Consider the following 54509-nt stretch of genomic DNA (forward strand, 5'->3'; position numbering starts at 1 on the left):
TGACGCGCACAACACTGCGCGACAGCCAAGCCGATCACGGCCACTGTCAAGCATCAGGTGGGACAGGAACGTCAAGCATCTACCGAGACAGGACAGTCCACCACCTTGCCGTACTGCCGAACTGGGCTCTATGTAATCAAGGCGCGCCGCCGGGGGCGGCGCGCTGTGCCCGTCGCGTTGGCAGCGTGGCCTGCATCCATCGCGGCACGGGCGGCTTCCGCTCCGCTCACGCCGCCCGGCCTGCGGGGCGCAGCCCACGGCCCGCGACGGGTGCGCCGCCACCGGCGGCACGATGAACCCCGTAGGCAGCTCCCTCGGCCTCGATCGTCGAGCACCGGGTCATCGGCATCAAGTGTGCTTCGCGTCGCTGCGCGATGGCTGCGCCACACTTGACCCCGACGTCCCGGTGCTACGAGACGGCCTGTATGAGGGAGCCGGGAAGGTGTAGGTACCCGCGGAAGGGCCTGCGACCTGGGCTCATACGGACCACGGCCAATACGCGGACAAGCTGCGGCCTCCTAGTCGACCTGAGCGCACATACACGCAGGTCAGAGCGCAGATCAGCTTCGGGAGTTGGTCATCCCTCCGGAGGCAGGTGTCGCAGGTTCAAATCCTGCCGTGGGCGCTCTCTCATGGACTCCGGTGCCCCGTAGCTGGTGACCGGGCGGAGGCGAAGGCATCTCCACTGAACTCGAAATGTGCCGGATGCCTGTTTGAGTCCTCTGCATGATCACCGGGAAGGTTCGCCCTTTCCCCGGCCGGTTCGCAGTTATCGGGCTGACGGGTTGTGTTTCGGAGGTCTAGCATCCGGGCATGGACAGTCACAGGGCCGCGGAGGGCGACCTCGTTATCGATTTCTCGCCGCCCTTGGTTGCGGTGTTGCTGGCCGCGGAGCGCTCGAAGGGTGGTCCTCTCACGGAGGAGGAGGTTCTCGGCATTCGTGACGGGGCTACCTGCGTTCGCTTGCCGAGGTCTGTGGCCGAGGCGATGGCGGAACAGCGTGGATACGCCGACCTCGAACCGGAGCGGTGCTGGGAGCAGTGGCAGGCCGTGCGGACCGGGTTTGCGGAATGACCGTGGATGTCCTGCCTTCGGCGAACTGCGACGACAAATGATCGACAACGCTGTAACTGGGTGGGTAATCGAAGCATATTATGAAGACGCCGAGACGCTTGCCTGGGAAGTTCCGCTCCTCGTCGCGAGAAAAGAGGATCTCGAACGGGATCTGCGGATGTCATTGCAGACGCCTGATGTATATCCTATAACGCCTCGACAGGTGATCGCCGCAGTACGGGTGTTTGCCTCCGATGTTTCTCCGGATCAGCTGGATCTGGATCCTCGCCGTTTGTCGTTCTTCCTTGCTGCTGTGGCGAGGGGTTGAGTCTGATCCTCAACGGATGGTGATCATGTTCTTCGCCATCTGGTTGAGGCGGGTGGTGTCGGCGGGGGTGATGGTTACCCAGCCGTCTCGGTGGCCTACCGCGTAGCGGCCCGCTGGGGTGTCCACCCACGTCACCGTGGGGTTTCGCCTTGTGGTGGGACTGGTCGCGCCCAGTTGGCCGCCGCCTGCTCGGGTGGTGATCGCCCTGACCAGTGTTGCCGTGTCCGGTTCGCGTAGGCCTGCTGCGCGGAGGGCCTGTACGAACCCGGGTATGCCGGTGGCCTCGCCTCGCCTGCATGCCTCCCTGTAGTCCGTCACGGCTATGTTCGTGGGCCAGCCCGGGGCCGCGGGCAGTGGTGGCAGGACCGTCAGCAGTTCCTCGATCAATGTGCCCGGCGTTACTTCTCGAAGCCGGATCTCGTCGCCCGTTCGGACTGTCATGGTCGCGGTTCGATCCGTCAGTACACCCAGTGCTTGTGCGGGCTTGGGGCCGTGGGTGTGCAGGGTCAGCTTCGTGTTCCCCGTTGCGATGTGCCTCAGGGCGGTCGCCAGCGCTTGGACCGGGTCGTGCACCGTGCCCAGTCCTCGGGTTCGCAACGCCGTTGACGCCTGCGCGGCGTACTCGGTGCGTCGTTCCGGTGTGGCTCCCGGCCGGGGCAGCGTCAGGGCCGTAGGTGGCTCGCCCAGGTCCGCTGCCCACCACAGCAGGAACATCTCCTCGGCGCTCACGCTGATCCAGTCACTCATGGCGAGGCACCTCACCGATCACTGCCGCGCTCACGAGCAGGTCGCCCTCCGGGCACTCCCAGATGCCAGGGTCCTCCAGGAAATCCAGGCCCCGGCGTTCGTGGTCGGGTTCGCGGCGGCCGGTGGCGCCGGCCATCGGCACCGCGCCCATCGTCGTGGAGGGTGACGTCGGGACGCCGCTTGCGGTCCCGCTCGGTGTCGCGGTGCCACCGGTCGGGCCTGCTGTCACTGCCTTGCCGGGACTGTTGTGCCCGGCCGCCTCGCCGCCGCTGCCCGGAGTACCGGGAGCGGCCGCTGCCCTGGTGCTGGGTTCGGCCGGGGCTTCGTGCTCTCGTCGTTGCGGGCGGTGGGCTGGGTTGGGTGGCTCGAAGCGGGGCACTGTGCGGTACACGTCCCGCGACGCTGCCTGGAACTGGTCCATGACGCGTGCCGCCTCGGCGTGGCGGGCGTTCATCCGGTCGAGGACGTCGTTCTGCTGGTCGACGAGCAGTGCGGGCGCGGACTCGAAGCCGGTGCTCGTGAACGCGCGGGCCATGGCGGCGGCGGTCGGCATCGGGGACGACAGCTCCACCGGTGGTGGCATCGCGTCGCGGGCGTGGGCGGCGAGCTCCGTGGCGGTGGTGACGCAGGCCGACACCTCCGTGGCCGTGCCGCCCGCTTCTCGCGCCCACTTCGCCAGCGTGCCGACGCAGCCTTCCACCGGTTCGGCCGCGGTGCCCTCCCACGCGTTCGCGGTGTCGCGTGCGAGTTCGGCCAGCTCGTCGCCTACGGCGGTCAGCTGGTCGCCCAGCCGTGCCCAGTCGGCGGCCGCGGACATGCCGGTCTCGACGTTCATCTTGTCGTGCACCATCCGGAACAGCTGCTCGTGGGGCTGTGACAGCCAGTCGTACGCCCCGCCGAGGTGGTCCGGGTGATCCGGTCGCCGGCTCATCGGCCGCACCTCCTCAGTTCGGTGACGGTCTCGTCGTCGGTGGTGCGGTAGACGCCCGCGGCGAGCCGGACCGTGTTCTCCAGGTCGTCCAGCACCTGGCTGAACTCGGTGAGCGCCGGTGCGACACCGCGCTCGTCGTGGACCGCTACCGCGCGGAGCCGCCGTGCCAGGAGGTGCCCCACCCAGTTGTCGCCGAACCGCAGCGGGCGGTCCAGTTCGGTGGCCTCCGCGGCCAGGGTCCCGGTGCGGGAACGGAGGTCGGCCAGCCGGTCGAGCAGACGTTGTGCGGCGTCCAGGTCGATGCGCAGTGCGCCGGACTCGGCGTGCCGCCGTGCGTCGCCGAGGTGTGCGGCGACCGGTGTCAGTGCGTTGTCCGTCATCACGTCACCGCCGTGCGCTCGATGTGATCGGGTGGTCGAAGTCGAAGTGGTCGGTGGGTGCCGTGGGCTCGTCCTGGCTCGGCGGTTCGGCGTGCAGCTCCGCTTGTGTGCGGATGAGTCGTGTGCGCACCTCCGCCATCCGGTTCTCGAACGGGCGTACCGCGGCTTCCAGCTCCGGTGGCAGGTCGTTCATCACGATGTCCCCCTGAACGCGTGGTCCGGCATGTTCTCCAGGCCGTCGTTGCCTGCCAGTTCCTCCGCCGCGGCCAGTGCCGGCGCCAGTTCGATGGCGATGTCGGTGGCTTCCCTGCTCGTGTCGTAGGCGCCCTGTGCCGTGTCGGCGGTGTCCTCGTCGAGTTCCCCGGTCGCTTCGAGGTCCGCGAGGATGGTCTTGACCGAGTAGTCGGTCGCGGCCGTCATGCTCGTGGTCGCCTCGATCAGCTCCCGCAGCGCTTCGACCGCCTCGTAGACGTCCGTCGCGGTGTTCTTCGCCGTCACGAACAGGCTCTTGGCCTGCTGCCAGTCCTCGTAGAGGCTCTCCCAGGGCGGCTTGAAGTCCTTGATCAGGTCCCACGCGGCGTCCGCCGCCTTGCCCGCCAGGCCCGTCGCGTACTTGCGGAGGAGGTCGACGCCGGTGCTGACGAGCTCGACGATCAACCCGGCGGCCTGCTCGACCAGCAGTGCCATCGCACGGTAGGCGCCCGCGATCACCCGGTTGAGCGGGCCCTCGTACCGCGTCCCGGCGACGACCTGGTCCAGGTACGGGCCGAAGCTGTCCGCCGCGCCGCCGTCCCAGTGCCGGTCGAGGGTGCCGTGTTCGGCCGCCAGACCCTGGGCGGCTTTCTCGGCCGCCTCGGCCACGTTCTCGAGTGCTGTCGCCTTCTGGTCGAGTGCCAGCCAGTTGCCGCCGACCCGGTCGGTGATCTCGCCCATGATGCTGAACTCGTCCCCGACGATGCCGGTGACGGTCGCGACGATGGTCTCGATGGCGGCCAGCGTGTCGCCGGCGTGCTCCGCCATCAGCTCGTCGATGGTCGCGGTCTCCAGCGGGGGCACGTCGAGCGTGCCGGTGACGACCTTGTGCGGGAACGCGACCAGTTCCGGGTGGTCCAGCTCCACGCGGTACGTGCCCCGGCCAAGGCTGTCGACGACCTTGGCGAACCGGTCCGGGCGGTCGGCGCCGAGGTAGGTCCACGCGGTGTTCGTCAACTCCCGGCCGGTGTAGTGGAGCACCCGGCCGATCGTCGTGAACCGGTCCCGGGTGGCCGCCGCGTACTCGTCGACGATCGGCGCGATCGCCTCGCCCATCAGCAGTCCGTCGAAGCCGTCCGACGCGCTCGCGTGCAGGTTGAGGTAACCCTTGATCGAGTTGGTGTCGGACGAGACGTCCGCGCACAGCCGTCCGTACCCGGCCACGTGACCTGGGTCGACGTCGAAACGTTCAGTCATACCGCCATGCTGTCGGCGGTGTCGAGAGCCGACGAGCGGAACGTTCCGCTCGCCCCCTGCCGCACGTCGCCTACGGTGACCGCGTGATGTTCGGACGGTATCGGATCGACGAGCTGCTCGGTAGGGGCGGCATGGGTGAGGTGCACCGTGCGCACGACACGGACGCCGACCGGGCCGTCGCACTGAAGCGGTTGTCGGTCGCGGACGCGGACGACGAGGCACGGGCACGGTTCCGTCGTGAGTCGCGGATCGCGGCGTCGTTGCACGGACCCCACATCGTGACGATCCACGACCACGGCGAGATCGACGGCCGGTTGTACCTGGCCATGGACCTCGTGGAGGGCACGGACCTGCGGCGCGTCCTGGACGACGGACCACTGCCCGCGGAACGCGCGATGGAGATCCTGTCGCAGGTCGCGGTCGCGCTCGACGCCGCCCACGCCGCCGGGGTGGTGCACCGCGACGTCAAACCCGCCAACATCCTGCTCGACGAGTCCGGCACCGCCTACCTCGTCGACTTCGGCATCGCGAAGTCGCTCGCCCCCGACGCCACCAGCGTCACGCGGACCGGTGAGATCGGCACGCTGGACTACATGGCGCCGGAGCGGTTGACACACCGCGGCGCCGACCACCGCGCCGACGTGTACGCGCTGGCGTGTGTGCTGTTCGAGTGCCTCACCGGCAAGAAGCCGTTCCCGGCGGAGGACGCGGCGGGCAAGCTCGCGGCGCAGCTGAACGATCCGCCGCCCGCGCCCTCGGTGTTCGACTGGCGGATTCCGCGCGCGGTCGACCTGGTCATCGCGACCGGCATGGACAAGGAACCCGACCGTCGCTACCCGAGCGCAGGACAGTTGACGGCCGCCGCGACGACGGCGTTCCGGCAGCAGGCCACGACCGCGCCGGTCACGACCCCGAACCTGGCCGACAGCCCGGAACAGGGCCACATCATGGACGCGATCGTCGCGGTCGCCGCGCGGCAACCGGCGCGCACCGACCAGTGCCCGTACCCGGGGCTGCGTAGTTTCTCCGCCGACGAGAGCGACCTGTTCCACGGTCGTGAGCACGCGGTCACCGACGTGCTGGTGCGGTTGTCCCGACAGGGCGCGGACAGTGGCCCGCTGCTCGTGGTCGGTGCGTCCGGCACCGGCAAGTCGTCCCTGCTGAGGGCCGGGGTGCTGCCCGCGCTCGCCGCGACTGCGCAGCCCTGGCCGCAGCTCGTCATGACGCCGGGGCCGTACCCGGTGCGCACTCTCGCCGCCCGGGTGGCGCCGGTGGTGGACGCCGACGCCGACGGGCTGGTGCGCTGGCTGTACTCGAGCCCGGCGGAGTTCGGCAGGTTGTGCGCACGGCTCGCCGGCGACCGGGGCGGGCGGCTGGTGCTGGTCGTCGACCAGTTCGAGGAGCTGTTCACGCTCGCGGTACCCGCCGAACGGGACGCGTTCGCCACGCTGCTCGCCCACGCCTGGCCCGCGCTGGTCGTGGCCGCCGTCCGCGCCGACTTCGTCGACCACTGCCTGCGGCTGCCCGCACTGCGCACGGCGATGGCGAGCCCGTACCCGCTCGGTCCGCTCGCCCCCGCCGACCTCGAGCGGATCATCACCGCACCCGCGCGCGCCGCCGGTCTGTCCATCGAGGACGGTCTGGTGGACCGGCTGATCACCGACGTCGGCGCGCGCGACGGCGGGGGATACGACCCTGGCGCTCTGCCGCGGCTCGCTCACGCGCTGCGGGAGACGTGGCAGAACCGGACCGGGCCGGTGCTGACCCTCAAGGACTACCAGGACACCGGCGGTGTCGAACGCGCGGTGGCGCTCACCGCCGACGGTGTCTACAACAGACTGTCCGAACCGGACCGGGCCCAGCTGCGGACCGCGTTGCTGCGCATGGTCACCGTGCTCGACGGCGGGGGTGTGGCCCGGCGCAAGGCCCCTCGCGGGGAGATCCCGGAGCTGGTGCTGGCGCGGCTGGTCGAGTCCCGTCTGGTGACCGCGGAGGCCGACGGCGTCCAGCTGTCGCACGACGCCCTGCTGACCGCGTGGCCCCGGCTGCGCGAGTGGGTGGAGGAGGACCGCCAGGGGCTCGTGCTGCGCCAGCACCTCGGTCAGGCCGCGGCTTCGTGGCACGCCAGCGGCAGGGACGAGGGCGAGCTGTACCGCGGCGCCCGGCTGGCCGCCACCCTGGAGTGGGCCGACCGCCGCGCCGACCTCACCGACGCCGAGCAGGGGTTCCTGCTGCAGAGCAAACGGGTCCAGCAGAAACAGACGCGCAGGCTGCACGGCCTCGTCACCGGCCTCGCCGTGTTCCTCGTCGTCGCGCTGCTCGCGGGTGTGCTGGCCGCGGTCAAGTGGGGCGACGCGACCCGCGAGGCGGACAACGCGGAACGCGCGGCCGCCACCGCGCAGTCCCGTCAGCTCGCGGCCGAGGCGCTCGCCGACGCCGACGCCGAGCCCGTCGGCGCCCGCCGCAAGGCACTCGACGCCTGGCGCACCAGCCCCACCACCCAGGCCAGGGGCGCGCTGTTGTCCAGCACCACCCACGAGTTCCCGCGGTTGCTGAAGACCGGCCTGCACGACGCGTACGCGGTCGACATCAGCAGCGACGGCGCGTTGGTCGCCGCCGGGGACGGCGAGGGGCGGTTCGTGGTGCTCGACACCGCGACCGGCCGGCCGATCGACGCGGACTTCGACGACGTGTACTCCGAGGGGATCTTCGACGTCCGGTTCTCCCCGGACGGCACCATGCTCGCGACCGCGAGCAGCGCGCCGAACAGTGTGCGGATCTGGGCGATCCCCAGCGGAAAACTGCTGAGCACGCTGCCCGCCAACGGGTTCGCCGCGTGGCGCCCGGACAGCGAGGTCGTCGCGGCGATGAACCCCGCCGACGGGCGCATCGGCACGTGGCACGCCCGCGAGGGCACGGGCGCGGGCTGGCTGACCGCGCCGCACCAGAGCGACACGGAGGTCCCACTGCGCGGCGCCTACAGCTCGCGCGGTGACCGCTTCGCGCTCGCGCGCAGCGACGGCGCCGTCGAACTGTGGAACACCGCGAAGGCCACCCTCGTGCACGTCGAGACCGGGCACCGCGACCTGGGCAGCGCGGACGCCGCGGCCGAACTGGACGTCGCGTTCTCCGGGGACCTGCTCGCGTCGGGCAGCCCCAGGGACGGCATGGTCCGCTTCGCCGACGCGAAGACGGGGAAACCGGTGGGGGAGCCGATGTTCGCGGCGTTCCCGGGCCGTGGCCTCGTGTTCCCGGAGGGCGGCGGTGACCTGCTGACACTCGCCAACGTCGAGGGGGAGGTCGCGCGGTGGAACGTCGCGCGACGGCAACGGACCGGCGGCTACGCGGCCGGGTCGGCGTTGCGGAACGTGGGGCTCCTGTCGCTCGCGGGTTCGCGGCGCGGGGACGTCGTCGCCGGGCGGCTGGACGGGGATGTCCTTCTCTGGCGCCACAACCAGCACTGGAACCACACGCCCGCGGACGAGGCGCACCGGGTGCGGTTCCGCCCGGACGGTAAGGAACTCTCCGCCTACACGGTGGGTGGGGTGCACGCCTGGCGGCCCGCGACCGGTGAGTCCCGCGTCGACGACGGGAAGAGCCTGCCGCCGTTCGCGATGGACTACCTGCCCGGCGGCGGAAAGGCCACCGGCTACCTCGACGGCACGCTCACCGTGACCGGTGGCGGCGAAGGGGCGCGGACCGTCGCCCTCGACCGTCCCGGCTTCGTGGCGGGCCACATCACCGCGTCGCCGGACGGTTCGACACTGGCGGTGCTGACCGTGGCCGACTCGGAGGAGTCCGTGGCGGAGCGGTTCGCCTCGATCTCCGTGTGGGACACCCGGACCCTGCGCAAGCGGGCGTCGCTCAACCTGGGCACGGGCACCCCGCTGCGGCCGGTGTTCTCGCCGGACGGCACGACACTGCTCGTCACGGTGACCGGACCGGAGAAGACCGAGCTGAAACGGTGGCGCACCGAGGACTTCCGCGGCCTGGACCCGATTCCGGTGACGGCCCGCAGCCAGGCGGTGTACACACCGGACGGTGAGTCACTGGTCGTCCACACGGACACCCGCGTCCAGGTTCTCGACGCGGCCACCGGCGAGGTGCGCCGCGAGTTCGGCGACCACCCCTCCTACGTCACCGCGATGGCCGTGTCGCCCGACGGCCGCCTCCTCGCGACCGGCACCGAGGCCGACCCGGTGATCCGCGTGTGGAACCTGGCGACGGGCACCCTGGTGGCCGCCCTCACCGGTCACGAGGGTGGGGTGAACGATCTCGCGTTCTCCCCGGACGGCGACCGGCTCGCGAGCGCGAGCAAGGACACCGACGTCGGCCTGTGGCCGGTCGACCCGGCCGCGGCAGCGCGCGAGGTGTGCGACGACCTCGCCGCCGCGGGGGAGAAGGACCTCACCTCGCTCGGTTGTGCCAGGTAGGGTGCGTGCCCGTGGTACGGGTCGTCGTGCGGGGCAAGGACGTGCACCCGGTCTCGATCGAGACCGGGGAACGCGTGGTGTTCGGACGGGAGCCGCACGCGGCGACCGGACGCCCGGGTACCACGCGCGGGCTCGTCGCGATCCGGCTGCCCAGCTGCGCGCCGCACGTGTCGGCGGTGCTCGCCGAGGTCGTCGTCGGTGCCGAGATGGCGCAGCTGCGCTGGCACGGCACCAACGAGGGCCGGCTGTCCAGCCTGCTGCACGCGCCGGGCGGGGCGCGGCGCGTGACCCTGGTCCGGGACATGAACGCCATGCTCGACGAAGGCAAGAACGAGCTGCTCGTGCTGTCCGGCAGACGCGTCAGCGGCCTGTTCGCCGACCTCGAGCTGACGTTCGTGGTCTCCGGGATCGAGCCGGTGGCGGCGCTGCCCACCGCACCCCAGGGCCTGACCGAACCCAAGCCGCACGTCAAACAGAACAAGCTCGTCGCCCGCGGCAAGGAGTGGTTCGTCGCGCTGGCGCTGGCCGAGCCGTGGCTCGCGGGCCAGGACGACTTCCCGTTCCCCCCGACGAACCGCCGCATCTACGAGCGGATCCTGCACTGGCGCGGCGACGCGTGGAACCTGGCGAAGTCCCAACGGGTCGACGACGCGATCCGCGTGGTGTCCCGGATCGCGTTCGGCGAGCTGGAAGACCCCTACACCGAGGCGCGCGCCGGGCGCATCCAGAACCCGAGGTACGCGGTGGGGAAACGGGTCGCCGAGTACCGCATCGTCACCGCGACCGACCTCGACCAGGTCGAGCACGAGGCGCGCGCACGGGGCGGGACGTGATCAGTCACCGGAGGTGAGGACGTCGGCGAGCCTGCGCAGCCACGGGCCGGAGTCGTCCGTGACGGCCGGGTACTCGTCGCGGAAGTCCTGCCAGTCGACGTCCAGCGCCAGCAGGTCCCGCTCCACGAACTCCGCGAGTGTTCTGCCCAGCTCGGGGCGCATCAGCGGGACGACGTCGGCCATCGGGGCACGCACGTACTCGGCCAGGAGCACCGCGTCGTACAGGTCCTTGCCCTGCGGGTACATGTCGGCCATCAGCCACTCGAGTTTCCACGCCAGGGACAGCAGTGGCGTCGCCGTGCGCATCCTGGTGCCGAGGGGCGGGATCGCCACCGTGGTCGGCGGCTCGGGGAGGTGTTCGTTGAACACCAGGTCCAGTTGGACCGCGCCCTGCGGCAGCCCCGCCACGTCGAACGGGACCATCAGGCGGCGACCGGGAACCCGGTCGTAGGTCCAGATGCGTGAGGACACGACCTGGTCGCCGCGCAGGCCGGGGCCGGGGTCCGCGGTCACGGCGGCCACCAGACCGGTCACCATGGCGGTCGCCTCGTCGCCGTCCGCGGCGAAAGACGTTGGTGTCACGACGAAATCCAGGTCGCCCGGCTCGCGGGCGGCGTCGCCCAGCCACGCACGCAGCACGACACTGCCGCGCAGCACCAGGTTCTCGGCCCACGGTGTCGCCGCCACGACGGACAGCACGTGCGCCATCGCCGCGCGACGGGCCGCCAGCCAGCGTTCGCCCGCGGCCGGGTCGGTGAACGCCGGCTCGCCCGCGCGGAAGGCACGCGCGAACTGCTTGAGCGCCGGGTCGAACACGGCCAGTTGCCGGACGCCCTCCCCACCCCTGAGGGGCAGGTAGGTCGGCGGGAAGTACCTTCCCGGCTCGCGGGCGACGCGATCGTCCGGGCGGTGGCGCACCGCGGCCTCGAGCCAGCCGTTGTCCAGCGTCAGCGCGTCGTCGTGGACGACGTACTCCTCCTCGACCTCCAGCACCTCGACGCCGGCCGCCGACAACGCGGCGAGCATCGCGTCGAGCCGGGCGCGGGCTGTCTCGCGGCCGACGCCGTGGCAGCGCTGGGTGACGAACCGCTCCTCGTGGCCGTCGGCTCGCACGCGCCGCGCGTTCCGGGACACGTGCGCGTGGTGCCCTTCGACGGCTTCGAGCAACGTGAGCAGGTCACGGAAGTCGCTTCCCCGCAACACCTTCACGTGGTGCTCGAAGTACCGGTCGGCGGCGGCCTCGTCGTCGGTGCCCGGCACGCCCTCGTTCCACGGCGCCGCCTCGATCTTCACCCGATCGACCCTGAGAGCGGCGTTCGTCATCTCGGCGCGCCACCGCACGGCCAGTTCGCGCATCTCGTCCAGCGTGCCGCTGCCCGTGATCGTCAGCATCGGCTGGAACTGGGTGTCGCCCCGGCTCAGGACGATGTGGCTGAACTTGACGCCCCGCCGCTGGGCGAACGTCGCGAGATCGTCAGCCTGACGATCGGCCCCGGTCAGGTGGATCTCGAAATCTCCTCGGAACATGCGTGGATTGTTCCAGCCGACGGGGGCCCGCTGGAAGATCGCCAGGAGGGCCAACCAGACCCACGTGCCGTCGGGCGGCTGCGGGCCGGTGCGAACCGCCGCTGACGCCGTCCACTGTGGCCAGTCGTGCCGGGCGGCGCACCGGCTGGTTGCGCCCACATAGGATGGCGTCCATGACGTCAGCGGAGGAACCCACCCCGCGCGCGCTGTTCGCGGGGTCCTCGAGCCGCTGGATCCGCCTGCTGCCCTGGGCTGTGGCGTTCGTGCTGTGCGTCGCCCTGCTGCCCACCACCATCGAGGTGCTCAGGAACGACTACGGCCTGAACGCCGGCGTCGCGAGCGCCCTGGCCGTCGCGCAGACGGCACCGCTGCTGCTCGCCGTCGTCCACCCGCTGCGCGCGTGGTGTGTGATCTTCCCCGCGGACGTTGCCGGGGCGCTTCTCCTGCTCACCGTCGACTTCCCGGCGGAGCGCCTGTGGCCGTTCCCGCCCATGGAGATCGTCGGCTACGTCGGACTCTGCCTCGCCCTCGGCCTGCGCCTGCCGCGCCGGACGTTGCTGTCGGTGTGGCTGGCGACCGCGGCCGCGAACGTCGGCCTGGTGTTCTTCGCGCCCCACGGCACGACCGCGACGAGTGTGCTGCTCACGATTCTCGGCGGCGTCGCGATCCTGCTGAGCGCGGCGCTCCGCGAACGACACGAGGTGCAGCGCAGGCTGGTCGAGCAGGAGACGATCAGCGAGGCCGAACGCGCCCGGCGGACCGTGCTGGAGGAACGCGCCCGCATCGCGCGCGAACTGCACGACGTGGTGGCACACCACATGTCCGTCATCACGGTGCAGGCCAACACCGCCGCGTACCGGCTCGACGGGGTGACGCCGGGGATGCGGGAGGAACTGACGTCCATCGCGGCGACGGCACGCGAGTCGCTCGGCGAGATGAGACGGCTCCTCAGCGTGCTGCGCAGCGAGGAGACGCCCGGCGAGCTCGAACCGCAGCCGGACCTGGCGCGGATCGCGCAGCTGGTGGACGCGATGGAGCGCGCGGGCGTGCCGGTGGAGTTCACCCCGTCCGACGCCGCGGTGCCCGAGGCGGTGGGCCTGTCCGCGTACCGCATCGTCCAGGAGGCCCTCGCGAACGTCGTGCGGCACGCCCCGGGGGCGCCGACCCGGGTGTCCCTGTCGGCCGACGACGCGGTCCTCACGGTCCTCGTCGTCAACGGGCCGCCACCCGAGCCACCCGCCGCGCCGGTCGAGGAGGGCGGCACCGGCCACGGGCTCGTCGGCATGCGCGAGCGGGTGCGGTTGGTGGGCGGCGAGCTGGACACCGGGCCGCTGGCGGATGGCGGCTTCCGGGTGATGGCGCGCCTGCCGGTGACCGAGACGGAGAACGACAGCGAGGGGACGGCATGACGACCAAGGTCATCATCGTCGACGACCAGGCCATGGTGCGGGCGGGGTTCGCCGCGCTGCTGGCCGCGCAGAGCGACATCGACGTGGTGGGCCAGGCCGCTGACGGTGCGCAGGGCGTCGAGCTGAGCAGGCGCACCCGCCCCGACGTCGTGCTGATGGACGTGCGCATGCCCGAGATGGACGGCCTCGAGGCCACGCGCCGCCTCCTGACACCGGCGCCGGGTGTCACGCACCAGCCGCGTGTCCTGATGCTCACCACGTTCGACGTCGACGACTACGTCTACCAGGCGTTGCAGGCGGGCGCGAGCGGCTTCCTGCTGAAGGACGCGCCGCCGGACGACCTCATCGCGGCGGTGCGCATCGTCGCCTCGGGTGACGCGCTGCTCGCCCCGTCCGTGACGCGCCGCCTAATCGCGAACTTCGCCCGGCAGCGGCCCGCCGCGCTGAGCAAGCCCGCGCTGCGGCTCAAGGCCCTGACCGAACGCGAGAACGAGGTCCTCACACTGGTGGCGCGCGGTCAGTCCAATGTGGAGATCGCGCAGACGCTGGTGCTGGCCGAGCAGACGGTGAAGACGCACGTGAGCCGTGTCCTGACCAAGCTGGACCTGCGTGACCGCGCCCAGGCGGTGGTCTTCGCCTACGAGTCCGGTCTGGTGGCCCCGGGCGAGTAGGCCGGAGCGGGAGTCGGCGTGCTGCCCGCTCCCACCCCGGACCTCCCGCGCTACGACCGGCGGCGCAGCGCGGCTCGTGCCGGCAGCGTGACCGCGAGCAGCGCCAGCGCGCCCGCGGCGGCCACGAACGACCCGAACAGCAGCGGCGGCACGTACGGCCCCTCCCCGGTCATGCCGCGCATCATCGGGATCAGCGTGGCCGCGGCGATCGCGGAGCCGAGGACCACACCGACCGCGGCGACCAGCAGGCCCTCCCACCGGAGCATCCGCAGCACCTGGTGCCGGGTGGCGCCGACGAGCCGCAGCGTGCCCAGCTCGCGCCTGCGGTTGAGCACCATCATCACCAGGGTGTTGACGGCGGCGACGGCGGCGAAGCCACCGAGGACCGCGGCCATCGTGTTGTTGGTCCAGGCGCCCAGCTCCGCCTCGAGGCTCCGCCGGGTGGCGTAGCCGGAGGCGTCGGTGACGTCCCCGAAGGCGGCGAGCGAAGCCGCCGAACCGCCGCTGACCAGCAGTGTGCTGTCGAAGGTCGAGGTGACGTGCCCGGCCAGGGACGCCCGGTCCATGGTCACCGTGGCGAGCCCGAGACCACGGCCGTAGACCGCGACGACCTCGGGAGCGGCCTCGGTGCCGTCGGGGAGGAAGAGCCGGAGCCGGTCGCCGACACCGACCTCCGCCGACGTCGCCAGGGTCTGGTCGATGGCGACGCGGCCCGCGCCGAGTCGGTCGAGACCGCCCGCGCGCACGTCCAGGTCCTGGACCCGCGCGAGCTCGGCGCCCGACCCGCTGACGCCCTGCGTCGCCGCGCCCTGCAACGACGTGAACTCACCCGAGCCGACGGGCACCAGCACCTGTGTGTTCAGCAGGCCGACGGCCGCGTCCACACCCGGTACGCGGGCGGCCCGCGCCGCCGCGTCCACCGCCGGGTCGGTCACCACGTGGTCCGCGATGACGCCCGCGCGCAACTGCCGGGCGGCGGCGTTGGCCTCGCTCGTGTGCATGAACACGAGGGTCGAGCCGAAGGCCATCGCGAGCACGATCGGGGTGATGGCGGAGGCGAGGCGGCGCGCGTTGGTACGGGAGTTCGCGGCCGCCAGGCCGGCCGCCGCGCCCGCGCCGCGCAGCGGGACGCTGAACAGGCCCGCGCACAACCGGGCCACCAGCGGTCCGAGCAGCCCGACGGCGACCATGAAGCACATGACGACGCCGAGGGCGGCGCCCGCCGCGTCACCTCCCGCGGAACCGGCGGACACGCCGGTCAGGAACGTGCCGCCGACGAGGGCGGCGACACCGAGGCCGGTCCGGACCACACCGGGCCGCAGCCGCTCCACCGACGCGTCGGCGAGCGCCTGGCCCGGCCTCGTCCTCGCGGGCCCGCGCCCGGCCAGCCACCCGGCGCCGAGCGCGGTGAGCAGCCCGATCACGACGGCACCGAGCAGCGGCAGCGCGGAGACGTGCGGCTCCACGGCCTGCGGGATGGCGCCGCGGTCCTGCAGCTGCCCGAACCACCAGTGCGCGAGCCCGATGCCGGGCAGGCAGCCGAGGATCCCGGCGAGCGGCGCGACGAGCAGCGCCTCGCAGGCGACGGCGCGGCGGATCTGGCGCGGGGTGGCGCCGATCGCGCGCAGCAGCGCGAACTCGCGGGCCCGCTGACCGACCGAGAGCGCGACGGTGCCCGCGGCGGTGAAGACCGCGACGATGGCGACGATGCCACCGAAGGAACCGCCGATGCCGAAGAGCGTGTCCTTGGCGTAGGCGAGCCCCGGGTCCTCGACGGCGCCGCGGTCGTCACCGACGTGCACCTGGGCCGGTGTGCCCGCCAGAGCCTTCCGCACGGACCCGGCGAGGGCGTCGGCGTCCGTGCCGGGTGCCGCGAGCACGGCGATGGCGTCGGCCCTGCCGGGGTGCCCGGCCAGTGTGGGGGCCTGGACGTCCGCGAACCAGGCGAGCGCGCCGGGGTCGCGCGCGGTGTCCGCGGGACCGGCCGTGGCGACGCCCGCGACGCGGAAGTCCCGCCGCCCGACGGCGGTGTCCAGCGCGACGGTGTCGCCGACCCCGAGCCGCGCGGCCCGGGCCGTGCCCGCGTCGAGCACCACCTCGCCCGTGCCGGGCGCGGCGCCGTCGGTCAGCGCGGTACCGGTGAAGGCGTGCGAGCCCCATCCGTGCGCGGTGAGCGCCCGGGCACCCGCACGCACCGGGAACGTGAAGTCCGGGACCGCGGTGGCGGCCCCGGGCGCCGCGGCGGCCCGCGCCGCCAGGGCGAGGTCCACCCGCGCGGTGTCGGGCAGGGGGACGGCCTCCTTCTCGAGGTCCTCGCCGCTGCCGGTCACGATGTACTCGTACTGGTCGGCCGCCGCGACCACCGGCGCGTTCGCGTACCGCTGCGCGGGCACCGACGCGCGCAGGCCGGTCTCGAGCAGGATCCCGCAGGCCGAGACGACGAGCGCGGACATCAGCAACGCCACGAACGTCCCCACGAACGAGGCGGGCTTGACGCGGACGGCGGCGCGGGCCAGTCCGTTGGGGCGCGTCATGCCGCCGCGCCCGTGCGGGCGGTGAGCGCCGTCATCCGCCGCGCGATCTGCTCGGCCGACCCGCGCTCCAGGACACCGGCGAACGAGCCGTCGGCGAGGAACAGCACGCGGTCCGCCCACGCGGCGGCGGCCGGATCGTGGGTGACCATGACGACGGTCGCGCCGAGGGTGCGCACCGCGTGCCGGAGAAGCCCGAGGACCTCGGCGGCGGTGCCGGTGTCGAGTGCGCCGGTGGGCTCGTCGGCGAACACGACGTCCGGGTGGGTGACGAGCGCGCGGGCGACGGCCACGCGCTGCTGCTGGCCGCCGGAGAGCTCCGCGGGCCTGCGCCGCGCCTTGTCGGCGAGCCCGACCTGCGCGAGGACCTCGGCCGCCCGGCGGCGGTCCTGGCGCCGCCCGGCGAGGCGCATGGGCAGCAGGACGTTCTGCTCCACGGTCAGCGACGGCAGCAGGTTGAACGCCTGGAAGACGAAGCCGAGGCGGTTGCGGCGCAGTTCGGTGAGCTCGTTCTCGCTCATGCCGGTGATCTCGGTGCCGCCGAGGCGCACCGACCCGGAGGTGGGCCGGTCGAGCCCGGCGGCGCACTGCAGGAAGGTGGACTTGCCGGACCCGGACGGGCCCATGATCGCGGTGAAGCTGCCGCGGGGGAGGGTGAGGTCGATGCCGGCGAGCGCGTGCACGGTCCGTGCGCCGCGGCCGTAGTGCTTGCGGACCCCGTGCAGCTCGACGGCGGCATCGGGGGTGGCGGCCCGATCCCGGGGCTGGTCGCCCGCCCTGTGCCGCGTGCGATTGCGCAACCTCATGGTGCGTCCTTTCGTGGTGGTCTCCTACCGACGGACGCCACAGTGCGGCAGCGGCTACGCGCCGGGCGTCATACGAGGGAGCCAACCCGCACCCGCTACCGCGGTAGGGGGTGGAGCACGCCGGAATGGAATGACCGTGGCCGGGTACGCACCAGCCATGGACACGACCGACACGGCCACGCGTTGTGAGGTGTGTGGCAACGACTACGACATGGCCTTCGAGGTACGGGCACAGGGAGCCGTGCACGTCTTCGACAGCTTCGAGTGCGCGATCCACAAGCTCGCGCCGGTGTGTGAGCACTGCCAGTGCAAGGTCATCGGGCACGGGGTGCAGGCCGGGGACCGGTTCTTCTGTTGCGCGCACTGCGCGCGGGAGTCCGGCGCGGACCAGGTGCGCGACCGTGTCTGACCCGCGCCCCGCGCGGCGGGCTATGACCGGTCGAAGATGAGGTCGTAGTCCTTGCGCCAGCTCGCCCCCTGGTCGTCGGACGCCTCCCAGCGGCCCGCGATCCGGTCCGGGCCGACGTCGGCGACGAACCGCTGGTACATGTCGGTGTCCTCGCGGACCAGCGTCCACACCGCGCCGTCGAACGTCATCGCGAAGACGCGGCAGACCCCTCGTTCGTCGTGGTAGAGGGCCGTGTAGGCGTCCCGCACGTCGCTGCGGCCGAGCACGAGGACCATCTCGCTCGCGGACTTCCCGGTGTCGTCGTTCATCGTCCAGCGCAGGACCACGAACGCGTCGCCGAGCCACTCGGCCGTCGCGGTGCCCGGCACCTCCCGGCCGGGCGGCTCCAGGAACCACGCGTCGCCCAGCGTCGTCCGCCACGTCCCGGTCAGGACGTCCAACCGCTGCATGGCCTCGTTGCGCATGGGATTCCTCCTCGACGTCGGCAGGACCCGAGTCTGATCGTAGGGGCGGGAAACGTGTTGATGTGACCGCGGGCCGCGGCCATCCTGGCGTCGTGGACAACCGGAAGCGGCTGCTCATGGCGGCGATCGAGGTGCGCGGCGGCTCGCCGGTCGGCTCGGACGAGCTGATCCGGCTGGCCCTCGACGCGCTGCTCGACGGGGTCGACACGCCCGCGCTCCGCCAGCTCGCCGGGCTCACCCGCGCCGAGGAGCCCGAGGCCCGAGACCTGTTCGAGGTCGTCATCGACGAACTCGACCTCGCGCCCACGTTGCCTGAGCACCCCGACGACGCGCGGTGGGTGCTCGTCCGCTGGTGGTGCGAGCTGATCGCCGACGAGCGGATCGAGCCGGCGGCGGGCGCGCGACGCCTCTGGATGATCCGGCACGAACTACGCGATCCCCGGCCCTTGGCGCCGTTGATGGCGGTGCTCGCTCAGTTGGACGACCTGTTCTGGAAGCCCGGCGCCCTGCCCGAGGCCGGGCGCCGGGAGATCGTCGCGGCCGCGGGGGAGTTGATCGCGCGGAACTCAACGGTAATCCCGTCGGGTGAATTGGGCGCGGGCCCGTAATGGTCCGTGTGGGCGTACGACCTTCCATATGACGTGTTGTGGAGGAGTCGTGGGCACGTACTCGTCGGTCGCGGTCGCCGGTTGCGGCGTGGCCGCGATGGGTCTGTTGCTGTTCGCCGGTTGTGACAAGTCGGGCGGAGGTGGGGGGCGGCCTGCCCCCACCACGACGGGGACGTCCGGGACGACGACGTCGCCGGCGACGTCGGGCGCCATGACGCTGTCGATCCCCACGGTGTCCCCGCCGCCCCGATCGTCGTCGTCGGTGAACACCGAGGTGTGTGGCATACCGGGTGTGCCGTGCACCGAGCCCGCGCCCACCAGCAGCCGGCCGAGCGAGCCGTCCGTCGTGCCGACCGCGCCGTCGCTGGACCGTAGTGAGGCGACCGGTTGAGCGGGCGATGACGGAGCAGGGTGAGGAGCCGACGCCCACGAAGAAGCTCGGCGGCGTGCTGGGCCCCGAGCTGATTTTCGGCGCCGCGACGCCCATCACCGTCGTGACCGCGTTGCTGGTCCACGTGGGATCGGTGCGGAACCGGTCGTACTACGGCTACTTCGGCGTCGACCAGGACCTGCTCAGTCCCTCCGTCCAGGACTACGTGATGCGCAGCGTCGACGTGACGTTCGGCGCCGTCCTGCGCCTCGTCGCCGCGGGGCTGGTCCTGATCGTGCTGGACCGCGTGCTCGTGTGGCTGCTCAGAACGCGGAACACCGCCGACCGCCTCACGAAGTCGCTGGTCGCCGCCGGTGCGGTGCTGTCGGTCGTCGGGCTGCTCGCCGCGCTCGGGGTCGCGGGCGGGTTCGGCATCCCGCCGCTCGCGGCGGCCGCCGTGCTCGCCGTGGGGGTGGGGGTCGTGCTGCGGCTCGGGCCGAGCCTCTTCGCGGGACGGTCGGTGGCGCTGGGTTTGCCGACGACCATCGCGCTCTACACCGTGCTCGTCGTCGCGTTGTTCTGGGCCGCCACCCTCTACGCCCACGACCTCGGGCGGCGGGCGGCGCGGGTGACCGAGGCCAACCCCGCCGGGCTGCCGGTGGTCACGGTCTTCAGTGAGGAGTACCTGGACCTGCCCGGCGACCAGGTACAGGCGACGCCGGTGACCGACCCGGCCGGGCACGTCCACTACCGCTACTCGGGGATGTCGCTGCTCACCTACTCGAACGGCACGTGGTTCCTGATCACCGGCCGCTACTCGCAGGCGTACCGGCCGTCGGTGCTCGTGCTGCGGGACTCGGGTGCGGTGCGGGTCGAGGTGGCCGCGCCAGAGCCACAGGACTCTTGATCCACCGGGCTGTTCCTCCCGTACGATGCCGCGTCATGTCGGAGACGCTCAACTGGACCTCGTACGTGGACACGGATTCCTCGACCGAGCACGACCGGTTGACGCTCCTGCAGGAGGTGTTCGACGGGGCGAGCCAGGAGCTGTTCGACCGCGTGGGGGTGCGGCCGGGGTGGCGGTGCCTCGAGGTCGGCGCCGGAGCCGGGTCGGTGGCGCGGATCCTCGCCGACCGGGTCGGGCCGGCCAACGTCGTCGCGACCGACATGAGCACCGCGCTCCTCGAACCCCTTGCCGCGAGCGGGGTGCGGGTGCTGCGCCACGACGTCACCGCCGACGACGCACCGGGCGAGTTCGACCTGATCCACAGCAGGCTGGTGCTGGAGCACGTGGCGCGGCGGGACGTCGCGGTGCGCCGGATGGCGTCCTGGCTCGCACCCGGTGGGGTCCTGCTGGTCGAGTCCGCCACGCCGATGCCGGAGCTGTCCGGCGATCCCGTTGTGGGGCGGGCACTCGCGGCCATGGCCGGGCACCTCGGCCGTTCGGTCGGCACCGACCCGCGCTGGGCGCGCACGCTTCCGTTGCCGCTCGAGGAGGCCGGGCTCGTCGACTGCACCGCGGAAGGGCACGTCGTCCCCGCACGCGGCGGTTCGGCGTTCGCGCGGTGGATGATCGCGACGCACCGGCTGGTCGAGGACGACGTGGTGGCCGAGGGCGCCATGAGCGCCGACGAGTTCGCGCACGCCTACCGCGCGTACTCCGATCCGGCGTTCGTCGACTACACGTGGCTCACCATCCGGGCGGTCGGGTACCGCGCACCGCGCTGACCGGGATGAGAGGGTGTTGGCGTGCCATTGGTTTCGGTCATCACGCCCACGCAGGTGCACAACGCCGAGCACATCGGGGAGTTGTGGCGGTCGCTGGAAGGGCAGGCGCTCCCGCCCGGCTGGGAATGGGAGTGGGTCGTCCAGGAGGACGGGGACCGGCCCGGTGTGCGGGCGTCGCTGCCCGACGACCCCCGGATCCACTACGACGCGCTCGGTGTGCAGATCGGCGGTGCGGCCACGCGCAACACGGCCGTCGCCCGCGCTCGCGGCGACCTCGTGGCCGGGATGGACCACGACGACCTGTACGAGCCGGGTGGGCTCGCCGCGCTCGTCGAGCCGCTGTCCGACGAGCCGTCCGCCGCGTGGTCGTGTGGGCGGATGCGGTGGGTGAACCCGGACGGCGCGACGTGGGTGAAGCCCGACGTGTACCCGCCGGGACGCGTCGAGGCCGGGGTCGTCGCCGAGACTTTCGTGCGTACGGACGACTTCCCGTTCCCCGCCTCGATCGTCACCTACCGGCGGACGCACCTCGTCGCGCACGGCGGCTGGCCCGCCGTGGCGCGGTCCACCGACGCCGCCCTGCTGGCCGCGTTCTCCTCGCGGTGGGCCGGGATCTGGGTGGACCGGGTCGTCGCGACGTACCGGCGCTGGGAACGGCAGCACACCGTGCGGTCGGCGGACATCGCGATCCGCGACCTGCCGCACGTGCGCGGGGCGATCGCCCAGCGGCTCGCCGCCGAACGGGAGCTGTCAGCCACCCGCCAGTAGCTTCTCGACCCGGTCCGCTTCCGGCAGGCTCAGCCGGCGGTACACGGCCATCCTGCAGTGCGTGGCCGATGCCCTCCACCGACCGGTCCGCCGGGGCGGTGGCGCTTCAGCGCCCCCCGAGATCGGCGGCGGTGGTACCCGATCGGCTACGCAGCGGAGTCGGAAACGGAGGAGGTTCGGCAGCGCTGTGGGAAGCTGCGCGGCATGCGTATGTGGGGTGCGGAGTTCGCCCGTCCGGTCTACAGCCACCCGCGGCCGGAGCCGTTCGATCTCGCCGGGGCCGCGGCGCTCACCGCGGTGGTGGCCGCGGTCGTGACCTTCGTGGGCTGGTCGCTCGTGCACTACCTGCGCCGCCACGGGCGGCGTCGTGCCGCTCGTGGTGCGTGGCGGGAGTCGCGGGCGCGGACCTTCCTGCTGATCGAGGAACTGGGCGCCCGGCTGGTCGAACTCGAGCGGGACGGGCCGGTCGATCCCGGGATCGCGGAGCGGCATGCCACCGCGCGGACGCTCTTCGACCAGGCCGCGACCGCCGAGGCCATGGCCGAGGTGCGCGCGGTCGCCGAGGAAGGGTTCGCGTTGGCCCTCCGGGGGGAGGAGGCCCGATGACGGAGCGTCCGCGCTTCGCGGGCTGGGTGGCCGGGTTGCTGGCAAGCGGAGTGCTGTTCTTCTTCGCGGTGGAGTTCTACGGGTCGCCGCCCGAGGACGACCCGCTTCGCTACACGTCGGTCCACGTCGAGTCCGGCGCGGACGGGGTGCTGGAGGTCGAACGTACGCGGCGGATCGTTGGTGACCGTCCGATCGTGGTCGTCGCGACCGGGTCCGGCACGCGTTGCCGCGACGTCGTCGAGGCGGTGCCCGACGTGATCGCGCTCGTGCTGCGGCACGGCGGCGTGGCGGACGACTGCGCTGGTGCCGCCGCCCGCCACCACCACGGCGACCTGTTGTACGAGGCCGAACGCGCGGGGCGGGACGGGACCGGACTCGTCGAGGAGTACGTGCGTGCGTTCGACGCGCTGTTCGCCGGTGAGCCCCTGCCCCGCCGGTCGCCGCCGCCGGCGGACACCGGGCCCGACGTTGGCGACGTGCTGGTCCTGGTCGCCACCGCGCTCTTCGCCGCCGTGTTCGTGCTGGCGGCCGTGGCCGTGGTGCGGACGGTGCGGTGGGACGAGCGGGACGACGCGGCGCGCACCCGGCACCGGCGGGCCAGGGCGGACGCCCGCCTGAACCGCTTGGCCGACCGGGTGTTGCGGTTCGACCGGCCCGCGGATTCGGCGGTCGCGAAGCGGTATGTGCTGGTACTGCGGGACTTCGAGGCCGCGACCACCGAGCGGCAGCGGGTGGCGGTGGACACGCGGCTCACCGACTTGGAGCGCGAGGTGGGCGTCCTGTCCCGGCGGTGAAGGACGTCGGACGTCGACGGTGACGGACCGGTCAATGTTCGACGAAGCCTCACACATCGCGGTCAGGATGTGGCATCCTGTGACCCCCGTCCGGCTGGATCGCCGTTCAGCTGTGTGTGGAGGGAACACGTCGACGCGTCTTGGGGGAGGCGCAGGGGGAGGTGACGCCGGTGACCCGGGTCGGTGGGCGGGCGACTTTTCTCGAGGTGCTGTCCAACCGGGAGTTCGCCGGGCTGTGGCTGGCCTGGGCCCTGTCCGCGTTCGGGGACCAGTTCGCACGCGTCGCGCTGAGCCTGCTCGTCTTCGACCGCACCAACTCGCCCGCGCTGACCGCGGCCACCTACGCGCTGACCTTCCTGCCCGACCTGCTCGGCGGGCCGCTGCTCGCGGGGCTGGCCGACCGCTTCCCCCGCCGCGAGGTCATGATCGTCACCGACGTGGTCCGGGCCGCGCTGGTCGCCGTCATGGCGATCTCGGGCACGCCGATCGTGGTGCTGCTCGTGCTGCTGTTCGCCGTGCAGCTGCTGGCGGCGCCCTTCACCGCGGCACGCATCGCGTTGACCGAGACGATCGTCTCCGACGCCGCGTTCACCCAGGGCACGGCCCTGATGACCACGACCTACCAGACCGCGCTCGTCGTCGGGTTCCCGCTCGGGGCCATCGTCGTGACGATCGCGGGGACCTCGGGCGCGCTGCTGATCGACGCGGGCACGTTCCTCGTCTCCGCGCTCCTGCTGTGGATCTTCGTCACCCGCCGCCCGCCCGCGGCCGCCCCGGACGGCAAACCGGCCCGCACCTGGTCGACCATCGGCGCGGGCTTCCGGTTGCTGCGCGACAGCCCGAAGCACCAGGCGCTGCTCGCGCTGGCGTGCCTCGCCGGGTTCTACGTGGCGCCGGAAGGGCTCGTCGTCCCGTACGCCGACCAGCTCGGCGCCGGGCCCATCGTCGTCGGGCTGTTGCTCGCGGCCAACCCGGTCGGGACGATCATCGGGAACATCGTGCTCGCGCGGGCCGTGCCCGACGACGCCACCCGGGCGCGGTGGCTCGGGTGGCTCGCGGTGATCACCTGCGCGACGTTGGTGCCCATGTTCTTCGTGCCGGGCGTCGCGATCTCGCTGGTGCTGTGGACCCTCGTCGGGTTCTTCTCCGCACACGACACGACGACCGCCGTCGAGTACGTCAAGGCGACACCGAACCACCAGAAGGCGCAGCTGCTCGGCCTCGCGCACGCGTCGATGCGCGGTGCGCAGGGCCTCGGTGTCCTGCTGACCGGTGTGCTGGCCCAGTTCCTGGACCCGGCACGCGTGATCGCGTTGACCGCGCTCGTCGGGCTCGTGGTCGCGGTGGTGGTGGCGAGGGCGTGGGGACGGGTGTCGTCCTCACCGCCGCCGTCAGCGTCGGATGAACCGGCGGACGAGCGCTAGCGCCAGTGGTTGTCGCGCCAGTGGTTGTCACGCGCGTCGTGGAAGCCGCGCCAGTGGTTGTCCCTCCAGTGGTTGTCGCGAGCGTCCTGGAAGCCGCGCCAGTGGTTGTCACGCCAGTGGTTGTCACGCCAGTGGTTGTCACGCATGGGGGGATCACACCTCTCCGTGTCCTCCTGGGGACACGTGTTCAACGCGGACGCGGGCCAGGACCCGTCACACGTCGTCGCCGGGGAAGGGGGCGGTCCGGCGACACACGACATTTCGGTAACAGAATGTGACAGCAGGTACTTGCGTCCCGCTGGAACGTTCCGCGACACCCTTATATTGAGCCATACGGGTGAATAAGGCCAGGTCGAGACTCTTCTTGTTGTGGCCACGTGACCACTTGTGAGTGATTGACTACGCTCAAGAGACGGAAATCGTGGGAGGCGATCATGGGGGATGCGGCGGCAGTGGGGTGGCGCCGAGGCGCCCGGGCCGCCACGTTCCCGGTGCGCTGGATCGCGAGCTGGCGTCTGTGGACGCTGCCCGGCCGTGTTCTGGCGATGGTGCTGGTCGTTCACGCGCTGACCATCAGCAGCGTAGTGGGCACCGCCTGGATGGTCCCGCTGCGTGCCGAGTACTGGAAAGTCGCGGCGATCCTCGTCGTGACCGGTGTGCTGTACCTCGAGATGGCACGTGGCATCGAACGTCTCCGGGCGATGGAAGCGGGTCGTGGACCGTATCACGATCTGAAGACGGTCTGGAACGTCGCGGCGCTGCTGCTGCTCCCGCCGCTGCTCGCCACCGCGGTCATCATCGCCACGCACACCTACGGCTACCTGCGCATCCACCGCGAGGACAAGAACCCGCACCGGTGGGTCTACTCGTGCGCGACCGTGGTGCTCGCGTCCCAGGTCGGCGCGCTGGTCCTCGCCGTCGGCGTCGACGCCTTCCCCGGTTTCCCGTCGAGCGACCCGGTCGCCTGGCTGGTCGTCGCGGCCGCCACGATCGTGCGCTGGCTGGTCAACTACCTGCTCGTGATCACGGTCGCCGGCCTGATGAAGCCGGAGATGACCTTCTCCGACGCCTTCAGCCAGCTCGGCGAGCAGGGCTCCGAGGGCGCCGCGACCAGCCTCGCGATCGCCGCGGCGATGTTCATCGAGTTCGGGTACTACCCGCTGCTGCTGGCGATCTTCGTCATCATCGCCGTCCTGCAGCAGACCTCGCTGTACCACCGGTGGAAACGTGAGCGGCCCTTCGACCCGTCCACGGGCCTCTACACGCGGCCCGCGTTCGTCGAGATCGCCGGGTCGATCGTGGACCGGGAGAGCTTCCGCGGCGGTGACCAGGTCGGCTGCCTGCTGCTGGACCTCGACCACTTCAAGAAGATCAACGACACGCACGGCCACCACGTCGGCGACCTGGCGCTCGTGCACCTCGCGCAGGCCATCAAGGACGAGATCCGCGAGGACACCGACCTGGCCGCGCGGTGGGGCGGCGAGGAGTTCGTGGTTCTCGTGCCCAGGGTGACGCACGCGCAGCTGTGCGAGGTGGCCGAACGCATCCGTCACCGCGTCAGCGTCACGGAGGTCGTCTACACGGTGAAGGACCCGGTCACCGACGAGACGGAGATCCGCGAGGTCCGGATGACGGTCTCCATCGGCGCCGTGATGGGTCCCGGCGACGCCACCGGCCCGGACAGCCTCCTCGACCTGATCAACCGCGCCGACCAGCTGATGTACCGGGCGAAGAACAGCGGCCGCAACCGGGTCTGCTCGACGCTGGGCGCCGGCCCGGCCGAGATCCCCGTACCCACCCGCCCCGTCTAGGGGCGCGGGGTTCGTTCCGGTCACGTGTCGTCGGCCAGGCCTGCCCGCCGCGACGCCAGGAAGGCGCGTTCGGTGTCGTTGGTGGCCAGGGCGACCGCCTCGTCGTAGGCGGCGACGGCCTCCGCCGTGCGGCCGAGGCGGGCGAGCAGGTCCGCGCGGGTCGCGGGCAGCAGGTGGTAGCCCGGCAGGTCCAGCTCGTCCACGATGGCCAGCGCCAGCGCGGGTCCGTGCACCTCGGCGACGGCGACCGCGCGGTTGAGCGCCACGATGGGCGTCGGGTTGTGCGCCAGCAGCTGGTCGTAGAGCGCCAGCACCTGCGTCCAGTCGGTGGCGGGGCCGTCCGTGTGCACGGCGTTGATCGCGGCCTGCAGCTGGTAGGGCCCCGGGCGGGCGCGGCGCAGGCACCGGCGCACCAGCTCGTGCCCCTCGGCGATCAGCTCACGGTTCCACCGCGACCGGTCCTGCTCGGCGAGCACCACCAGCTCACCCGCGGGACCCACCCGCGCCGGGCGCCGGGCCTCGGTGAGCAGGAGCAGCGCCAGCAGCCCGGTCACCTCGGGCTCGTCGGGCATCAGGTCGGCGAGCGCCCGCGCCAGGCGGATGGCCTCCAGGCACAGGTCCGTCCGCACCAGCTCCCCGGACGTGGACGTGTAGCCCTCGTTGAAGACCAGGTAGAGCACGGTGAGCACCGATGCCAGCCGGTCGGGGAGCTCCGCCGGTTCCGGCACCCGGTACGGGATGCCCGCGTCGCGGATCTTCTTCTTCGCGCGGACGATCCGCTGCGACACCGTCGCCTCCGGCACGAGGTAGGCCCGGGCGATCTCCGCCACGTCCAGCCCGCCGAGCAGGCGCAGGGTGAGCGCGGTCCGCGCCAGCGGTGACAGCGCCGGGTGGCAGCAGGTGAAGATCATGCGTAGCTGGTCGTCGCGCACCGGTCCCACCTCCGCGGGCTCGTCGGGTTGGTGCAGCAGCAGCGCCTGCGCGTGGCGGGCCTCCCGGGTGGACTCCCGGCGCAGGCGGTCGATCGCCCGGCGGCGGGCGGTGGTGACGATCCACGCGCCGGGGTTCGCGGGCAGCTCCTCGGCCCACTTCTGGACGGCCACCGCGAACGCGTCCTGCACGGCCTCCTCGGCGAGCCCGATGTCACCGAGCATCCGCGTCAGCGTGGCCACGCACCGGCCGTACTCCGCCCGGTAGACGCCGTCCAGATCCATCAGCGCCCCGAACCGTCGTCGAACGGGCGCACCTCGATCGCCTGCCCACAGGCCAGGGCGCACTTCTCGGCCCACGCGAGCGCCTGGTCGAGATCGTCGACCTGGATCACCCAGAACCCGCCGAGCTGTTCCTTCGTCTCGGCGAACGGGCCGTCGGTCATCGTGGTCGTGACGCCCGCCGGCCGGACGACCGTGGAGGCGTGCGACGGCAGCAGACCGCCGACGAACACCCACGAACCGGCCGCCTTCATCTCGTCGGTGACCTGGCTGGTGCGGGCCATCTGCGCCGTCCGCTCCTCGTCGGTCTCCGGCGTGCTCTCGTCGAGCTGGACGGCGAGCAGGTACTGCTTCATGGTGTCGCTCCTCAGGACGGGGTCTCTCATCCTGGCTACGAACGGGCGCCCCGTCATTCGACACGACGGCACACGGAGTTTCCGGGGAGCGCGGAGATCGCTCAGTGCCACGTCATGGTGATCGTGCGTTCGACGTTGACGTACCCGGCGCGGTGGAAGGCGGCCGCCATGGGCGTGTTGCCGAGATCGGTGGCCGCCCGGATCCGGGGCACGTCCTGGGCGGCGAGGACGCGGGTGCCCTCGGCGAGGATGTCGTCGATGTAACCGTTGCCGCGGTGCTCCGGCAGTACGGCGATATAGCCGATGATCGGGTTGTAGTCGTTGCGGGCCGGGGTGACGAAGCCGACCGGCTCGCCGTCGGGGAGCGTCGCCACGCGCCACCAGTCGCGGGGGCTGCGGTAGTGGACGAGCTCGTCCTCGTAGTGCTGGACCGCCGCGTCGCGGGCGGGCATGCGGGTGAGGTCGTCCCTGCTGTGCGCGTCGAGCGTGCCGTCGAGGACACGGGTCATCAGGTCGAGGATCTCGTCGGTGTCGCGGACCGGGCGGAACGCCAGGCGGGTACTCGGCTCGCGCAGGGGTGTGCCCGGGTGCCACTCGAACCGCAGCCGTTCGACGAACAGGTGGGCGCCGGTGTTCTCCGCGACCGCCATACGGTTCTCGACGTCGTGCCTGGCCGTGTCGCGCCAGTCGGCCGGGACGGTGCGCAGGTACGCGGGCTGCCGGGTGCCGGCCGGGACCACCTCGGCGGCCGCGGTCCGCAGCAGCCGCGCGCCGACCTCCACATCGTCCGCGATGTCGAGGATGTCCAGCAGGAACGGGACGTCCTCGCCGGGACGGCCCCACCACGCGAGCCGCGCCAGCAGCCGGTCGCCGTCGAGGGCCACCCACAGCCACTCCGGCCGGCGTCTGCCCTCGGCGAGGTCGTCGGCCACCTCGTCGTTGAGGACGTAGGGCATCCGGTTGAACAGCGCCAGCTCGTCGCGCCCGGTGATGGGCCGCATGATCACGTCGTGCACCGGACGAGCATGGCCGGTCCCGCCCGCACTGTCGCGGGATTTTGCGCCGGCGGCGCCGCCGGTCAGCCGGGGAACGCGGGCAGGCTCATCGCCGCGAGCCGAACCGGGTCGGTGACGGACAGGATGTCGACGATCCGGCCGTTCGACACGGTGCACGCCATCACGGCCAGCGGCGTGCCGTTCGCGAGCCAGCCCACGACCCCGGGCTCGCCGTTGACCAGCGCCGGGCGCGCGGTCACCGCGGCCCGCGCACCGCGCTGCACCAGGGCGGCCACCGTGGTCGCGCCCAGCCGGACCACCACACCGCGGCCGGTGTGGGCTCGCCACGTCACGTCCGGGTCGAGCACCTCCAGCAACCCCTGGAAGTCGCCGTTCCGCGCCGCGTCGAGGAAGGCGTCGACCACCGCGCGCTGCCGCCGCGGCCCGTCACCGGTGCGGTGGGTGTCGCGGACCTTCCTGCGTGCCCGGCTGGCGAGCATCTTGGTCGCGTCCGGCGACTTGCCGACGATCGCGGCGATCTCGTCGAACGGCACCCCGAACATGTCGTGCAGCACGAACGCCAGCCGCTCCGCCGGGCGGAGCGTGTCGAGCACCACGAGCAGCGCCAGCCCGACCGACTCGGCGAGCAGCGAGTCCTCCTCCGGCTCGCCGTCCTCGGTCACGAGGATCTCCGGCAGCCGCTCCTCGTAGGGCACCTCGTGGCGGGTGTTGCGCGACCGCAGCATGTCGACGCAGATCCGGCCGACGACCGTGGTGAGCCAGGCGGTCAGGTTCTCGATCGCGGTCGTGTCCTGGCGGGCCAGCCGCAGCCACGCCTCCTGCACCGCGTCCTCGGCGTCCGCCCGCGAGCCCGTCATCCGGTAGGCGATCGCCACGAGCCTGCCCCGCTGCTGCTCGAACGCGGTCGCCACGACGTCGTGCGGACCCGGTCCGGTCATGGTCGTCACCCTCCTCGAACTTGTGCGCCGTCACCGTGGTGACGGGTGGGGCGGGCCGGAGGTAACAGGGGCCGCAGTCTGTCATCCAGCCCGGCGTCGTGCGGGTGGCCCGGTCGTGAGGCATGCTGTGGACCCGCGTGGGACGAGCCGGAGGGATGACGATGCCAACTCTCGACGTGCTGACCTCGCCGCCGGACCCGCGCATCGCCCGGCTCGAGGAGCGGCTCGGACGGGAGCGGGCGGAGGTGCCCGCGAGCGTCCTGCACGAGTGGGTGTCGCACGCGTGGTCGGGTTACCGGCACGCCCGCGTCCAGGCCTTCGTGCCGATCCTCGTCGAGCGGGAGGTGCGGGCCAGGATCGGCAGCGCGGCCGACGGCACCCTGCAGGCAGGGCTGTCCCTGCCCGCCTGGGCCTGGTTGACCGCACGCCGGCTGCTCGCCGGCGAACTGCCCCGCAGGTGGGCGCACTCCCGCGGGGTCGCCAGGCGGGCCGAACAGATCGCGCCCGCGTTCTCTCCGGAGGACCAGGAGCTGCTCGTCGCGTCGGCGTGGCTGCACGACATCGGGTACGCGGCGCCCGTGCACGACACCGGCATGCACCAGCTGGACGGCGCCCGCTACCTCGCGCGGCACGGCGTGCCCTACCGGGTGTGCTCGCTCGTCGCCCACCACGCGGGTGCGGCGGCGGTGGCCGACCTCGTCGGGCTGGCCGACCCACTCGCCGCGTTCGACGACGAGCGGACCGCCGTGCGGGACGCGCTGTGGTACTGCGACATGACGACCGGGCCCGACGGCACGTCGATGACGTTCGCGGAGCGCATGGCCGAGCTGCGGCGCAGGCGCACCGCCGACGACCCCGTGGTGCGGGCGCTGGTGGCGAACGAGGCGGAACGCGCGGCGGCCGTGCGGCGCACCGAGGAGTACCTCCGCGCGTCCCTGGCCCGCGCGTCCTGACCTCAGGCGGGCACGGCGAGCGCGGGCAGCACGGCCGCCAGCCGGGCGAGGTGCTCGGGTGCGGACTCGAGCAGCGGGAGCCGCACGGTCGCGTGCGGGATCACCCCGAGCTCGGCCAGTGCCGCCTTGGCCATGATCGCGCCCTGCGACGTCCGCATGATCGCCGCCGTGAGCGGGAGCAGCGACGTCTGCAACGCCCGCGCCGTGCCGAGGTCGCCGCGGCGGACCGCGCCGATCAGGTCCGCGTTGCGGTCGGCGACCACGTTGCCCACGACGCTGACCAGCCCGGTGGCACCCGAGGCGAGGTAGGGCAGGTTCAGCTCGTCGATCCCGCAGTAGTAGGCCAGCGACGTGGCGGCCATGACCGACATCGCCTCGAACAGGTCACCCTTGGCGTCCTTGACCGCCCGGATCCGCGGATGTGCCGCCAGTTCGGTGAGCGTGGCCGCGTCCATCGCCACACCCGTGCGGCCGGGGATGTCGTAGAGCATCACCGGCAGGTTCGTCGCCTCGGCCACCGCGAGGCAGTGGGCGACGATCCCGGCCTGGGTCGGCTTCGAGTAGTACGGGCAGACGAGCAGCAGCGCGTCCGCGCCCGCCGCCTCCGCGACACGGGCCCGGTGCACGCTGCCGCGGGTGTCGTAGGTGCCGACGCCCGCGATCACCCGCGCCTTGCCGTGCACCTGGGCCACGACGCCGCGGACGAGCCGGTCCGTCTCGGCCTCGGTGAGGGTGGGCGCCTCCCCGGTGGTGCCCGCGACGACGATGCCGTCGCAGCCCATGGTCAGCAGGTGGTCGACGAGGCTCGTGAGGCCGGAGGCGCTGATCGTGCCGTCGGCCTCCATCGGGCTCACCATCGCGACGAGGTTGGTCCCGAAGAGCAGGTCAGGGGTGGTCATGGTGCCAGCCTGCCGGTGCGGAATGCCGTGGTCCAGCGATGCTTTCTTGGCAATATCGCTTAGCATTGCTTCATGATCGATGTCGGTGCCCTGCGGGCGCTGCGGTCCGTGGCCGCGCTCGGCACGCTGGCCCGCGCGGCCGACGAGCTGGGGTTCACGGCGTCCGCGGTGTCGCAGCAGATCAAACGGCTGGAACGCCAGGTCGGCGTGCCGGTGCTCGCACAGGCCGGTCGCGGGGTCGTGCTCACCCCGGCCGGCCAGGCCATCGTCGACTCGGCGCCCGAGGTGTTCCAGGCGCTCGAACGCTGCGCGGAGGCGGCGCAGTCGGTGTCGGAGGGCGCGCCGCGCGGCACGCTCCGGGTGGTCGCGTTCTCGACCGCCGTGCGCGGGCTGCTCGCACCCGCCCTACCCCGGCTGTCGGCGCGCTGCCCGGACCTGGGGCTGCGGATCACCGAACAGGACCCCGACCAGGCGCTCCACAGCGTCGAGTCGGGCACGGCCGACCTCGCGCTCGTGCACGACGCCGACGGGCTGCCCGCGCCGCTGCCGCCGTCGCTGTCGCAGTGCCACGTGCACACCGATGTCGGCGACGTCGTCATGGCCCGCACGCATCCGCTCGCCCTGCTGGACCGGCCGCTCACCGGTGCCGACCTCGGCGGGCAGGCGTGGGTTACCAGCCCGCCGGGCACCGTGTGCCATCAGTGGTTTCGGCGGTTGGTGGCCGATGTTCGCGAGAATCCTGATGTGCGGCACCTGGTCGACGACTTCGCCACGCAGTTGTCGCTCGTCGCTTCCGGTGAGGTGATCGCGCTGATTCCGCGTCTGGCCCGGCCGCCGTTGAAGGACGGCTTGGTCGTCCGGCCCTTGCGGCGGCAGCCGAAACGTGCCGTGCACGCGGCTTGGCGGCGTAGTGCTGATGCCAGTCCGGCGATCCGGGCTGTGCTCGGTGAGCTGCGGTAGTGCGGGGTCTTTGGTCGCTGTGGGTGGTGTCCTCGCCGGACGGGCCTGACCAGGCCGCCGCCACGATCGCACGACCAGAGCCGGGGTTAGTTGCGGGTGCGTTCGTAGTGGCGGCGGGCTTTCATGCGGTTGCCGCATGTTGCCATGGAGCACCAGCGTGCCTTGTTCGGCTTGCTGTGGTCGATCAGGAACAGCCTGCACTCCGTGTTCGCGCACGGGCGGAGTCGTCCGGGGCTGTGCCTGCGTAGTGCGTCCCACGCCAGTACCGCTCGGACGGCGGGCCGTCGCGGCTCGGTCACGTCGACCGTCCACTCGACACCGTCCGCGGTGATCGCCGGGCGCCTGCGCACGTCGTCGAGCAGTGGGGTCAGTGCGGCGACGCCGGTCTCGCCGCGGACGAGTGCCTGCAGGACGTCGCGTGCCTCGCGGGTGGCCTTCAGCTCCGCCGTCGCGCCCGTGCCGCCGTGGGCGCGCAGCCAGTCGGCGTCCAGCACGTCCCGCTGGGTGCCGTCGACGACGGGGGTGCTGTTGAGCAGGTCGAGCAGGAACGCCTCGTCGGTCATCTAACCTCCAAACTTTCCTTGACAGGTTATACCATCGTGTGCTTGTGTTTCTAACCAGTAAAACAACTCAAAGGAGTTAGGTGACATGGGCACCGTTCACCACCGCTACGCCACCGTCGACGGCCACACGCTCTTCTACCGCGAGGCCGGTCCCGCCGACGCGCCGGTTTTCCTTCTGCTGCACGGGTTTCCGACCAGCTCCCACATGTTCCGCGACCTGATCCCGCTGCTCGCCGACCGCTACCACGTGATCGCCCCGGACCACCTCGGCTTCGGGTTCTCCGACGCGCCGTCCGCCGCCGAGTTCACCTACACCTTCGACGCGCTCACCGACCTCACCGAAGGGCTGCTCGCCCACCTCGGTGTCACCCGGTACGCCGTCTACGTCCAGGACTACGGCGCACCCATCGGCTGGCGGCTCGCGCTGCGCGACCCGGCTGCCGTCACCGCGATCGTCAGCCAGAGCGGCAACGGCTACGACGCCGGGTTCGACGAGGAGTTCTGGCGTCCGATCCGCGCCTTCTGGCAGGACTGGAACCCGGTGACCGAGGCGGGCGTCCGCGGTGCGCTCTCGCTGGAGGCCACCCGCTGGCAGTACGTGCACGGGGTGCCGGACGAGTCCGTGGTCAGCCCCGACACCTGGCACCACGACCACGCGCTGCTGTCCCGTCCCGGCAACGACGAGATCCAGGTGGCCCTGTTCCGCGACTACGCCACCAACTCGCCGCTGTACCCGCGGCTGCACGACCACCTCCGCGAGAGCCGGGTGCCGGTGCTCGCCGTGTGGGGCCGGGGCGACGAGATCTTCGTTCCCGCCGGTGCGGAGGCGTTCGCGCAGGACGCCCACGACCCGGAGATCCACCTGCTCGACGGCGGCCACTTCCTGCTGGAGACGGCGCTCACCGAGGTCGCCGCGCTGATCGGGGACTTCCTCGACCGCAGGCTCGCGGTCAGGGCGGCGGCGTGACGCTCCCCGCCGCGGCGGCGTAGCGGCGGGCCAGCGCGGCGAAGGCGTCCCTGAGCTCGGCCGGGCCGACCACCTCGAGGTCGGCGTCGAAGCGCCCCAGCGACGCGGCCAGTCCGGCCCACGACCACGAGCCCGACAGCAGCCTGCACCGGTTGGGCCCCAGAGCCTCGACCACGCCGTCGCCCGCGTACGGCTGGACCGTGGCCGCCGGGAGGTGCAGCACCACCTCGCCCCGGCACGGCCAGTCCCCGGTGCCGCGGAACCTCGACCGGACGAAGTCGGACACGTTCCCGCCCGGCAGCTCCCGAGGGGTGAAGCGGGGCCCGGTCGGGATGCGTGGCGTGATCCGGTCGGCGCGGAAGGTGCGCCAGTCGTCGCGGTCGAGGTCCCACGCCACGAGGTACCAGCGGCCGCCCCACGTGACGAGGTGGTGCGGTTCGACCCGCCGGGGCTGCGTCCCCGACGAGTAGTCGAACCGCAGCACCTCGTGGGCGTGGACCGCGGCGGACAGCGCCATGAGCACGGCGCTGTCGACCCGCGGGGCGGTGCCCCGCTCGACGGCCGTGACCCGCAGGGTGTCGATCCGGTGCCGCAGCCGCGCGGGCATGACCTGGCGGACGGTGTTCAGTGCGCGTGCCGCCGCCTCGCCGATGCCCGCGCCGGAGGTCGTGGCGAGCCGGAGCGCGACGGCGAGGGCGACGGCCTGCTCGTCGTCGAACAGCAGCGGCGGCAGCTGCGTGCCCGCGTCCAGCCGGTAGCCGCCGTCGGGGCCCTTGACCGCCACGATCGGATAACCCAGCTCCCGCAGGCGGTCGACGTCGCGGCGCACCGTGCGCGGGCTCACCGCCAGGCGCTCGGCCAGCAGCGCACCCGGCCAGTCCCGGCGTGCCTGGAGCAGCGAGAGCAGCGACAGCAGCCGCGCGGACGTTTTCGGCACGAATTCAGTATGGCGGCCAGTAGCGGCCACATCCTGACCGCTACCCCTGCGAGTCTTGTCCCATGAGCAACGACACCGTCACCCTCGACGCCGAACGCACCGACCTGCTGGCCGAACTGGCGACCGCGCGGGCGGCGTTGACCGGCACCCTCACCGACCTGACCGACGAGCAGCTCGGCCTGCGCCCGACGGCCAGCGCGCTGTGCCTCGGCGGGCTGGTCAAGCACGTCGCGGCGATGGAGGAGACCTGGCTGCGGTTCGCCGTCGACGGCCCGACCGCGATGGACTACTCGCTGCCAGAGGGTGTCACGTGGGAGGACTTCGCGGCCGGGACCGCGCGGGAGTACCCGCGGTGGGCGATCGACCACCAGAACGACTTCCGGATGCTGCCGGGCGACACGATGGCCACGATCCTCGCCCGTTACGCGCAGGTCGCGGCGCGCACCGAGGAGGTCGTCGCCACCCTCGCCGACCTGTCCGCGACCCACCCGCTGCCGTCGGCGCCCTGGCACACGCCGGGCGAGCGGCTCAGTGTGCGGCGGGCGTTGACCCACGTGATCGCCGAGACGTGCCAGCACGCGGGCCACGCCGACATCCTCCGCGAGTCCATCGACGGCAGGACGGCGAGCTGATGACCGTCCTGCGCACCCGGGCGCTGAACCGCGCGGCGCTGGCCAGACAGCTGCTGCTCGACCGCGCCGACCTGCCGGTGCGCGACGCCGTCGCGCACCTGTGCGGGCTGCAGGCGCAGGAACCGCAGGAACCGTTCACCGGCCTGTGGTCGCGGCTGCACGCGTTCGACCCGGCGTCGTTGTCGGACCTGCTGACCGGGCGGGCCGTGGTGCGGACCCACCTCATGCGCCGCACCGTGCACCTGCTGACCGCGGACGACGTGCTGGCGTGGCGGTCCCGCCACGACCCGATGCTGCGCCAGAAGGTGCTGGGGACCTACCGCCGCGAGCTCGACGGGGTGGACCTCGACGAGCTCGCGGCAGCCGGCCGCGCGGTGCTGGCCGACGGCGAACCGCGCTCGATGCCCGACCTCGCGAGGGCGGTCGCCGGCCGCTGGCCCGCGGCGGACACGCGGGCGCTGGGGGAGATGCTGGTTGCCGCGTTGATCCCGATGGTGCAACTGCCGCCGCGCGGTCTGTGGCGGGCGAAGGGCGGCGTGCGGAACCTGGCGGTGTCGTCGTGGCTGGGCCGCGAACCCGACACGCCCGCGCCCGACGGCACGGACCCGGTCGGCGTGGCACTGGTGCGGCGCTACCTGGCCGCGTACGGCCCGGCGGCGGTGGCCGACATCCGTGCGTGGTCCGGCCTGGCGGGCCTCCCCGCTGCGGTGGCCGCGATCCGGGACGAGCTGGTGTCCTTCCGCGACGAACGCGGCCGTGAACTGCTGGACCTGCCCGGCGCGCCCCGCCCCGACCCGGACACCCCGGCGCCGGTGCGGTTCCTGCCCGCGTTCGACAACGCGGTCCTCGGCTACGACGACCGCGGCCGGATCATCGACGGCGAGCACCGTCTCCTGTCGGTCGCGGGCGCCCGCGTCGTCCTGGTCGACGGCCGGGTCGCGGCGACGTGGACGGTCGAGGAGGGTGCGGTGGTCGTCGCCCCGCTCCGGCGGTTCACCCGCGCCGAACGCGCCGAGACGACCGCGGAGGGAACGGCGCTGGCGCTTTTCTTGTCCGACAAGGAGAACGACGAGGTCAGGTTCGCCGAACCGCCTCGGTGAAAGGACGTCACGGGCCGCGGTGGAGCTGCGCCTCGGGTGCGTACGCCGTCGAGAAGGCCGCCCACAGGATCGGGGAGGCGGCCGGGTCGCCGTCGGTGTCCCAGCGGTCGGCCTGCGCGCGTTGCCACGCACCGAGTCCGGTGACCGGGTCCGCCGACTCCTGCGCCTCGTCCACCGCGGCGACCGCCGACGCGAACGCCGGTTTCGGCAGCACGGCGTCGGTCGGCAGCGTCCACCGCGTCGACGTCACGTACTCCGCTCCACAGTGGACCATCGCGGCCACGAGACCGGACGGCTCGGCGAACCGCGCGTCCCCGCCGCTCTCGCACGCCACCAGCGCCACGCGGTTCGGCAGGCGCCACGGCCGGGGCGCGTCCGGGCGGTGGCCGAGCGCGATGTCCGCCGCGGTCAGCGGGCGGTGCGCGCCGACCGGGTCGGCACGGCCGGAGGTGCCTGTGCCACAGGACAGGTGCAGCCGCGCGTCCAGGCCGTGCGCCGACGTGGTCACGTGCCCGACGTACAGGAAGCGGCCCGCCTCCGCCAGCAGCGGTTCGAGCACGTCGCGGTCGACGTCCGCGCGGCGGAACCCGCCCGGCACAAGGCGTTCGCCGAGCCGTGCGGCCATCGCGGCCAGGGCAGGCGGTACCGGGCCCAGTACCGAGCCCAGCGCGGAGTCGTCGTCGAAGCCCGGCACGCGTGGGTCGAGCACGCCCGCGACCGTGCCGTCCGGCCGCCACGGTGACACCACCCGGCCGGGTGCGTTGCGGACGGTCGCGGGCGGCAACAGCGACACGTCGACGGCGTGCACGAGCCGCTCGCCCTCCGACAACCGCAACGCCTCCCACGGCACCTGCGCGATCGACGGCGACGGCTGGATGCGCACGTGCGGCCGGATTCCCCGCAGCAGCAACGAGTTCACCTCGTCGCCGAAGAACGGCGGGAACACGTGCCGGGCGATCGTCTCCGCGAGCCGCTGTTCCCCCGGCCGGTCCAGCAGGGGCCCGGCGAGTGCACGGGCGACCGCCGCGGGCACGGTCTCGCCGGGCAGCGGCGACGGCAGCGCGGCCGCCAGGTCCGCCAACGGCACCGTGCCGCGGTCGATCACGTCCACCCGGGGTTCACCCGGCGCGTGCTCCCACCGCCACGCCGCGAACAGGTGGTCGCCGTCGACGAACTTGAGCTGCACCGTCGGCCGGACCGACCCGTCGAGTCCACTGAGGACATCCGGCGCGGTCACCAGGCACGCACCACTTCCGCCGACCGCAGCACCAGGTGGTACTCCTGCTCCACCTGGGCGACGAGCACGTCGAGCACCGTCTCGTCGCCGGGGAGGAGCAGAAGGCGCGGCGGCGGCGCGAGCCGGGAGTCCAGGTCCGGCGCCGGATACCGTTGCAGGTCAAGCTCGTCCGGCGTACCCGCCTGGAGTGAAGTCCCGGCCGAGAAGTACTCGACGAGCAGGAACACCAGCTCGCCGAGACCGAGCGCGGCGGCGACGCGCAACGCGAGCGACCGCGCGGGCACCGCGACGAACCGCGCCCACCGCTCGCGGATCGGGCCGGGGGAGTAGCGGTGCCGGAACCCGTCGGCCGCGAGCGCCGCCATCACCGCGAGCTGGAGCACCCGCTGGTGCATGTCCGCGCGGGTCCCGGTTTCGGTCAGCTCCGCCGCGTCGACGCTGAGCTGGGCGCGGTTGTAGTCGATGCGTGCGACCTCGTGCCAGACCCGTCCGGCGACCGCCAGCTCACGGCCGCGCAGGAACGCCTCCTCGGTGTCGGCCATGTTGCCCGTCATGACGAACGTGAGCTGGGCGTGGACCAGGTGGCACTCGATCAACGACTGGACCGCGCCCGTCTCCCGCAGCGTGTCGAGCGCCGCCGTCACGTGGTCCACGGCGTCGGGGAAACGCAGCTGCCGCATCGCGACGACGGACCGGCTCATCCGGCACTCGGCGACCTCGACCGCCCGGCCCGCCCGCTCGTACTCCGCCTGCGCACGCGCGAGCCGCTCCTCGGCCTCGTCGAGCCTGCCCGCGCCGGCGGCGAGCCTGCCCAGCTGCCGTTCGTCGTCGGCGCGGTCGAACGCGGTACCGGTGAGCCCGTGCAGGTCACGGGCCACGGCAAGGTGTTCGGTCGCGCTGCCGTCGTCACCGGTGCGCGCGGCGATCGTCCCGAGGGTGGCGTAGGCCTCCGCGGCGAGCCGCGGCTCGGACGCCATGGCGACGTCCAGCGCCAGCCTGGCCTCGGTCTCCGCCTCGGCGTACCGCGCGAGCACGACCAGCGCGGCGGCTCGTGTGTGGTGCAGCAGGAACGACAGCAGGCTCGCGTTGGCGTCGGCGGCCGCCCCCGCGGCGGCCACCTCGTCCAGCACGCGCAGCGCCTCCTCGGACCTGCCGAGCGACTGCAGCGTCTGCGCCTGGTTGATCAGCACGCTGGACCGGATGTCGGAGACGCCGAACCGATCGTCGCCCCGCGCCACCTCCGCGCAGAGGACGAGGCATTCCTCGTCGTACCGCAGCGCGGCGGTGAGGTCGCCGCGTGCGCCTGCCATCTGCGCACGGTTGGCCAGCGCCCGCGCCCGCAGGTCGAGCGCCTCGCCGTCGCCGCCGTCGTTGTCGTCGTTGTCGTCGGTCGCCTGAAGGACCTCGTCGAGGATCGCCTCCGCCCCGGCGATGTCCCCGGCGTAGAACGCACGGGCCGCGTCGTTCATCCGCTGGCCGACCGGACGCCACCGCGGGCCGTACCGCGTCCGGCCGCGCAGGCCGACGAGATCGGGGTCGTCGATGTGGTCGTCGATGTGGTCGTCGGTCACCGTGCCGCCGCTCGTTCGGTGAGCGTCGCGTCCGGCGCGTCGAGCCGGGCCCTGGCCATGGCGACGAGTGCCGCGCGGCGGGCGGCGGCGTCCGGGTCGGTCTCGGGCTCGGGCTCGGCGAAACCGGGTGCGTACACGGTCAGGGTCCGTTGCGCGGCGGGCAGGAGGAGCACGGACGGCGGCACGGTGACCTGGCCGGTGCCGTCGTGCAGCGGCGCCTCGATCTCGCCGAACCGGGCGGCGAGCGGCACCGGCCGGAGCGTCGGCACGGACACCGCGAGCACCAGCCCACCGTCGCGCCGCACGACGGACCAGGTGGCGTCGGCGGCCGCGTCCACGGTGCCCTGCGGCACCAGCGCCCAGTCGACCGGGCTCGCCCCGCGCAGCACGACGACCTCCGCACCGGCCGTGCCACCGGCCGCCAGCGCGAACCCGGTCCGCTCCCGCTCGGCCGGCACCGGGTCCGGCAACGTGATCCCGTGGTCCTCGGCAAGGTCCGCGAGCCGCGCCGCCAGCGTCGAGGCGGCGTCCCCGAGCACGGGGTCGGTCGCGAGCGCGGCCAGCGGGTGCACGGCGGCCGCGGCGTCGGCGACCGCGCGTTCGACCGCGTCCTCGTCGTCGAGCAGGTGGTCCACGGCCGCGGCCGCGACGGCCAGCTCGGCGGCCAGCAGCGCCGGGTCGAGCGGCGGCACCCCGGCGACCACCGACGTCGGCCACCACGCCTTCGCCCAGGTCAGGTACGCCAGCTCCCGGGCCGCGGCGGGCACGTCCCACAGCCAGTCGGCGGCGAGCGCGTCGTCGTGGACCTCGGTGACCGGATCCGCGCCGGTGAGCACGTCCCAGTACAGGGTCGCGCCCCGCGCCTCCAGCGGCGCGGTCCGTTCGGGGTGGGGGAGCGGTGTGGTCATCGCACCGCCCGTTCGAGCGCGGACCGCAGCCGGTCCCGCTGGTCCATGATCACCGAGCGCAGCACGCCGTCGAGCAGCGACCACAGCTCCACCGCCGCGAGCGGTTCCCGCCGCAGCTCCCGGCCGTGCAGCCGCACCCACAGCCTGCGCAGGTAAGCGCCGCGGACGCCGTGCACGTCGGCCAGCAGGTCGCCGGGCACGGCCGACGGCATCCGCAGCACCCGCCGCACGTACGCCTCCCGCGCCCACCGCGACCGCAGCCGTCCGCCCGCGCCGGTGGCCTGCTCGCCCGACAGTCCCGCACTGGCCTCCCGGCCGAGCACCATGACGACGCGGCTCGCCTCGTCGGCCAGCTGCCACGGCTGCGCGGTGCGGTGGATCTCCGCACGCACCACCGTGTCCGCGTCGTCGGCCGCCACCTGCCGGAACGCGGCGAACAGGCGCTCGAACACCGACCGGTCCAGCGGCCTGGGCAGCTGCCGCTTCGACGCGCTGTCCCCGAGTTCCGGCGGCGTGATCCGGGAACGGTCGGTCAGGCCGTAGCTCCTGGCGACACCGGGTTGTGCCAGCTCACCCGCTCCGCCGGTGCCCGCCGCGCGGGCCACGAGCGAGGAGAACAGCCGCGGGTCCGGGTCGGTGGCGCAGGTGGCGAGGAAGCCGGTGACCCCGGCGTCGGCGGGCACGTGCTCCTGCTCCCGCGGCACGGACCACACGGCCCGCAGCAGCCGGGTCAGCTCGGCGCGGTTGGCGGGGTCGGTGACGAACCGGCGCAGCTCGGCGACGGTCAGCCGGTCCGCTGGCGCGTGGAGGTCCGCGATCGAGCCGCTCGCGACGCGCGCCGCGTCCGGTGTGGACTCCGGGTGGCCGTACCGGTGCGCCAGTTCGTAGCAGTGCTGGAAGTACAGGTCCTGCGGGTGGCCGTCGGTGATGCCCGCCTTCCTGCGTGCCTTCTTCAGCAGCTGGAACCAGGCTGCGGTCGCGGCCAGCGCGGGACCGGCCGCGACGATCGCGGCGCGCAGCTCGTCGGCGTGCTCCGCCGCGACCGCGCCACTCGCGAGGTGCGGGTTCAGCACGGGACGCAGGACCAGCGGGTCGAGGAGGAGCTTGACCGTGCGGGCGAGCGGGTGGCCGGAGGCGTTGGACAGCGGCGCCACGGCGTCCCCGAGGTCCGCCCACGCCCGCGCGATCACCATGCCACGCGGCAGCGTGACGCCGGGATCTGCGCTGCTGACGGTCACGGCTCCGAGCATAGAACCTGTGATCGGTATGCCTGTGCGGCCGTGAGGCTCACCCCACGTTCGTGGGGAAAGGAATCGACGATGCGCATCGTTCTCTGGCTGGTGATCGCGGGCTCCCTCATCACCATTCTGCTCGGCGGCATGTACGGCCCGTGGGTCGCGGGCCTGGACACCGCGGCGACCGTGCTGCTCATCATCGCCTCGCTCGCGCTGCCCGCCGGGTCGTGGCGCCGGAAGGGGAGGAAGTTCCGGGACGCGCCCATCGGCATCGGCACGGTCGTGTCGGCGCGACGCACGGGGCTGACCGTCAACGACCGGCCGCAGCTGGAGATCCTGTTCGACGTCGACACCCCGGACGGGCAGACGTTCCGCGGCGTGGCGCGTCAGCTCGTCGACGTCACCGAGCTGGCGATGGTCGAGCCGGGCGCGACGATGGCCGTCCGGTACCGGCCCGGCGGCCGCGACGACACGGTGGTGGTGGCGACCGACGCGTCGCAGGCGGAGGTGCAGTCGGCGTTCAACCTGGTGCAGCTGGCGAAAGGACACCTGGACGCACAGGGCCTGCGGATCGCCGAGCACGGCGTCGACGCGAAGGCGGTGGTCCTCGAGATGCGGCCGACGGGCGAGATTCGTGACGACCGGTCGGTGCTCGACCTGACCCTGCGGGTGACCCGCCCGGACGGCACCGGGTTCGAGGTCGCCGCCGAGAAGGCCGTGCCGCCCGCGCTGGTGTCACGGGTGCAGCCCGGCTCGGTGGTCATGGTCAAGTACCTGCCCGGCGACGAGCGGACCGTCGCGCTGGCCCTGCCGATGCAGCAGTGAGATGGCGTTTCCACTCGACTACGGGGAGCTGTACTCGGAGCGCGTGCCGGTACCGGCCCCACCGCGGATCGCACGCGCGAGCAGGCGCAGGGTGTTCCAGCGCGTCACGGTCGCCGGGCTGTTGTGGCTGGTCGGCGGTGTCACGGCGGGGTTCGTCACGCCGTTCGACGGTGAACCGCCCCGGTTCGTGGTGTCGGTGGTCGCGTTGTGCCTGTGCGTGGCCTACGCGCCGATCGTCCTGGCCGGCACCGGCAAGGACATGGCCAGGGCCCTGGGTCACGGGCGGCGCGGGTGGTGGGGCGGCGACGTCGCCCGGCTGGCCGGCCCACCGGGGACCGTCGCCACCTGCCTGGCAGCGGTGTTCGGCGGGCTGGGACTCGGCCTCGTCGCGGCGGTCGGCATCCGGGTGGCGCTGGGCGACCCCACCACGATCGCGCTCGGGGCACTGGCGGTGGACGCACCGTTGTTCGTGTGGGCGTTCGCGCGGGCCCGGCGGGCGTGGCGGTGTCCGGAACACGCGGAACAGCAACGGATTCTGGCCCACGGCGTGCACGTGGTCGCCCGGGTCGGGTCGATCCGCCCGCAGGGGCAGTGGATCGACGACATGGCGGTGTTCCTGGTGGAGCTGGACTTCGAGTACCGGGGCGAGCCGGTGGTGCGGCAGCTCTATCTGCCTGACCATCCCGTGTGGGCGCCGGTGGAAGGCAACGAGTTCGACCTGTGGATCGACGCCGCCGATCCCGGTCGGGTGGTGGTCGAGCGGCGGTACGTCGGCCAGAGGTTCGCCGACCGGCCGGAGCGGTTTCGTCGTCCGGAGATCGCCGACACCGAGGAGGGTGCGCTCGCGCCCGGGTGGGTCGCGGACATGGGGGCCGGGTATCGGCTTCGGACGCGGACGGCTGTGGTGCCGAGTCTGGGGGCGCTTGTGGCGTTGGCCGCGGCCTGGGTCGTGCCGGCGGCGGTCGAGGTGCCGTGGTGGACGGGTGCCGCGCTCGTGGTGCACGGCGTGCTGGGCGTGGTCAACGCGGTGGTGGCGTGGCGGTTCGTCGTGCTCGGCCGTCGCTTTGTCCGGCAGGGGCGCACGTTCTACGGGACCAGGGCGCGGGCTTGTTGTGGTGTCGTCACGGCGTTTCTCGGTACGTTCTTCGCTCCTGGGATGGTGTTGTACCCGTTGATCGGTGACGCGCCGTGGACTGTGGGGCACGGCGCGGCTGCTGCGGCGGTGTTGTCCGGGCTGCTGTTGGTTTCGTGGTCGGCCGGGTTGGACGGGCTGGCTCGCGAGATCAACGAGGGGGCTCCTGTCGAGTTGGTACAGGAGGTGTTGACCGGGCACAACGATCGGCGGATCGACGAGCTGGAACGGGACCACGGGTTCGCGGTGAGCGTGCTTCTGCTGCCGTCGTGACGTTCAGGCCGGGTACGTCCACTCCCAGCCGCGCTGGCCGTCCTCTTCGGCACCCATCAGCTGGATCGCGATGGTGCCGGACGCATCCGTCACCTCGAGGTCTATCACGCCCTGGTACTTCTGGTTCGGGCCGTAGGTGTGCGGTAGCTGGTCCGCGGACGGGTCGGCGCACATGCCGATGCTCACGTCACGGGTGACCCCGTCCTTGCCGATCTCCACGAACGAGAAGGGATTGATGATCCCGCCGACACTGTCGACCACCTCGGCGTCGTCACCGGTCGCGATGCGCAGGTGCAGCAGCAGCGTGTGCCCGTTGTCCGGATGAGACCCGAACTCGCCGCACTGGGGGTCAACCTCGATCTTGTCGATAGTGAAGGAGACGCCGCCCTCGCAGTTCTTGCCCGCTCCGCCGAAGCACGCCAGTTCGCCGAGTTTCTTGACGATGAACCCGCGTTCGTTCGTCTTCTGCTCGGCCGCTGCCGGGTTGGCGGTCTCGTCGCCCGATGCCGCGGGCAGCTCCGGCGCGTTCTCGCCGCTGCCGGTGGTCGTGGCACATCCGGCCAGTCCGACGACGACGCACGCGGCCAGCGCGAGGCGCTTCACGAGGTTGTTCACGTTCCCTTGTCCTGCCTTGTGGTGGGTGTTCCCTCCACCCATCGTCCGCACATCGCAGGTGGTTACAGTTTGTCACCCGGTCGAGGGGAATGTGACGAACGCCCCAACTCGTGCGTGCTCCTTCTGCCGCCGTGAGACGGGCTGCCAGGGCCGCCGCTCGATGCCCTGAAAGGCGCTTTCGGGATTGAGTGCCCCAAAAGACGCTTTCGGGGCACTCAACGTCTCGGAAGTGGCTTTCGCGTCAGTGGACGCCTGCTCCCGACGTGACGGTTGACTTCACTCCCGAGGCGGTTTCCGCGTTGTAGGAGTACGGGATCGGCGCGACGCTGCCGCCTGTCTGGCCCGCGCCCGAGTTGACCTTGTAGTTGTCCCGTGCCACGAGGGAGCCCTCGTCGGAGCTGCCCTCGCCCAGGTGGTACGGGTCCTCGACGTTCTCGAAGTAGTTCCGTTCCACCAGGACGCCCGCGTTCTCCGTCGACGCGACGCCGTAGCTGCCGATGTTGCTGTAGTAGTTGTTGAACACGTGCACCGGGTTGCCGAACCGCACGCGTGGGTTGCGCTGGTTCACGCCGTCGAACCAGTTGTGGTGGTACGTCACGCGCAGCTTTCCGCTGTCCTCGCCCGAGTTGCTGTCGCTGTGCCCGAGCAGCGCGTTCTTGTCCTGGTTGTGGAATCGGTTCCACGACACGGTGATGTTGTCGGACGCGCGTTTGATGTCGAGGTTTCCGTCGTTCGCGTCGGACAGGTTGTTGTGGTCGATGAACACGCGGGTCGAGTACTCGACGTTGATGTTGTCGTCGCCCGAGCCGGTGATCGTCAGGTTCTGGATGATCACGTTGCTCACCCGGCTGACGTTCAGTCCGCCGCCGGTGAGCCGGGCGTTCGTGCCCAGGCCGACGATCGTCTTGTTCGACGCGACCTTGTTCATGCCCGACAACGAGATCGTGCCGCTCACCTGCACGACCGTCGGTGCGCCGCTCTGCACCGCCGACAGGAACGCGCTGGTCGACGACACGGTCACGGTCCCACCGCCCGCGCCGCCGGTCGTGCCGGCGCCGAAACCGACCGGTCCCGGGTACGCGCGCACGTCCGCACCTGACGCGACACCGGCCGTCGCGACGGTTATCGCGCCGGCCACCAGCATGCCTGCCGCGGCGATGCTCGCGATTGTTCTGCGCATGGTTCTCCTCCTCGTTGAGTTACCTGCCGATCGAGAAACCACCTGGGTCCGCCGTTCGACGCGGACCGTGGCACCTGAGAACTGGGAGCGCTCCCAATTGAGATGTACCCAGTGTTAGCACCAGTGCGCGACAGGTGTCAACCAGGAATGCGCTTGCCTGGCGGCGAAGCGGATCTTGGGAGCGCGCACGTAGTCACAGACTGTTGACTAATGGTGGCTCACGGTTCTAGCCTGCTTGAGGAAAACGCTTTCCCGTCGAAGGGTGGCAACGATGCCTCGGCCCGTCGAACGTCCGCGTGCCGGTAGTGCCTGCGGCACAAGAACTTTTCTCACGTTGGCCGGTGCGGTGGGGGCCGTGGTCGCCGGGGTGTCACCGGCCCGCGCGGCCACCTGGGAGACCGTCCTGTCCGGGTCGTTCGCGAACCGCCAGACGCTCGAGGCGAACTGGTACTACCGCTACCCGTGGGGCTCCGACCACAACGGCAGCGCCCGCATGTACGCCAGCTCGACCGACATCAACCACGTCTACCTGGAGACCTCGGGCGTCCTGACGATCAAGGCCACCCGCATCACGTGGGACGAGGGCGACAGCTCCGCCGACCCGTACCTGCCGATCCGGTACCACTCCGGCGCACTGCACGCGCGTCAGCAGGTGCTGGTGAACGACCAGTTCCCGAACTGGGAGGTGAAGGGCGAGTTCCAGGCGCCCGCGACCAGGGGCGCGTGGCCCGCGTTCTGGCTGACCGGCGCCACCAGCTGGCCGCCGGAGAGCGACATCCTGGAGTTCAAGGGGGACAACAGGAACTGGTTCAACACCTACCGCAACGCGAGCGGCGGCTGGTCCAACACGATCGTGAGCCTGCCCGACCCGGGCGCGTGGCGCGGCTACCGCGCGTGGATCACGAAGGTCAACGCGACCGACGTGGACATCCACTACTACCTCGACGGCAACTGGGTCGGCAGGCACCGCGGCGCGAACTTCGTCGGCAAGCCGATGTGGCTGATCCTCAACCTGCAGATGGAAGGCGCGTCCGGCGCTCCCGGCCCGACCGGTGACACGTACTACCGTGCTCGCAACGTCTACCTGGGACGGACCCGCACCTGAGGCCCGTGACCGCCTTGGGCCGCAACGGGAACCGGACCGCGGCGGCGGGCAGGGGCACGTCGAACCGCGCGCACGCGGGCAGCAGCTCCGCCTCCGCCGTCCGGTCGAGTCGAGCCCGGTGCGGTCGAGGCTCTCGGCGAGTGACGCGGGCGGTCAGGTCATGTCATCGTTCTCCTCGGTCGCGGGCCCCGCCACCGTCCAGCTCCGGGGAGCAGAACGCGCCGCCCAGGTAGCCCGTGAAGCGTTCGTCCGCCTGCGGGGTCCCGTCCGCGTACACCTCCGCGTCGTCCTGGGAGCGGTAGCCGATGGCCTCCGCCTCCGCGAGGCTCCACCAGCGGCGCTTGTTGTCCGACACGCCCCACACGACCATGAACCCCGGCTCCGGAGTGGACAGTGCCGCCTCCACCAGGGACGCCGCGTCGCGCGGGGACAGCCACGTCTCCAGCATCCGCGTGTCGAGGGGCCGCTCGAAGCAGCCGCCGATCCGCAGGCACACCACGTCCAGCCCGTACCGGTCGTGGTACAGGCTCCCCAGCGCCTCACCGGCCACTTTGGACACGCCGTAGTACGTGTCCGGCCGGGGGAACAGGTAGTCGGGAGCCTCGCGGCCGTCCCGCGGGTGGAAGCCGACGGTGTGGTTGGTGCTCGCGAACACCACGCGGGGCACGCCCGCCCGGTGGGCCGCCTCGAAGACCTTGTACGTGCCGTCGATGTTGACCGGCAGGATCTGCTCCCACGGGTGCTCCGTGGCCAGACCGCCGAGGTGGAGGATCGCGTCCACGTCGGCGCAGGCCTCGACCATGGCGTCGAGATCGGTGACCGACGCCTGGACGAGTTCCGCCCCGTCGCCGGTGTCCGGGAGTTCCGCCACGTCCAGCAGGCGCAGGACCCGGCCCGGCTTCGCCAGGCGCGGGCGCAGCTGTGTGCCGACGCCGCCCGCGGCGCCGGTGATCAGAAGACGCACGATTGAACCCCTCTCAGCAGGTGCTGCTCATCGCGTGTGCCGCGACCAGCGCCGCGTGGCGTTCGGCCATCGCGGGGCAGTCGCCACCGTAGAGCGGGTTGCTCACCACGTGCAGGCCCCACAGGTTCGGTTCCACGGTCCGCCACAGGCGGGCTAGGAACGAGTTGCCGCTGGCCACGCACACGTCCCGGTGGAACGTGATGTCCACTGATCGCCTCCCGCGCCGGGGCCTGGCTCGTGCCCAGCTGACGCGCGATGTCCGCCTCGACGAGGCGCTGGCCGCGTTCGGTCCGCACCGCCTGATGTGGGGCTCCGACTGGCCGGTCTGCCTGAAGGCTGACGGCGGCGGAACGCGCCGACATCTTCATCAACACCGACCTTGACGGCCGGCGGCTGACCTGACGACCGTCAGGTGACCCCCGGCGCCCGCCGCGGCGCCGGGGGTCACCCGAGCGGTCAGTAGGGGAACTGGCGACGGCCGCGGTGAATGGAAATCCACTTGAGCGTGGTGAACTCGTCCAGGCTGCAACCGCCGTTGAGGCGCCCGAGACCGGATTCCTTCTCCCCGCCGAACGGCACGATCGGCTCGTCGTGAATCGTCGTGTCGTTGATGTGCATCATGCCGGTGCGGACGCGTTTCGCCATTTCCACGCCGTGGTCGAGGTCGCGGGTGTGAATGGCGCCCGAAAGCCCGTACCGGGTGTCGTTGGCGATGGCCACGGCGTCGTCGTCGGTGTCGAACGGGACGAGGCACACGACCGGGCCGAACAGTTCCTCGCGCATCACCGACATGTCCGGCGTGACGTCGGTCAGCACCGTCGGGTGGAACAGCGTGCCCTTGGCGGCATCACGGACTCCGCCCCGGAGCAATGGGCGGGCGCCCTCGGCGATGCCCTGCTCCACCTGCTCGGCGAGCCGGTCGGCCTGGCGCTGGTTGATGAGCGGGCCGATGATCGTCTCCGGGGCGCGCGGGTCGCCGACCGGGAGCGACGCCGCCTTGACGACGTAGCGCTCCGCGAACTCGTCGAACACGTCGCGGTGCACGAGCACCCGGTTGGCGGACATGCAGATCTGGCCCTGGTGGGTGAAGCGGGAGAACACGGCCGCGTCCACGGCCAGGTCGAGGTCCGCGTCCGCGAGGACGATCAGTGCGCTGTTGCCCCCGAGCTCCAGCAGCGGCTTCTTGAAGTTGCGGACCGCGACCTCGGCCACGTGCCTGCCCACCGCGGCCGAGCCGGTGAACGAGATGACGCGGGGCACGGGGTGCTCGACGAACGCGTCGCCGATCGCGGGGATCTCGGTGATCACCACGTTCAGCAGGCCGGCCGGGAGCCCGGCGGCCTCGAAGATCTCGGCGAACAGGGTGCCGCCGATGATCGGGGTGTCCTCGTGCGGCTTCAGCACGACACCGTTGCCGGCGGCCAGTGCCGGGGCGACCGACTTCATGCCGAGGAAGAACGGGAAGTTGAAGGGGCTGATCACCCCGACGACACCGACCGGCTCCCGGTAGACCCGGTTCTCCTTGTCGTCGATGGGGGACGGCAGGATCCGGCCCTCCATGCGCAGCGGGAAGGTGGCGGCCTCCTTGAGCATGTCGATCACGAGGCCGATCTCGAAGTGTGCCTTCAGTCGGGTTCCACCGAGCTCGTCGATGATGGTCTCGACGATCTCCGGCGTGTGCTCTTCCACGTAGGAGACCGCCCGCTCGAACACGGTCCGCTTGGCGTAGGGGTTCACCCTGTCCCACTCGGACTTGGCGCGCTCCGCGGCCCGGTAGGCCTCGTCGACGTCCGCGACGCTCGCGCAGTTGAACTCCGCGATCGTCGAGCCGTCGAACGGGTTTCGGTCCACCAGAACCTTGTCCATCGAACCGGTGCGCCATTCCCCGGCGATGAATTGCTTGCTCCGCATGCGCATCATGCTCCCGTCACGTTTTCCCCAGGCCTACAAACGGTGTGGGTTCGTAACCTATTGGTGGCGGGATCGAGTCACGAAAGCGGGTTGTCCGGTAACTGACAGTAGATCAGGTCAATTGCCCCGTGCATTACCACGAAATTGCCGCTCACCGCACGCGATTCGGTGCGAAACCCTCGGCGTGCAACCAGCGGTCGGCGGCCTTCGCCGCGCGCTTGAGCGCGGAGCGCTCACCGAGGTAGTCACCGGCGAGCCCGACGACCGGCAGCATGCCCAGCGCGCGGTGGTAGAACCGGCCGTGCGGACGCTTCTCCAGCTCGTCCTGCACGGCGAGCAGCAGCTTTCCCTGTCGCCACAACCACTTCGCGGCCGACTTCAGCTTTACCTGACGCCCGTCAGGTGGTGCGGGCGGCGCCTCCGGGTCGGGCGTGGCGGCACCGGCGGCCGGGTCGAGGTCGCGTGCGAACAGGACCGCGGCGAGCAGGCGCACGCGGGTCTCGCGGTCGTCGACGCCGTGCTCACCGGCGATGGCGCACAGCAGCAGCCCCTGCCCGGCGGCGCCGAGCACGTCCTGCAGCGGGAGCCGGTCGCCGAGCGCGCCGGCGAGCCCGGTGACCGACGCGGCGAGCGCGGTGAGCTTGCCGACCCGGTTGACCCACCAGTGCGCGCGTTGCTCGACGTCCATCCGCGCCCAGGACGCGGACCCCGGCCACCGCACCTCCTTGAGGCGGCGGCGGACCTTGCGCAACAGGTTCTGGTCGACCTCGGTGTCGTCCGGCGCCACGTTCGCGTCGATGTCGCGTAGGCGGGGCAGCACGGGCTCACAGCCACGTACGAACGTCCGCAGCACGGACGCCACACGCTCGTCGGTGATGGTGTCGGCCACGCGCAGTGTGTACCCCGGATCTCCGCCGCGAACCACTCGCCTCACCGGTTGACACCGCGACTCGATCGGGTGGCTGCCGTTCCGCCGCGGGCTGATCACCTGGCAGCGTCGAGGGCCATGAGAAGAATCGCCGCGCTGCTCGCGGGTCTGCTGACGTTGACGTTCGTACTGGCTCCGCCCGCGCAGGCGGCGCCCGTGTCGCTCACCGAATGCTCGGCCGAGCTGTACGCGGGGGACGCCCGCCTCGGTCCGGCCGAACTGCCGAAGCTCGGCGCCGTGGGGGTCCAGTTGGTCGGGTACAGCCGCACCGGTCACCGCTCGGTCGACGTGTTCCTCGACCGCTACTACGACGAGGACGCGGGCAGCTGGCGCTACCCACCCGACGACGGTTACGCCACCGGCCCGGACGGCGCGCCCGTGAAGTGGGTGCAGACGCTGGCGAGTGGCTGGCTCATCGACCGGTACGGCAGCGAGTACGGCGCGTTCCTCGCCCCGGCCGGCCTGCCGTACACGACGCGTTCGATCCCGCCGTCGAACCTCGTCGGCACCCCGGCGGCGGGCTGCAACTACTACCGCTACCAGGTGCTGCGCCCGTTCGACGTGCAGGCGGGCCCGATCGCGCCGTGGTTCTTCCAGACCGGCGGCGGGCTGCAGTACCAGCTGTCGGGTGCGCTGGTGCCGGGCGCGCCGGACCGGTTGTCGGTGAGGTGGCTGGTGGACAACGGCTATCTGGGGCGCGTGTCGTCGCCGTCGACGTAGACCCAGCGCCCGTCGACCTTGGTGAAGCGGCTCAGCTCGTGCAGCACACCGGTGTGGGTGGAGTGCCGGTAGTGGGCGCGGAACTCGACCGTGCCCTCGGCGTGCAGCAGCCCACCGCCGGTGGTGCCGAGGATTTCGAGCCGCCACCACTCCTGGGCCGGGTCGAGGCTGAGTCTGTTCGGGCGCGTGTCCGGGTGCCAGCTGTGCAGGAGGTATTCGGCGTCGCCGGTCACGAAGGCGCTGTAGCGGGACCGCATCAGCGCCTCGGCTGTCGGGGCGGGCGCGGCACCCGAGTGCACGCGCCCGCAGCACTCGTCATAGGAGAGCGGTGTCCCGCACGGACACCGGTCTGTCGCGTTTGGCACCTGCCCATTGTGCTGCGTCCCACCATCGGGTGACGGACACCGGGTCATGCCCCCGTCATGCCACGGCGGCGGAAATGCCCAGCAACCGGCGGATCTCCCGCACGGCGGTGCGCCCGGCGCGGTTCGCGCCGACCGTGCTCGCGGACGGCCCGTACCCCACAAGGTGCAGCCGCGGCTCGGCCACGACCCGGGTGCCGTCCATGACGATGCCGCCACCCGGCCCACGCAACCCGAGCGGCGCGAGGTGGTCGAGTGCGGCGCGCCACCCGGTGCACCAGAGGATCACGTCGACGTCGAGCGTCGTGCCGTCGGCCCACGCGACCCCCCGTGTCACCAGTCGGTCGAACATGGGCCGCCGCCGCAGCAGCCCTCTGTCCCGCGCGGCGACGACCTCGGGCGTGAGCGACAGCTCGGTCGCGGCGACCACGCTCTCGGGCGGCAGCCCGGCCCGCACCCGCTCGTCCACCCGGGCGATGATCTCCCGGCCGTACTCGTGGGTGAACGGTTCGGTGCGGAACTCGGGCGGTCGGCGGGTGACCCAGAACGTGTCGGCCACCTCGGCGAGCTCGAGCTGGATCTGCACGGCGGAGGTGCCGCCACCCACGACCAGCACCCGCTTGCCGGCGAACTCGTCCGGACCGAGGTAGTCGGCGGTGTGGAGTTGCCTGCCGTGGAAGCGGCCGGGGTAGTGCGGCCAGAAGGGACGGGTCCAGGTACCGGTCGCGTTGATCATCGCCCGCGCCACCCAGTCGCCGTCGCCCGTCTCGACACGGAGGCGTTCGCCGACGTCCCGAACAGCGGACACGGTCACGGGCCGCTGGACGTCGAGGTCGAACGCACGCTCGTAGGCGGCGAAGTAGGCGGGCACGGCGGTGGCCGCCTGTTCGGCCGGGTCGGGCGGGTCGAAACGCATGCCGGGCAGATCGAAGATCCCGTGCACGGTCGCCATCCGCAACGACGGCCACCGGTGCTGCCAGGCCCCACCGGCCGCGGCGTTCTGGTCGAGCACGACGAAGTCCATCCCGGCGCGCCGCAGGAAGTACGCGCTGGACAACCCGGCCTGCCCGGCCCCGACCACCACGACGTCCGTCTCCCACATGCCACGTACAACATCGACAGCAGCCAGGACATTTCCCGACAGAACCCCAACGCCCGACACGATGCGTTCTCGTCGAGTAGGGTGCCCAATCGCAGCCGGCACAACGGAAACGGCGGAATGACCTCATGGTCGCACTGACCATCACGATCGGTGCCGCGGTACTGGTCGTGCTCGTGGTCGCGGGTGTCCGTGCGCTCCGGCGGGCGTCCCGGAAGATCGACGAGATCCTCCGCGACGAGCTGGAGCCCCCTGACGAGGACTGATGCGTCACGGAGCGTGCTGCGGCAGAGTGTGCACCATGGCAACTCAGGCACAGATCGGTGTCACCGGGCTCGCGGTCATGGGCCGCAACCTGGCCCGCAACCTCGCGCGGAACGGCTTCTCCGTCGCGCTGCACAACCGCACGCCCGCCCGTACCCGGTCGCTCGTCGAGGAGCACGGTGACGAGGGCGTTTTCGTGCCGACCGAGTCGGTCGCAGACTTCGTGGCCGCACTGGAGCGGCCGCGGCGCATCGTGATCATGGTCAAGGCGGGCGCACCGACCGACGCGGTGATCGAGGAACTGATCCCGCTCCTCGACGAGGGCGACATCGTCATCGACTGCGGCAACGCCCACTTCGCCGACACGCGCCGCCGCGAGGCCCAGCTGCGCGAGCACGGCCTGCACTTCGTCGGCGCGGGCGTGTCCGGCGGCGAGGAGGGCGCGTTGCTCGGCCCGAGCATCATGCCGGGCGGCTCCAAGGAGTCCTACGCGACGCTCGGCCCGATGTTCGAGAAGATCGCCGCGCAGGTCGTCGGCACCCCGTGCTGTGTGCACGTCGGCCCGGACGGTGCCGGTCACTTCGTCAAGATGGTGCACAACGGCATCGAGTACGCCGACATGCAGCTCATCGCCGAGGCGTACCACCTGCTGCGCGACGGCCTCGGCGCGTCGCCCAAGGAGCTGGCGGAGATCTTCGCCGAGTGGAACTCCGGCGACCTGGAGTCGTTCCTGATCGAGATCACCGCCGAGGTGCTCGCGCACGTCGACGCCGCGACCGGCAACGCGTTCGTGGACGTCATCGTCGACCAGGCCGAGCAGAAGGGCACCGGCCGCTGGACCGTGCAGACCGCGCTCGACCTGGGCGTCCCGGTCACCGGCATCGCCGAGGCCACGTTCGCGCGTGCCCTGTCCGCGCACCCCGAGCAGCGTGCGGCGGCGCGGGCGGCGCTGCCCGGCCCCGGTTCGGTGCCGCAGGTCGACCGCGAGACGTTCGTCGACGACGTCCGCAAGGCGCTGTACGCGTCGAAGGTCGTCGCGTACGCGCAGGGCTACGACCAGATGGCCGCCGCCAGCGCGGAGTACGGCTGGGACATCGACCTCGGTGCCATGGCCACGATCTGGCGCGGTGGCTGCATCATCCGCGCCCGGTTCCTCGACCGCATCAAGGACGCGTACGACGGCGAGCGGCCGGAGTCGCTGCTGGTCGCGCCGTACTTCCGGGACGCGGTCGCGGAGGGCCAGGAGTCGTGGCGGCGGGTCGTCGTGCACGCCGCACAGGCCGGGATCCCGACGCCGGGCTTCTCGTCGGCGCTCGCGTACTACGACGCGCTGCGTGCCGAACGGCTGCCCGCCGCGCTGATCCAGGGCCAGCGTGACTTCTTCGGCGCGCACACGTACAAGCGCGTCGACAAGGACGGCACGTTCCACACCCTGTGGTCCGACGACAGGCGCGAAGTAGAGGCGTGATCCAGACCTGCCCCTGTCACCGCTGACCGTGGTGACAGGGGCAGGAAGAGCTAGCCCTGCGGCGGCCGCGGTGGGTACTGGAAGTGCCCGCCCGGCGGCT

At 72.0% G+C, this 54509-nt stretch carries 57 protein-coding genes, 1 tRNA gene and 1 pseudogene (1 of these 59 running past the window's edge); 29 read left to right on the forward strand and 30 right to left on the reverse strand.

What is annotated here, in order from left to right; genetic code table 11:
- Positions 1-531 precede the first annotated feature (531 nt).
- The 3 genes from ACIBVP_RS31445 (at position 532) to ACIBVP_RS31455 (ending at position 1381) form a co-directional block, all read left to right on the forward strand.
- Positions 532-625: transfer RNA gene (locus tag ACIBVP_RS31445), tRNA-Pro, on the forward strand.
- 188 nt (positions 626-813) lie between these two features.
- Complete coding sequence (locus ACIBVP_RS31450; RefSeq protein WP_396110018.1) at positions 814-1074, forward strand: hypothetical protein; 261 nt, start codon at positions 814-816, stop codon at positions 1072-1074.
- A 37-nt stretch (positions 1075-1111) separates the two neighbouring features.
- Positions 1112-1381: a hypothetical protein gene (locus ACIBVP_RS31455; RefSeq protein WP_396110019.1), complete on the forward strand. Its 270-nt coding sequence runs from the start codon at positions 1112-1114 to the stop codon at positions 1379-1381.
- A gap of 9 nt (positions 1382-1390) precedes the next feature.
- On the opposite strand, the gene ACIBVP_RS31460 is transcribed toward ACIBVP_RS31455, so the two are convergent.
- Genes ACIBVP_RS31460 through ACIBVP_RS31480 form a run of 5 tightly spaced genes read right to left on the reverse strand, consistent with a single transcriptional unit; the run spans position 1391 to position 4888 of the window.
- Positions 1391-2128 (reverse strand): ESX secretion-associated protein EspG, encoded by a 738-nt coding sequence (locus tag ACIBVP_RS31460; protein ID WP_396110021.1) that lies wholly within the window; start codon positions 2126-2128, stop codon positions 1391-1393.
- Positions 2121-3059 (reverse strand): PPE domain-containing protein, encoded by a 939-nt coding sequence (locus tag ACIBVP_RS31465; protein WP_396110023.1) that lies wholly within the window; start codon positions 3057-3059, stop codon positions 2121-2123. The genes ACIBVP_RS31460 and ACIBVP_RS31465 overlap by 8 nt, the downstream gene beginning before the upstream one ends.
- The gene (locus tag ACIBVP_RS31470) at positions 3056-3439 is read right to left on the reverse strand and encodes a hypothetical protein (RefSeq protein WP_396110024.1); all 384 of its coding nucleotides are present in this window, start codon (positions 3437-3439) and stop codon (positions 3056-3058) included. The genes ACIBVP_RS31465 and ACIBVP_RS31470 overlap by 4 nt, the downstream gene beginning before the upstream one ends.
- Positions 3440-3443: 4 nt before the next feature.
- Positions 3444-3632 carry a hypothetical protein gene (locus ACIBVP_RS31475; RefSeq protein WP_396110025.1) on the reverse strand — a complete coding sequence of 63 codons (189 nt, stop codon included), beginning with the start codon at positions 3630-3632 and terminating at the stop codon, positions 3444-3446.
- Positions 3632-4888, reverse strand: coding sequence for a hypothetical protein (locus tag ACIBVP_RS31480; RefSeq protein WP_396110026.1), 1257 nt, complete (start codon positions 4886-4888; stop codon positions 3632-3634). Before ACIBVP_RS31480 ends, ACIBVP_RS31475 begins: the two co-directional genes overlap by 1 nt.
- 86 nt (positions 4889-4974) lie before the next feature.
- Here ACIBVP_RS31480 and ACIBVP_RS31485 point away from each other — a divergent pair, with 86 nt between their 5' ends.
- Complete coding sequence (locus tag ACIBVP_RS31485; protein WP_396110375.1) at positions 4975-9321, forward strand: protein kinase; 4347 nt, start codon at positions 4975-4977, stop codon at positions 9319-9321.
- Between the two features lie 5 nt (positions 9322-9326).
- A complete protein-coding gene (locus ACIBVP_RS31490; protein ID WP_396110027.1) occupies positions 9327-10154 on the forward strand; it encodes a hypothetical protein in 828 nt (275 codons plus the stop codon).
- Here the strand turns inward: ACIBVP_RS31490 and ACIBVP_RS31495 are convergent, their stop codons facing one another.
- On the reverse strand, positions 10155-11681 hold the full coding sequence (locus tag ACIBVP_RS31495; protein ID WP_396110028.1) for a nucleotidyl transferase AbiEii/AbiGii toxin family protein: 1527 nt from the start codon (positions 11679-11681) through the stop codon (positions 10155-10157). It abuts the gene before it with no gap.
- A 173-nt stretch (positions 11682-11854) separates the two neighbouring features.
- Here ACIBVP_RS31495 and ACIBVP_RS31500 point away from each other — a divergent pair, with 173 nt between their 5' ends.
- Together ACIBVP_RS31500 and ACIBVP_RS31505 are read left to right on the forward strand one after the other, a co-directional pair.
- Positions 11855-13090 carry a sensor histidine kinase gene (locus tag ACIBVP_RS31500; RefSeq protein WP_396110029.1) on the forward strand — a complete coding sequence of 412 codons (1236 nt, stop codon included), beginning with the start codon at positions 11855-11857 and terminating at the stop codon, positions 13088-13090.
- Complete coding sequence (locus ACIBVP_RS31505) at positions 13087-13761, forward strand: response regulator (protein WP_396110030.1); 675 nt, start codon at positions 13087-13089, stop codon at positions 13759-13761. The genes ACIBVP_RS31500 and ACIBVP_RS31505 overlap by 4 nt, the downstream gene beginning before the upstream one ends.
- Positions 13762-13811: 50 nt before the next feature.
- Here the strand turns inward: ACIBVP_RS31505 and ACIBVP_RS31510 are convergent, their stop codons facing one another.
- Both ACIBVP_RS31510 and ACIBVP_RS31515 read right to left on the reverse strand, forming a co-directional pair.
- Entirely contained in the window at positions 13812-16295 is a 2484-nt protein-coding gene (locus ACIBVP_RS31510; RefSeq protein ID WP_396110031.1) for an ABC transporter permease, read from the reverse strand.
- On the reverse strand, positions 16292-17098 hold the full coding sequence (locus ACIBVP_RS31515) for an ABC transporter ATP-binding protein (protein ID WP_396110032.1): 807 nt from the start codon (positions 17096-17098) through the stop codon (positions 16292-16294). The genes ACIBVP_RS31510 and ACIBVP_RS31515 overlap by 4 nt, the downstream gene beginning before the upstream one ends.
- Positions 17099-17255: 157 nt before the next feature.
- Here ACIBVP_RS31515 and ACIBVP_RS31520 point away from each other — a divergent pair, with 157 nt between their 5' ends.
- On the forward strand, positions 17256-17507 hold the full coding sequence (locus ACIBVP_RS31520; protein WP_396110033.1) for a Prokaryotic metallothionein: 252 nt from the start codon (positions 17256-17258) through the stop codon (positions 17505-17507).
- A gap of 20 nt (positions 17508-17527) precedes the next feature.
- Here ACIBVP_RS31520 and ACIBVP_RS31525 read toward each other — a convergent pair whose 3' ends face one another.
- Positions 17528-17971 carry a hypothetical protein gene (locus ACIBVP_RS31525; RefSeq protein ID WP_396110034.1) on the reverse strand — a complete coding sequence of 148 codons (444 nt, stop codon included), beginning with the start codon at positions 17969-17971 and terminating at the stop codon, positions 17528-17530.
- 92 nt (positions 17972-18063) lie between these two features.
- Here ACIBVP_RS31525 and ACIBVP_RS31530 point away from each other — a divergent pair, with 92 nt between their 5' ends.
- From ACIBVP_RS31530 to ACIBVP_RS31565, 8 genes are all read left to right on the forward strand, one after another.
- Positions 18064-18579: a hypothetical protein gene (locus ACIBVP_RS31530; protein ID WP_396110035.1), complete on the forward strand. Its 516-nt coding sequence runs from the start codon at positions 18064-18066 to the stop codon at positions 18577-18579.
- Between the two features lie 49 nt (positions 18580-18628).
- The gene (locus ACIBVP_RS31535; RefSeq protein ID WP_396110036.1) at positions 18629-18970 is read left to right on the forward strand and encodes a hypothetical protein; all 342 of its coding nucleotides are present in this window, start codon (positions 18629-18631) and stop codon (positions 18968-18970) included.
- 7 nt (positions 18971-18977) lie between these two features.
- Positions 18978-19856 carry a hypothetical protein gene (locus ACIBVP_RS31540; protein ID WP_396110037.1) on the forward strand — a complete coding sequence of 293 codons (879 nt, stop codon included), beginning with the start codon at positions 18978-18980 and terminating at the stop codon, positions 19854-19856.
- A 35-nt stretch (positions 19857-19891) separates the two neighbouring features.
- Positions 19892-20677: a class I SAM-dependent methyltransferase gene (locus ACIBVP_RS31545; RefSeq protein ID WP_396110038.1), complete on the forward strand. Its 786-nt coding sequence runs from the start codon at positions 19892-19894 to the stop codon at positions 20675-20677.
- A 21-nt stretch (positions 20678-20698) separates the two neighbouring features.
- Positions 20699-21445 (forward strand): glycosyltransferase family 2 protein, encoded by a 747-nt coding sequence (locus tag ACIBVP_RS31550; protein WP_396110039.1) that lies wholly within the window; start codon positions 20699-20701, stop codon positions 21443-21445.
- 204 nt (positions 21446-21649) lie between these two features.
- The gene (locus tag ACIBVP_RS31555; protein WP_396110041.1) at positions 21650-22051 is read left to right on the forward strand and encodes a hypothetical protein; all 402 of its coding nucleotides are present in this window, start codon (positions 21650-21652) and stop codon (positions 22049-22051) included.
- Positions 22048-22845: a hypothetical protein gene (locus ACIBVP_RS31560; RefSeq protein WP_396110042.1), complete on the forward strand. Its 798-nt coding sequence runs from the start codon at positions 22048-22050 to the stop codon at positions 22843-22845. Before ACIBVP_RS31555 ends, ACIBVP_RS31560 begins: the two co-directional genes overlap by 4 nt.
- Before the next feature lie 170 nt (positions 22846-23015).
- On the forward strand, positions 23016-24269 hold the full coding sequence (locus ACIBVP_RS31565; RefSeq protein WP_396110043.1) for an MFS transporter: 1254 nt from the start codon (positions 23016-23018) through the stop codon (positions 24267-24269).
- Here the strand turns inward: ACIBVP_RS31565 and ACIBVP_RS31570 are convergent.
- Positions 24266-24415, reverse strand: coding sequence for a hypothetical protein (locus ACIBVP_RS31570; protein ID WP_396110045.1), 150 nt, complete (start codon positions 24413-24415; stop codon positions 24266-24268). The two genes, ACIBVP_RS31565 and ACIBVP_RS31570, sit on opposite strands and share 4 nt — an antisense overlap.
- Before the next feature lie 288 nt (positions 24416-24703).
- On the opposite strand from ACIBVP_RS31570, the gene ACIBVP_RS31575 reads away from it, so the two are divergent.
- Complete coding sequence (locus ACIBVP_RS31575) at positions 24704-26080, forward strand: diguanylate cyclase (RefSeq protein ID WP_396110046.1); 1377 nt, start codon at positions 24704-24706, stop codon at positions 26078-26080.
- A gap of 20 nt (positions 26081-26100) precedes the next feature.
- On the opposite strand, the gene ACIBVP_RS31580 is transcribed toward ACIBVP_RS31575, so the two are convergent.
- From ACIBVP_RS31580 to ACIBVP_RS31595, 4 genes are all read right to left on the reverse strand, one after another.
- On the reverse strand, positions 26101-27294 hold the full coding sequence (locus ACIBVP_RS31580; RefSeq protein ID WP_396110047.1) for an RNA polymerase sigma factor: 1194 nt from the start codon (positions 27292-27294) through the stop codon (positions 26101-26103).
- Positions 27294-27647: a YciI family protein gene (locus ACIBVP_RS31585; protein WP_396110048.1), complete on the reverse strand. Its 354-nt coding sequence runs from the start codon at positions 27645-27647 to the stop codon at positions 27294-27296. The genes ACIBVP_RS31580 and ACIBVP_RS31585 overlap by 1 nt, the downstream gene beginning before the upstream one ends.
- Before the next feature lie 101 nt (positions 27648-27748).
- Positions 27749-28663: a GNAT family N-acetyltransferase gene (locus ACIBVP_RS31590; protein WP_396110049.1), complete on the reverse strand. Its 915-nt coding sequence runs from the start codon at positions 28661-28663 to the stop codon at positions 27749-27751.
- Between the two features lie 62 nt (positions 28664-28725).
- Positions 28726-29601, reverse strand: a complete 876-nt coding sequence (locus ACIBVP_RS31595; RefSeq protein ID WP_396110050.1) for a sigma-70 family RNA polymerase sigma factor — start codon at positions 29599-29601, stop codon at positions 28726-28728.
- Positions 29602-29756: 155 nt separating this feature from the next.
- Here ACIBVP_RS31595 and ACIBVP_RS31600 point away from each other — a divergent pair, with 155 nt between their 5' ends.
- On the forward strand, positions 29757-30554 hold the full coding sequence (locus tag ACIBVP_RS31600; RefSeq protein ID WP_396110051.1) for a three-helix bundle dimerization domain-containing protein: 798 nt from the start codon (positions 29757-29759) through the stop codon (positions 30552-30554).
- A gap of 2 nt (positions 30555-30556) precedes the next feature.
- On the opposite strand, the gene dapA is transcribed toward ACIBVP_RS31600, so the two are convergent.
- Complete coding sequence (gene dapA / locus ACIBVP_RS31605; protein ID WP_396110052.1) at positions 30557-31453, reverse strand: 4-hydroxy-tetrahydrodipicolinate synthase; 897 nt, start codon at positions 31451-31453, stop codon at positions 30557-30559.
- A 72-nt stretch (positions 31454-31525) separates the two neighbouring features.
- On the opposite strand from dapA, the gene ACIBVP_RS31610 reads away from it, so the two are divergent.
- Positions 31526-32413, forward strand: a complete 888-nt coding sequence (locus ACIBVP_RS31610) for a LysR family transcriptional regulator (protein WP_396110053.1) — start codon at positions 31526-31528, stop codon at positions 32411-32413.
- A gap of 86 nt (positions 32414-32499) precedes the next feature.
- On the opposite strand, the gene ACIBVP_RS31615 is transcribed toward ACIBVP_RS31610, so the two are convergent.
- Entirely contained in the window at positions 32500-32976 is a 477-nt protein-coding gene (locus ACIBVP_RS31615) for a CGNR zinc finger domain-containing protein (RefSeq protein WP_396110054.1), read from the reverse strand.
- Between the two features lie 85 nt (positions 32977-33061).
- Between ACIBVP_RS31615 and ACIBVP_RS31620 the strand changes: the two genes are divergently transcribed.
- Entirely contained in the window at positions 33062-33943 is an 882-nt protein-coding gene (locus tag ACIBVP_RS31620) for an alpha/beta fold hydrolase (protein ID WP_396110055.1), read from the forward strand.
- On the opposite strand, the gene ACIBVP_RS31625 is transcribed toward ACIBVP_RS31620, so the two are convergent.
- On the reverse strand, positions 33927-34880 hold the full coding sequence (locus ACIBVP_RS31625; protein ID WP_396110056.1) for a helix-turn-helix transcriptional regulator: 954 nt from the start codon (positions 34878-34880) through the stop codon (positions 33927-33929). The two genes, ACIBVP_RS31620 and ACIBVP_RS31625, sit on opposite strands and share 17 nt — an antisense overlap.
- Before the next feature lie 62 nt (positions 34881-34942).
- Here ACIBVP_RS31625 and ACIBVP_RS31630 point away from each other — a divergent pair, with 62 nt between their 5' ends.
- Positions 34943-35512: a DinB family protein gene (locus tag ACIBVP_RS31630; RefSeq protein ID WP_396110057.1), complete on the forward strand. Its 570-nt coding sequence runs from the start codon at positions 34943-34945 to the stop codon at positions 35510-35512.
- Positions 35512-36612: a winged helix DNA-binding domain-containing protein gene (locus ACIBVP_RS31635; protein ID WP_396110058.1), complete on the forward strand. Its 1101-nt coding sequence runs from the start codon at positions 35512-35514 to the stop codon at positions 36610-36612. The genes ACIBVP_RS31630 and ACIBVP_RS31635 overlap by 1 nt, the downstream gene beginning before the upstream one ends.
- Before the next feature lie 7 nt (positions 36613-36619).
- Here ACIBVP_RS31635 and ACIBVP_RS31640 read toward each other — a convergent pair whose 3' ends face one another.
- From ACIBVP_RS31640 to ACIBVP_RS31655, 4 genes are read right to left on the reverse strand one after another with little or no spacing between them, the layout of a single operon-like run.
- Entirely contained in the window at positions 36620-37849 is a 1230-nt protein-coding gene (locus tag ACIBVP_RS31640; RefSeq protein WP_396110059.1) for a CHAT domain-containing protein, read from the reverse strand.
- Positions 37846-39420 carry a hypothetical protein gene (locus ACIBVP_RS31645; RefSeq protein WP_396110060.1) on the reverse strand — a complete coding sequence of 525 codons (1575 nt, stop codon included), beginning with the start codon at positions 39418-39420 and terminating at the stop codon, positions 37846-37848. The genes ACIBVP_RS31640 and ACIBVP_RS31645 overlap by 4 nt, the downstream gene beginning before the upstream one ends.
- Positions 39417-40328, reverse strand: coding sequence for a hypothetical protein (locus ACIBVP_RS31650; protein WP_396110061.1), 912 nt, complete (start codon positions 40326-40328; stop codon positions 39417-39419). Before ACIBVP_RS31650 ends, ACIBVP_RS31645 begins: the two co-directional genes overlap by 4 nt.
- On the reverse strand, positions 40325-41566 hold the full coding sequence (locus ACIBVP_RS31655) for a hypothetical protein (protein WP_396110062.1): 1242 nt from the start codon (positions 41564-41566) through the stop codon (positions 40325-40327). The genes ACIBVP_RS31650 and ACIBVP_RS31655 overlap by 4 nt, the downstream gene beginning before the upstream one ends.
- 81 nt (positions 41567-41647) lie before the next feature.
- Between ACIBVP_RS31655 and ACIBVP_RS31660 the strand changes: the two genes are divergently transcribed.
- Positions 41648-42388: a hypothetical protein gene (locus tag ACIBVP_RS31660; protein WP_396110063.1), complete on the forward strand. Its 741-nt coding sequence runs from the start codon at positions 41648-41650 to the stop codon at positions 42386-42388.
- Between the two features lies 1 nt (position 42389).
- Positions 42390-43793, forward strand: a complete 1404-nt coding sequence (locus ACIBVP_RS31665) for a hypothetical protein (RefSeq protein ID WP_396110064.1) — start codon at positions 42390-42392, stop codon at positions 43791-43793.
- A gap of 3 nt (positions 43794-43796) precedes the next feature.
- Here ACIBVP_RS31665 and ACIBVP_RS31670 read toward each other — a convergent pair whose 3' ends face one another.
- Both ACIBVP_RS31670 and ACIBVP_RS31675 read right to left on the reverse strand, forming a co-directional pair.
- Positions 43797-44408 (reverse strand): hypothetical protein, encoded by a 612-nt coding sequence (locus ACIBVP_RS31670; RefSeq protein ID WP_396110065.1) that lies wholly within the window; start codon positions 44406-44408, stop codon positions 43797-43799.
- 241 nt (positions 44409-44649) lie between these two features.
- Positions 44650-45588, reverse strand: a complete 939-nt coding sequence (locus ACIBVP_RS31675; protein ID WP_396110066.1) for a polysaccharide lyase family 1 protein — start codon at positions 45586-45588, stop codon at positions 44650-44652.
- Between the two features lie 334 nt (positions 45589-45922).
- On the opposite strand from ACIBVP_RS31675, the gene ACIBVP_RS31680 reads away from it, so the two are divergent.
- Complete coding sequence (locus ACIBVP_RS31680; protein WP_396110067.1) at positions 45923-46693, forward strand: glycoside hydrolase; 771 nt, start codon at positions 45923-45925, stop codon at positions 46691-46693.
- A 163-nt stretch (positions 46694-46856) separates the two neighbouring features.
- Here ACIBVP_RS31680 and ACIBVP_RS31685 read toward each other — a convergent pair whose 3' ends face one another.
- The gene (locus ACIBVP_RS31685; RefSeq protein WP_396110376.1) at positions 46857-47660 is read right to left on the reverse strand and encodes an NAD-dependent epimerase/dehydratase family protein; all 804 of its coding nucleotides are present in this window, start codon (positions 47658-47660) and stop codon (positions 46857-46859) included.
- A 10-nt stretch (positions 47661-47670) separates the two neighbouring features.
- Positions 47671-47961 (reverse strand): FCD domain-containing protein, encoded by a 291-nt coding sequence (locus tag ACIBVP_RS31690; protein ID WP_396110377.1) that lies wholly within the window; start codon positions 47959-47961, stop codon positions 47671-47673.
- Between ACIBVP_RS31690 and ACIBVP_RS31695 the strand changes: the two genes are divergently transcribed.
- The gene (locus ACIBVP_RS31695; protein ID WP_396110378.1) at positions 47903-48040 is read left to right on the forward strand and encodes an amidohydrolase family protein; all 138 of its coding nucleotides are present in this window, start codon (positions 47903-47905) and stop codon (positions 48038-48040) included. The genes ACIBVP_RS31690 and ACIBVP_RS31695 overlap by 59 nt on opposite strands.
- 73 nt (positions 48041-48113) lie before the next feature.
- On the opposite strand, the gene ACIBVP_RS31700 is transcribed toward ACIBVP_RS31695, so the two are convergent.
- The gene (locus ACIBVP_RS31700) at positions 48114-49568 is read right to left on the reverse strand and encodes an aldehyde dehydrogenase family protein (protein ID WP_396110068.1); all 1455 of its coding nucleotides are present in this window, start codon (positions 49566-49568) and stop codon (positions 48114-48116) included.
- A 151-nt stretch (positions 49569-49719) separates the two neighbouring features.
- Complete coding sequence (locus ACIBVP_RS31705) at positions 49720-50457, reverse strand: hypothetical protein (protein WP_396110069.1); 738 nt, start codon at positions 50455-50457, stop codon at positions 49720-49722.
- Positions 50458-50574: 117 nt separating this feature from the next.
- On the opposite strand from ACIBVP_RS31705, the gene ACIBVP_RS31710 reads away from it, so the two are divergent.
- Positions 50575-51216, forward strand: coding sequence for a TNT domain-containing protein (locus tag ACIBVP_RS31710; protein ID WP_396110070.1), 642 nt, complete (start codon positions 50575-50577; stop codon positions 51214-51216).
- Here the strand turns inward: ACIBVP_RS31710 and ACIBVP_RS31715 are convergent.
- Positions 51183-51581, reverse strand: coding sequence for a YchJ family protein (locus tag ACIBVP_RS31715; protein ID WP_396110071.1), 399 nt, complete (start codon positions 51579-51581; stop codon positions 51183-51185). The genes ACIBVP_RS31710 and ACIBVP_RS31715 overlap by 34 nt on opposite strands.
- 55 nt (positions 51582-51636) lie before the next feature.
- Positions 51637-52680: a flavin-containing monooxygenase gene (locus tag ACIBVP_RS31720; protein ID WP_396110072.1), complete on the reverse strand. Its 1044-nt coding sequence runs from the start codon at positions 52678-52680 to the stop codon at positions 51637-51639.
- Between the two features lie 104 nt (positions 52681-52784).
- Here ACIBVP_RS31720 and ACIBVP_RS31725 point away from each other — a divergent pair.
- Together ACIBVP_RS31725 and gndA are read left to right on the forward strand one after the other, a co-directional pair.
- A pseudogene (locus ACIBVP_RS31725) lies at positions 52785-52943 on the forward strand (hypothetical protein); the annotation flags it as partial.
- A 35-nt stretch (positions 52944-52978) separates the two neighbouring features.
- Complete coding sequence (gene gndA / locus ACIBVP_RS31730; protein ID WP_396110073.1) at positions 52979-54409, forward strand: NADP-dependent phosphogluconate dehydrogenase; 1431 nt, start codon at positions 52979-52981, stop codon at positions 54407-54409.
- Between the two features lie 50 nt (positions 54410-54459).
- Here the strand turns inward: gndA and ACIBVP_RS31735 are convergent, their stop codons facing one another.
- Positions 54460-54509 carry the 3' portion of a hypothetical protein gene (locus ACIBVP_RS31735; protein ID WP_396110074.1) on the reverse strand. 508 nt of this gene lie beyond the right edge of the window, so 50 of the gene's 558 nt are visible here — the last part of the coding sequence; its start codon lies beyond the right edge, outside the window — the gene reads right to left on this strand; it ends in the stop codon at positions 54460-54462.

Source organism: Actinophytocola sp. NPDC049390 (assembly GCF_044466355.1).
GTDB lineage: Bacteria > Actinomycetota > Actinomycetes > Mycobacteriales > Pseudonocardiaceae > Actinophytocola.

Bases quoted from the DNA above. Each gene is read 5' to 3' on its own strand.
- ACIBVP_RS31575 (WP_396110046.1), top strand. From the start codon at position 24,704: ATGGGGGATGCGGCGGCAGTGGGGTGGCGCCGAGGCGCCCGGGCCGCC.
- ACIBVP_RS31635 (WP_396110058.1), top strand. From the start codon at position 35,512: ATGACCGTCCTGCGCACCCGGGCGCTGAACCGCGCGGCGCTGGCCAGA.
- ACIBVP_RS31675 (WP_396110066.1), bottom strand. From the start codon at position 45,588: ATGCGCAGAACAATCGCGAGCATCGCCGCGGCAGGCATGCTGGTGGCC.
- ACIBVP_RS31500 (WP_396110029.1), top strand. From the start codon at position 11,855: ATGACGTCAGCGGAGGAACCCACCCCGCGCGCGCTGTTCGCGGGGTCC.
- ACIBVP_RS31515 (WP_396110032.1), bottom strand. From the start codon at position 17,098: ATGAGGTTGCGCAATCGCACGCGGCACAGGGCGGGCGACCAGCCCCGG.
- ACIBVP_RS31665 (WP_396110064.1), top strand. From the start codon at position 42,390: ATGGCGTTTCCACTCGACTACGGGGAGCTGTACTCGGAGCGCGTGCCG.
- ACIBVP_RS31600 (WP_396110051.1), top strand. From the start codon at position 29,757: ATGACGATGCCAACTCTCGACGTGCTGACCTCGCCGCCGGACCCGCGC.
- ACIBVP_RS31465 (WP_396110023.1), bottom strand. From the start codon at position 3,059: ATGAGCCGGCGACCGGATCACCCGGACCACCTCGGCGGGGCGTACGAC.
- ACIBVP_RS31710 (WP_396110070.1), top strand. From the start codon at position 50,575: ATGAGAAGAATCGCCGCGCTGCTCGCGGGTCTGCTGACGTTGACGTTC.
- ACIBVP_RS31450 (WP_396110018.1), top strand. From the start codon at position 814: ATGGACAGTCACAGGGCCGCGGAGGGCGACCTCGTTATCGATTTCTCG.
- ACIBVP_RS31650 (WP_396110061.1), bottom strand. From the start codon at position 40,328: ATGACCACACCGCTCCCCCACCCCGAACGGACCGCGCCGCTGGAGGCG.
- dapA (WP_396110052.1), bottom strand. From the start codon at position 31,453: ATGACCACCCCTGACCTGCTCTTCGGGACCAACCTCGTCGCGATGGTG.
- ACIBVP_RS31610 (WP_396110053.1), top strand. From the start codon at position 31,526: ATGATCGATGTCGGTGCCCTGCGGGCGCTGCGGTCCGTGGCCGCGCTC.
- ACIBVP_RS31595 (WP_396110050.1), bottom strand. From the start codon at position 29,601: ATGACCGGACCGGGTCCGCACGACGTCGTGGCGACCGCGTTCGAGCAG.
- ACIBVP_RS31475 (WP_396110025.1), bottom strand. From the start codon at position 3,632: ATGAACGACCTGCCACCGGAGCTGGAAGCCGCGGTACGCCCGTTCGAG.
- ACIBVP_RS31615 (WP_396110054.1), bottom strand. From the start codon at position 32,976: ATGACCGACGAGGCGTTCCTGCTCGACCTGCTCAACAGCACCCCCGTC.
- ACIBVP_RS31470 (WP_396110024.1), bottom strand. From the start codon at position 3,439: ATGACGGACAACGCACTGACACCGGTCGCCGCACACCTCGGCGACGCA.
- ACIBVP_RS31495 (WP_396110028.1), bottom strand. From the start codon at position 11,681: ATGTTCCGAGGAGATTTCGAGATCCACCTGACCGGGGCCGATCGTCAG.
- ACIBVP_RS31455 (WP_396110019.1), top strand. From the start codon at position 1,112: ATGATCGACAACGCTGTAACTGGGTGGGTAATCGAAGCATATTATGAA.
- ACIBVP_RS31585 (WP_396110048.1), bottom strand. From the start codon at position 27,647: ATGAAGCAGTACCTGCTCGCCGTCCAGCTCGACGAGAGCACGCCGGAG.
- ACIBVP_RS31630 (WP_396110057.1), top strand. From the start codon at position 34,943: ATGAGCAACGACACCGTCACCCTCGACGCCGAACGCACCGACCTGCTG.
- ACIBVP_RS31540 (WP_396110037.1), top strand. From the start codon at position 18,978: ATGACGGAGCAGGGTGAGGAGCCGACGCCCACGAAGAAGCTCGGCGGC.
- ACIBVP_RS31460 (WP_396110021.1), bottom strand. From the start codon at position 2,128: ATGAGTGACTGGATCAGCGTGAGCGCCGAGGAGATGTTCCTGCTGTGG.
- ACIBVP_RS31620 (WP_396110055.1), top strand. From the start codon at position 33,062: ATGGGCACCGTTCACCACCGCTACGCCACCGTCGACGGCCACACGCTC.
- ACIBVP_RS31720 (WP_396110072.1), bottom strand. From the start codon at position 52,680: ATGTGGGAGACGGACGTCGTGGTGGTCGGGGCCGGGCAGGCCGGGTTG.
- gndA (WP_396110073.1), top strand. From the start codon at position 52,979: ATGGCAACTCAGGCACAGATCGGTGTCACCGGGCTCGCGGTCATGGGC.
- ACIBVP_RS31560 (WP_396110042.1), top strand. From the start codon at position 22,048: ATGACGGAGCGTCCGCGCTTCGCGGGCTGGGTGGCCGGGTTGCTGGCA.
- ACIBVP_RS31545 (WP_396110038.1), top strand. From the start codon at position 19,892: ATGTCGGAGACGCTCAACTGGACCTCGTACGTGGACACGGATTCCTCG.
- ACIBVP_RS31485 (WP_396110375.1), top strand. From the start codon at position 4,975: ATGTTCGGACGGTATCGGATCGACGAGCTGCTCGGTAGGGGCGGCATG.
- ACIBVP_RS31580 (WP_396110047.1), bottom strand. From the start codon at position 27,294: ATGGATCTGGACGGCGTCTACCGGGCGGAGTACGGCCGGTGCGTGGCC.
- ACIBVP_RS31510 (WP_396110031.1), bottom strand. From the start codon at position 16,295: ATGACGCGCCCCAACGGACTGGCCCGCGCCGCCGTCCGCGTCAAGCCC.
- ACIBVP_RS31660 (WP_396110063.1), top strand. From the start codon at position 41,648: ATGCGCATCGTTCTCTGGCTGGTGATCGCGGGCTCCCTCATCACCATT.
- ACIBVP_RS31700 (WP_396110068.1), bottom strand. From the start codon at position 49,568: ATGCGGAGCAAGCAATTCATCGCCGGGGAATGGCGCACCGGTTCGATG.
- ACIBVP_RS31520 (WP_396110033.1), top strand. From the start codon at position 17,256: ATGGACACGACCGACACGGCCACGCGTTGTGAGGTGTGTGGCAACGAC.
- ACIBVP_RS31570 (WP_396110045.1), bottom strand. From the start codon at position 24,415: ATGCGTGACAACCACTGGCGTGACAACCACTGGCGTGACAACCACTGG.
- ACIBVP_RS31555 (WP_396110041.1), top strand. From the start codon at position 21,650: ATGCGTATGTGGGGTGCGGAGTTCGCCCGTCCGGTCTACAGCCACCCG.
- ACIBVP_RS31525 (WP_396110034.1), bottom strand. From the start codon at position 17,971: ATGCGCAACGAGGCCATGCAGCGGTTGGACGTCCTGACCGGGACGTGG.
- ACIBVP_RS31480 (WP_396110026.1), bottom strand. From the start codon at position 4,888: ATGACTGAACGTTTCGACGTCGACCCAGGTCACGTGGCCGGGTACGGA.
- ACIBVP_RS31505 (WP_396110030.1), top strand. From the start codon at position 13,087: ATGACGACCAAGGTCATCATCGTCGACGACCAGGCCATGGTGCGGGCG.